At 49.0% G+C, this 55,717-nt stretch carries 56 protein-coding genes, 2 tRNA genes, 5 pseudogenes and 2 CRISPR repeat arrays (1 of these 65 cut by a window edge); of the genes and pseudogenes, 25 read left to right on the top strand and 38 right to left on the bottom strand.

The annotated features are described in order from the left end of the window. Positions 1-1,705 carry the 5' portion of a sensor histidine kinase gene (locus tag BLO51_RS03045; protein ID WP_090666723.1) on the bottom strand. It extends 137 nt beyond the left edge of the window, so 1,705 of the gene's 1,842 nt are visible here — the first part of the coding sequence; its start codon is at positions 1,703-1,705; its stop codon lies off the left edge, out of view. Positions 1,706-1,900: 195 nt separating this feature from the next. Between BLO51_RS03045 and BLO51_RS03040 the strand changes: the two genes are divergently transcribed. Beyond that, positions 1,901-2,821: a bifunctional helix-turn-helix transcriptional regulator/GNAT family N-acetyltransferase gene (locus tag BLO51_RS03040; RefSeq protein ID WP_090666721.1), complete on the top strand. Its 921-nt coding sequence runs from the start codon at positions 1,901-1,903 to the stop codon at positions 2,819-2,821. Positions 2,822-2,918: 97 nt separating this feature from the next. On the opposite strand, the gene BLO51_RS03035 is transcribed toward BLO51_RS03040, so the two are convergent. Continuing rightward, positions 2,919-3,812: a LysR family transcriptional regulator gene (locus tag BLO51_RS03035; protein WP_090666719.1), complete on the bottom strand. Its 894-nt coding sequence runs from the start codon at positions 3,810-3,812 to the stop codon at positions 2,919-2,921. Between the two features lie 134 nt (positions 3,813-3,946). Here BLO51_RS03035 and BLO51_RS03030 point away from each other — a divergent pair, with 134 nt between their 5' ends. The 4 genes from BLO51_RS03030 (at position 3,947) to pdxR (ending at position 8,765) form a co-directional block, all read left to right on the top strand. Continuing rightward, on the top strand, positions 3,947-4,966 hold the full coding sequence (locus BLO51_RS03030; RefSeq protein WP_090666717.1) for an alpha/beta fold hydrolase: 1,020 nt from the start codon (positions 3,947-3,949) through the stop codon (positions 4,964-4,966). 96 nt (positions 4,967-5,062) lie between these two features. Continuing rightward, entirely contained in the window at positions 5,063-5,890 is an 828-nt protein-coding gene (locus BLO51_RS03025; protein WP_090666715.1) for a MerR family transcriptional regulator, read from the top strand. Further along, positions 5,887-7,053 carry an MFS transporter gene (locus BLO51_RS03020; RefSeq protein WP_090666713.1) on the top strand — a complete coding sequence of 389 codons (1,167 nt, stop codon included), beginning with the start codon at positions 5,887-5,889 and terminating at the stop codon, positions 7,051-7,053. Before BLO51_RS03025 ends, BLO51_RS03020 begins: the two co-directional genes overlap by 4 nt. Positions 7,054-7,334: 281 nt before the next feature. Next, positions 7,335-8,765 (top strand): MocR-like pyridoxine biosynthesis transcription factor PdxR, encoded by a 1,431-nt coding sequence (gene pdxR / locus BLO51_RS03015; protein ID WP_090666711.1) that lies wholly within the window; start codon positions 7,335-7,337, stop codon positions 8,763-8,765. A 33-nt stretch (positions 8,766-8,798) separates the two neighbouring features. On the opposite strand, the gene BLO51_RS03010 is transcribed toward pdxR, so the two are convergent. From BLO51_RS03010 to BLO51_RS02995, 4 genes and pseudogenes are all read right to left on the bottom strand, one after another. Further along, positions 8,799-9,533, bottom strand: coding sequence for a YggS family pyridoxal phosphate-dependent enzyme (locus tag BLO51_RS03010; RefSeq protein WP_090666709.1), 735 nt, complete (start codon positions 9,531-9,533; stop codon positions 8,799-8,801). Positions 9,534-9,593: 60 nt separating this feature from the next. Then, a pseudogene (locus tag BLO51_RS03005) lies at positions 9,594-10,538 on the bottom strand (hydroxyacid dehydrogenase); the annotation flags it as partial. A 98-nt stretch (positions 10,539-10,636) separates the two neighbouring features. Next, positions 10,637-11,173: a pyridoxamine 5'-phosphate oxidase family protein gene (locus BLO51_RS03000; protein WP_090666707.1), complete on the bottom strand. Its 537-nt coding sequence runs from the start codon at positions 11,171-11,173 to the stop codon at positions 10,637-10,639. Between the two features lie 396 nt (positions 11,174-11,569). Continuing rightward, entirely contained in the window at positions 11,570-12,766 is a 1,197-nt protein-coding gene (locus tag BLO51_RS02995) for an NADH-dependent flavin oxidoreductase (protein ID WP_090666706.1), read from the bottom strand. 111 nt (positions 12,767-12,877) lie between these two features. Between BLO51_RS02995 and BLO51_RS02990 the strand changes: the two genes are divergently transcribed. Continuing rightward, on the top strand, positions 12,878-13,240 hold the full coding sequence (locus tag BLO51_RS02990) for a winged helix-turn-helix transcriptional regulator (RefSeq protein ID WP_245719504.1): 363 nt from the start codon (positions 12,878-12,880) through the stop codon (positions 13,238-13,240). Positions 13,241-13,368: 128 nt separating this feature from the next. On the opposite strand, the gene BLO51_RS02985 is transcribed toward BLO51_RS02990, so the two are convergent. Together BLO51_RS02985 and BLO51_RS02980 are read right to left on the bottom strand one after the other, a co-directional pair. Beyond that, positions 13,369-14,547 carry an MFS transporter gene (locus BLO51_RS02985; RefSeq protein ID WP_090666704.1) on the bottom strand — a complete coding sequence of 393 codons (1,179 nt, stop codon included), beginning with the start codon at positions 14,545-14,547 and terminating at the stop codon, positions 13,369-13,371. Next, entirely contained in the window at positions 14,544-15,371 is an 828-nt protein-coding gene (locus BLO51_RS02980) for a MerR family transcriptional regulator (protein WP_090666703.1), read from the bottom strand. Before BLO51_RS02980 ends, BLO51_RS02985 begins: the two co-directional genes overlap by 4 nt. A 167-nt stretch (positions 15,372-15,538) precedes the next feature. Between BLO51_RS02980 and BLO51_RS30065 the strand changes: the two are divergent. Both BLO51_RS30065 and BLO51_RS02975 read left to right on the top strand, forming a co-directional pair. Beyond that, positions 15,539-15,674: pseudogene (locus BLO51_RS30065) on the top strand (TatD family hydrolase); the annotation flags it as partial. 330 nt (positions 15,675-16,004) lie between these two features. Next, a pseudogene (locus BLO51_RS02975) lies at positions 16,005-16,187 on the top strand (spermine/spermidine synthase domain-containing protein); the annotation flags it as partial. 133 nt (positions 16,188-16,320) lie between these two features. Here BLO51_RS02975 and BLO51_RS02970 read toward each other — a convergent pair. From BLO51_RS02970 to BLO51_RS02960, 3 genes are all read right to left on the bottom strand, one after another. After that, a tRNA-Leu gene (locus BLO51_RS02970) sits at positions 16,321-16,408 on the bottom strand. A gap of 109 nt (positions 16,409-16,517) precedes the next feature. Continuing rightward, the gene (locus BLO51_RS02965; RefSeq protein ID WP_090666701.1) at positions 16,518-17,402 is read right to left on the bottom strand and encodes a DMT family transporter; all 885 of its coding nucleotides are present in this window, start codon (positions 17,400-17,402) and stop codon (positions 16,518-16,520) included. 128 nt (positions 17,403-17,530) lie between these two features. After that, a complete protein-coding gene (locus tag BLO51_RS02960) occupies positions 17,531-17,878 on the bottom strand; it encodes a winged helix-turn-helix transcriptional regulator (RefSeq protein WP_090666699.1) in 348 nt (115 codons plus the stop codon). A gap of 160 nt (positions 17,879-18,038) precedes the next feature. Between BLO51_RS02960 and BLO51_RS02955 the strand changes: the two genes are divergently transcribed. Beyond that, on the top strand, positions 18,039-19,235 hold the full coding sequence (locus BLO51_RS02955) for an MFS transporter (RefSeq protein WP_245719503.1): 1,197 nt from the start codon (positions 18,039-18,041) through the stop codon (positions 19,233-19,235). Between the two features lie 221 nt (positions 19,236-19,456). Here BLO51_RS02955 and BLO51_RS02950 read toward each other — a convergent pair whose 3' ends face one another. From BLO51_RS02950 to BLO51_RS30060, 6 genes and pseudogenes are all read right to left on the bottom strand, one after another. Then, positions 19,457-20,125, bottom strand: a complete 669-nt coding sequence (locus tag BLO51_RS02950) for an ArsR/SmtB family transcription factor (protein WP_090666697.1) — start codon at positions 20,123-20,125, stop codon at positions 19,457-19,459. 171 nt (positions 20,126-20,296) lie between these two features. Next, positions 20,297-20,614, bottom strand: a complete 318-nt coding sequence (gene trxA / locus BLO51_RS02945) for a thioredoxin (protein ID WP_090666695.1) — start codon at positions 20,612-20,614, stop codon at positions 20,297-20,299. A 53-nt stretch (positions 20,615-20,667) separates the two neighbouring features. Further along, a complete protein-coding gene (trxA, locus tag BLO51_RS02940) occupies positions 20,668-20,985 on the bottom strand; it encodes a thioredoxin (RefSeq protein ID WP_090666693.1) in 318 nt (105 codons plus the stop codon). A 72-nt stretch (positions 20,986-21,057) separates the two neighbouring features. After that, positions 21,058-22,222: pseudogene (locus BLO51_RS02935) on the bottom strand (MFS transporter). A gap of 231 nt (positions 22,223-22,453) precedes the next feature. Beyond that, positions 22,454-23,842 carry an MFS transporter gene (locus BLO51_RS02930; RefSeq protein ID WP_090666691.1) on the bottom strand — a complete coding sequence of 463 codons (1,389 nt, stop codon included), beginning with the start codon at positions 23,840-23,842 and terminating at the stop codon, positions 22,454-22,456. Further along, positions 23,839-23,955: pseudogene (locus BLO51_RS30060) on the bottom strand (NAD(P)/FAD-dependent oxidoreductase); the annotation flags it as partial. The pseudogene BLO51_RS30060 and the gene BLO51_RS02930, both read right to left, overlap by 4 nt. 752 nt (positions 23,956-24,707) lie before the next feature. Between BLO51_RS30060 and BLO51_RS02925 the strand changes: the two are divergent. Then, a complete protein-coding gene (locus tag BLO51_RS02925) occupies positions 24,708-25,184 on the top strand; it encodes a hypothetical protein (RefSeq protein WP_090666688.1) in 477 nt (158 codons plus the stop codon). Between the two features lie 225 nt (positions 25,185-25,409). Here the strand turns inward: BLO51_RS02925 and BLO51_RS02920 are convergent. Then, positions 25,410-25,494: transfer RNA gene (locus tag BLO51_RS02920), tRNA-Leu, on the bottom strand. A gap of 198 nt (positions 25,495-25,692) precedes the next feature. On the opposite strand from BLO51_RS02920, the gene BLO51_RS02915 reads away from it, so the two are divergent. Both BLO51_RS02915 and BLO51_RS02910 read left to right on the top strand, forming a co-directional pair. Then, complete coding sequence (locus tag BLO51_RS02915) at positions 25,693-26,724, top strand: LCP family protein (RefSeq protein ID WP_090666686.1); 1,032 nt, start codon at positions 25,693-25,695, stop codon at positions 26,722-26,724. 268 nt (positions 26,725-26,992) lie between these two features. Continuing rightward, positions 26,993-27,214 (top strand): hypothetical protein, encoded by a 222-nt coding sequence (locus BLO51_RS02910; RefSeq protein ID WP_090666684.1) that lies wholly within the window; start codon positions 26,993-26,995, stop codon positions 27,212-27,214. 17 nt (positions 27,215-27,231) lie between these two features. Here the strand turns inward: BLO51_RS02910 and BLO51_RS02905 are convergent, their stop codons facing one another. Genes BLO51_RS02905 through BLO51_RS02895 form a run of 3 tightly spaced genes read right to left on the bottom strand, consistent with a single transcriptional unit; the run spans position 27,232 to position 28,480 of the window. Beyond that, the gene (locus tag BLO51_RS02905; RefSeq protein WP_090666682.1) at positions 27,232-27,456 is read right to left on the bottom strand and encodes a hypothetical protein; all 225 of its coding nucleotides are present in this window, start codon (positions 27,454-27,456) and stop codon (positions 27,232-27,234) included. A 53-nt stretch (positions 27,457-27,509) separates the two neighbouring features. Continuing rightward, positions 27,510-28,256 (bottom strand): adenosylcobinamide amidohydrolase, encoded by a 747-nt coding sequence (locus BLO51_RS02900; protein ID WP_090666679.1) that lies wholly within the window; start codon positions 28,254-28,256, stop codon positions 27,510-27,512. Beyond that, positions 28,253-28,480, bottom strand: a complete 228-nt coding sequence (locus BLO51_RS02895) for a hypothetical protein (protein ID WP_090666677.1) — start codon at positions 28,478-28,480, stop codon at positions 28,253-28,255. The genes BLO51_RS02900 and BLO51_RS02895 overlap by 4 nt, the downstream gene beginning before the upstream one ends. 136 nt (positions 28,481-28,616) lie before the next feature. On the opposite strand from BLO51_RS02895, the gene BLO51_RS02890 reads away from it, so the two are divergent. Next, the gene (locus BLO51_RS02890) at positions 28,617-28,943 is read left to right on the top strand and encodes an HAD family hydrolase (protein WP_090666675.1); all 327 of its coding nucleotides are present in this window, start codon (positions 28,617-28,619) and stop codon (positions 28,941-28,943) included. A gap of 62 nt (positions 28,944-29,005) precedes the next feature. Here the strand turns inward: BLO51_RS02890 and BLO51_RS02885 are convergent, their stop codons facing one another. Both BLO51_RS02885 and BLO51_RS02880 read right to left on the bottom strand, forming a co-directional pair. After that, positions 29,006-29,329 carry a hypothetical protein gene (locus BLO51_RS02885; RefSeq protein WP_090666673.1) on the bottom strand — a complete coding sequence of 108 codons (324 nt, stop codon included), beginning with the start codon at positions 29,327-29,329 and terminating at the stop codon, positions 29,006-29,008. A gap of 137 nt (positions 29,330-29,466) precedes the next feature. Continuing rightward, a complete protein-coding gene (locus tag BLO51_RS02880) occupies positions 29,467-30,036 on the bottom strand; it encodes a xanthine phosphoribosyltransferase (RefSeq protein WP_090666669.1) in 570 nt (189 codons plus the stop codon). Positions 30,037-30,346: 310 nt separating this feature from the next. Between BLO51_RS02880 and BLO51_RS02875 the strand changes: the two genes are divergently transcribed. Further along, positions 30,347-31,066: a DUF4309 domain-containing protein gene (locus tag BLO51_RS02875; RefSeq protein WP_090666666.1), complete on the top strand. Its 720-nt coding sequence runs from the start codon at positions 30,347-30,349 to the stop codon at positions 31,064-31,066. 47 nt (positions 31,067-31,113) lie between these two features. On the opposite strand, the gene BLO51_RS02870 is transcribed toward BLO51_RS02875, so the two are convergent. Then, positions 31,114-31,725, bottom strand: a complete 612-nt coding sequence (locus BLO51_RS02870; RefSeq protein WP_090666664.1) for a DedA family protein — start codon at positions 31,723-31,725, stop codon at positions 31,114-31,116. A 210-nt stretch (positions 31,726-31,935) separates the two neighbouring features. Here BLO51_RS02870 and BLO51_RS02865 point away from each other — a divergent pair, with 210 nt between their 5' ends. Beyond that, positions 31,936-32,982: a YkvI family membrane protein gene (locus BLO51_RS02865; RefSeq protein ID WP_090666662.1), complete on the top strand. Its 1,047-nt coding sequence runs from the start codon at positions 31,936-31,938 to the stop codon at positions 32,980-32,982. On the opposite strand, the gene BLO51_RS02860 is transcribed toward BLO51_RS02865, so the two are convergent. From BLO51_RS02860 to BLO51_RS02840, 5 genes are all read right to left on the bottom strand, one after another. After that, a complete protein-coding gene (locus BLO51_RS02860; protein ID WP_090666655.1) occupies positions 32,908-33,432 on the bottom strand; it encodes a hypothetical protein in 525 nt (174 codons plus the stop codon). The genes BLO51_RS02865 and BLO51_RS02860 overlap by 75 nt on opposite strands. Positions 33,433-33,457: 25 nt before the next feature. Further along, the gene (locus BLO51_RS02855; protein WP_090666653.1) at positions 33,458-33,745 is read right to left on the bottom strand and encodes a hypothetical protein; all 288 of its coding nucleotides are present in this window, start codon (positions 33,743-33,745) and stop codon (positions 33,458-33,460) included. Between the two features lie 184 nt (positions 33,746-33,929). After that, the gene (locus BLO51_RS02850; protein WP_090666651.1) at positions 33,930-37,331 is read right to left on the bottom strand and encodes an AAA family ATPase; all 3,402 of its coding nucleotides are present in this window, start codon (positions 37,329-37,331) and stop codon (positions 33,930-33,932) included. Continuing rightward, a complete protein-coding gene (locus tag BLO51_RS02845; RefSeq protein ID WP_090666649.1) occupies positions 37,244-38,539 on the bottom strand; it encodes a metallophosphoesterase family protein in 1,296 nt (431 codons plus the stop codon). The genes BLO51_RS02850 and BLO51_RS02845 overlap by 88 nt, the downstream gene beginning before the upstream one ends. A gap of 39 nt (positions 38,540-38,578) precedes the next feature. Continuing rightward, the gene (locus BLO51_RS02840; protein ID WP_090666648.1) at positions 38,579-39,718 is read right to left on the bottom strand and encodes a glycosyltransferase family 4 protein; all 1,140 of its coding nucleotides are present in this window, start codon (positions 39,716-39,718) and stop codon (positions 38,579-38,581) included. A 164-nt stretch (positions 39,719-39,882) separates the two neighbouring features. On the opposite strand from BLO51_RS02840, the gene BLO51_RS02835 reads away from it, so the two are divergent. Continuing rightward, on the top strand, positions 39,883-41,025 hold the full coding sequence (locus tag BLO51_RS02835; RefSeq protein WP_090666646.1) for a GGDEF domain-containing protein: 1,143 nt from the start codon (positions 39,883-39,885) through the stop codon (positions 41,023-41,025). 66 nt (positions 41,026-41,091) lie between these two features. Here BLO51_RS02835 and BLO51_RS02830 read toward each other — a convergent pair whose 3' ends face one another. The 4 genes from BLO51_RS02830 to BLO51_RS02815 form a co-directional block, all read right to left on the bottom strand. Next, positions 41,092-41,298: a helix-turn-helix domain-containing protein gene (locus tag BLO51_RS02830; RefSeq protein WP_010498610.1), complete on the bottom strand. Its 207-nt coding sequence runs from the start codon at positions 41,296-41,298 to the stop codon at positions 41,092-41,094. Between the two features lie 225 nt (positions 41,299-41,523). Then, positions 41,524-42,000 carry a regulator gene (locus BLO51_RS02825; protein WP_090666644.1) on the bottom strand — a complete coding sequence of 159 codons (477 nt, stop codon included), beginning with the start codon at positions 41,998-42,000 and terminating at the stop codon, positions 41,524-41,526. Between the two features lie 27 nt (positions 42,001-42,027). Next, on the bottom strand, positions 42,028-42,147 hold the full coding sequence (locus BLO51_RS30050) for a Spo0E family sporulation regulatory protein-aspartic acid phosphatase (RefSeq protein WP_245719514.1): 120 nt from the start codon (positions 42,145-42,147) through the stop codon (positions 42,028-42,030). 400 nt (positions 42,148-42,547) lie between these two features. Next, the gene (locus BLO51_RS02815) at positions 42,548-43,840 is read right to left on the bottom strand and encodes a helix-turn-helix domain-containing protein (protein ID WP_090666640.1); all 1,293 of its coding nucleotides are present in this window, start codon (positions 43,838-43,840) and stop codon (positions 42,548-42,550) included. 676 nt (positions 43,841-44,516) lie between these two features. Here BLO51_RS02815 and BLO51_RS02810 point away from each other — a divergent pair. The 4 genes from BLO51_RS02810 (at position 44,517) to BLO51_RS02795 (ending at position 47,351) form a co-directional block, all read left to right on the top strand. After that, complete coding sequence (locus BLO51_RS02810; RefSeq protein ID WP_090666638.1) at positions 44,517-45,083, top strand: SdpA family antimicrobial peptide system protein; 567 nt, start codon at positions 44,517-44,519, stop codon at positions 45,081-45,083. After that, entirely contained in the window at positions 45,068-46,042 is a 975-nt protein-coding gene (locus BLO51_RS02805; protein WP_090666636.1) for a sporulation-delaying protein SdpB family protein, read from the top strand. The genes BLO51_RS02810 and BLO51_RS02805 overlap by 16 nt, the downstream gene beginning before the upstream one ends. Positions 46,043-46,170: 128 nt before the next feature. Further along, positions 46,171-46,791: a sporulation delaying protein family toxin gene (locus BLO51_RS02800; RefSeq protein WP_090666633.1), complete on the top strand. Its 621-nt coding sequence runs from the start codon at positions 46,171-46,173 to the stop codon at positions 46,789-46,791. 128 nt (positions 46,792-46,919) lie between these two features. Next, positions 46,920-47,351 (top strand): PH domain-containing protein, encoded by a 432-nt coding sequence (locus tag BLO51_RS02795; RefSeq protein ID WP_090666631.1) that lies wholly within the window; start codon positions 46,920-46,922, stop codon positions 47,349-47,351. Here BLO51_RS02795 and BLO51_RS02790 read toward each other — a convergent pair. Beyond that, entirely contained in the window at positions 47,348-47,755 is a 408-nt protein-coding gene (locus BLO51_RS02790) for a hypothetical protein (protein ID WP_143006808.1), read from the bottom strand. The genes BLO51_RS02795 and BLO51_RS02790 overlap by 4 nt on opposite strands. Before the next feature lie 25 nt (positions 47,756-47,780). Here BLO51_RS02790 and BLO51_RS29655 point away from each other — a divergent pair, with 25 nt between their 5' ends. Next, positions 47,781-48,101 (top strand): S1 family peptidase, encoded by a 321-nt coding sequence (locus BLO51_RS29655; protein ID WP_217266676.1) that lies wholly within the window; start codon positions 47,781-47,783, stop codon positions 48,099-48,101. Positions 48,102-48,260: 159 nt separating this feature from the next. Beyond that, entirely contained in the window at positions 48,261-48,713 is a 453-nt protein-coding gene (locus BLO51_RS02785; protein WP_090666627.1) for a DUF3221 domain-containing protein, read from the top strand. 283 nt (positions 48,714-48,996) lie between these two features. After that, a CRISPR array of direct repeats spans positions 48,997-49,771; the repeat unit is 30 nt; unit sequence GTTTCAATTCCTCATAGGTACATTCGAAAC. Positions 49,772-50,046: 275 nt separating this feature from the next. Here the strand turns inward: BLO51_RS02785 and BLO51_RS31355 are convergent. From BLO51_RS31355 to BLO51_RS30045, 4 genes are all read right to left on the bottom strand, one after another. Further along, complete coding sequence (locus BLO51_RS31355) at positions 50,047-50,145, bottom strand: hypothetical protein (RefSeq protein WP_483825082.1); 99 nt, start codon at positions 50,143-50,145, stop codon at positions 50,047-50,049. Positions 50,146-50,366: 221 nt separating this feature from the next. Continuing rightward, positions 50,367-50,927 carry a DUF6985 domain-containing protein gene (locus tag BLO51_RS02775; RefSeq protein WP_090666625.1) on the bottom strand — a complete coding sequence of 187 codons (561 nt, stop codon included), beginning with the start codon at positions 50,925-50,927 and terminating at the stop codon, positions 50,367-50,369. A 175-nt stretch (positions 50,928-51,102) separates the two neighbouring features. Then, positions 51,103-52,008 (bottom strand): phosphotransferase, encoded by a 906-nt coding sequence (locus BLO51_RS02770; protein WP_090666623.1) that lies wholly within the window; start codon positions 52,006-52,008, stop codon positions 51,103-51,105. Positions 52,009-52,166: 158 nt separating this feature from the next. Beyond that, complete coding sequence (locus tag BLO51_RS30045; protein WP_245719502.1) at positions 52,167-52,334, bottom strand: hypothetical protein; 168 nt, start codon at positions 52,332-52,334, stop codon at positions 52,167-52,169. A gap of 485 nt (positions 52,335-52,819) precedes the next feature. Here BLO51_RS30045 and BLO51_RS02760 point away from each other — a divergent pair, with 485 nt between their 5' ends. The 3 genes from BLO51_RS02760 to BLO51_RS02750 are packed head-to-tail and all read left to right on the top strand — an operon-like array spanning position 52,820 to position 54,835. Next, on the top strand, positions 52,820-53,431 hold the full coding sequence (locus BLO51_RS02760) for a DUF2239 family protein (protein ID WP_090666621.1): 612 nt from the start codon (positions 52,820-52,822) through the stop codon (positions 53,429-53,431). A 54-nt stretch (positions 53,432-53,485) separates the two neighbouring features. Then, positions 53,486-53,926, top strand: a complete 441-nt coding sequence (locus BLO51_RS02755; RefSeq protein ID WP_174551185.1) for a DUF1330 domain-containing protein — start codon at positions 53,486-53,488, stop codon at positions 53,924-53,926. An 18-nt stretch (positions 53,927-53,944) separates the two neighbouring features. Continuing rightward, positions 53,945-54,835, top strand: coding sequence for an alpha/beta fold hydrolase (locus tag BLO51_RS02750; RefSeq protein ID WP_090666617.1), 891 nt, complete (start codon positions 53,945-53,947; stop codon positions 54,833-54,835). Between the two features lie 317 nt (positions 54,836-55,152). Next, a CRISPR array of direct repeats spans positions 55,153-55,584; the repeat unit is 30 nt; unit sequence GTTTCAATTCCTCATAGGTACGTTCAAAGC. Between the last annotated feature and the right edge of the window lie 133 nt (positions 55,585-55,717).

Raw genomic sequence — 55,717 nt, 5'->3', positions numbered from 1 at the left:
AGCCCCTAGGAGTGTCTGCTTGATTGCTCTTATGGATCGTCTCCCTCAATAGATTCAACTCATCCTCATCCATCCCGGCTCCATTATCCGTTATCTTAATAACAAGCTTTCCATCGGCGATACGGGCGCGTACCGTTACAGTCCCCCCAGCCGCCTTTCTTTCTATTCCATGGTAGATCGCATTTTCGACCAGCGGCTGCAAAATCAGCTTCGGAATATATACGTTCAGCACATCGGAAGGCACATCTTTCTCGTAGTTGATCCTGTCGCCATAACGGTATTTTTGGATCAGGAAAAAAGATTCGACAAACCGCAATTCGTCCGAAAGCTTGTAAATATCGTTATGGTTGCTTAGCGCCAGCCTGAATGTTTCGCCAAACATTCCGATGATATCTGAAGACTCCCTGTCGCCCTTCGTGAGCAATTTCATACGAATGGATTCAAGGGTATTGAATAAATAATGCGGATTGATCTGGCTCTGCAGAGTATGGATTTCCGCCTCCCTTGCCCTTGTTTCAATAATGCTGTTTTTGAGCTTTTCCTTCGTTACCCGGATTTCGGCTTCATAGACCTCATGAATTAATGTGTCTATTCTTTCGATCATTTCATTAAAGCTGTTATCCAGGATGCTAATTTCATCCGTGCCCTCTGCTTCATCCGAAATCGTAAAATTTCCTCTTTTGACATTGCTGATTTTTCGTAGAAGCTTGCTTATTCTTCCCGTGATATTTCTGGATAGGAGCATCGTCAATAGGAAAGAAAACACGATGCAGAGCACCGAAAGAACAACGCTTGTCATTCTGATTTGTTGAATGCTTGAATGTACGGCTCCTGCTGGAATCATATATACAATGCTCCAATGGTTTATGTTGATCGACGGATGATCGATCTGTTTTCTGAGCATAATGTAATCGCTTCCATCATAGCGTGCAAAAGAATATTCTTTGCTGTCCTTCCTGTATTCTTCTTCGAAGGGGACTTCATTCAAGTTTACATATTTTTTTTCGTGTTCGGTAGAAAGAACAAGGTTACCTGCGGCATCGCTAATAAATATTTTTTTCCCCCCTTCAACCTCCTTTGAAATAATCGAGTATAATTCATCTTTCCTGAAAAAGACTGCAAGCACGGAATTCGGTTTATATTCGCTTGTATCGCTAAACAGAAACCTGTAATTTCCTAAATACTCCTTATTGGATAGGTTGATTGAGTTTCCGGCTCCGGCCCACTTGATCGTCCCCCCTCCCGGGTTTGAAAGATCCGCCCATCCTTCCTTTGCAAGATCATCCATAGAATGATTCGTAATCCCGGAAAACCCGATGGTAGAGTTTTTAGTATAGACGCGAATAAGCGCTTCGGAATTTTTATAGTTTAACATGGACATTAGCGGCTTGACGAACAGGTTGAAATCATTCAGCGCCTCATAAGGCGATGTATATTCGGTATTCAAGTATTTCGTAAACTGAAGGTCGTTCGACAGCCCGTCGGCCATATCGTAGTAGACTTTCAGCTTATTCGTTAAATTCTCATCAAGTTGTTCGACTGAAACCTTGGACAGCTCCAGAGAGCTTTTGAAAGCGATAGATTTAATACTGTCCGAGAGGAAATATTCCAGAACAATGATTGGAATAATAGTTACGATCACGTAAATCAAAATAAACTTTTTCCAGAGTCGTATGTTGTTCGAGATCAACCGATTTGGAACCATTCCCAACCCCCTATTCCAATGCCTGATTCATAGACGAATCGTGCCGGTTACTTTCTATTATAGCTTTTTATGCGTTATGAATATAGAGTGTAATCATTAACAGAAGAAATCGCGCGAAGAAAATTAGTTGACTAAGTCAATTATAAACATTATTCTAGTATTAATTTTAGCTTAGGAAGATCAGGGGGATAACCTATGGAATCGATTCAATATGTTGAAAAAATTCGTAAATTTAATCGGTCTTATGCAAATGTGCTAGGTAAAATCGATCAACAAATTTATAATCAAGCTTTTTCATTGACAGAGGCAAGAGTGATAACAGAAATCCATCATGGAAATGGCTGTACGGCAACGGAGGTTAGAGAAAAATTAGGGATCGACCGAGGCTATATGAGCCGAATGCTCCAACGATTTGAGGATGAAAATATCATCCTCAAAAAACAGTCAAGTGAGGATAAACGACAGTATGCCCTCTTTTTAACCAAAGATGGCGAGAATATTTACGAAGACTTGGTTGAGCATGCGCGTCGCGGAGTAGATAACATGATTAAACCCTTATCAAAAAATGATTTGTCCAGACTGGTCGCAGCCATGGAAACCATCGAATCCGTTTACTCGAAAGAATGTTCTTCCGCTTCAGAAGTCCTCATTCGGCCATTTCAATCGGGAGATGCCGGATATGTCGCACATCTTCATGGAAGGATCTATGATAAGACCTATAAGTTTGGCCAAATTTTTGAATATTATGTTATGAAAGGTTTAGCAGACTTTATGATAGATCCCGAGGGAGGAGAGCTATGGGTTGCCGAAGTGAACGGTGGAATCGTCGGTTCGATTGCAATTACAAAGTCCAGCGATACCGTCGCCCAACTCAGATGGTTTATACTGGATGAATCTTTTCAAGGGAGAGGCATAGGAAAAAAACTCATTGAGACCGCCCTCAGCTTCTGTAGAGAAAAAAACTATGCACATGTGTTCTTATGGACCGTAAGTACGTTAGAATCGGCCCGCTATATTTACCGGAAATATAACTTTAAATTAACTGAAGAAAAACCAAACGACGAATGGTCCGCAACGAAATTAATTGAAGAACGATGGGATCTTGATCTTCATTGAGAACCAAAGAAGATAAAATGAAATGCAGGCCAATCGGCGGCCCTGGCAATACGCCACCCGCTTGGCCTGACCTGGCATTCCATCGCTTTTACCGCGCTTATGAGCTTCGTTTTAATACATTTCCAGCCAATTCCATAAAGGCCCTGATCGATGGTGAAATCCATTTCTCTTGATGCCATAGCATTTGAGTAGCAAATCGTATTTCAGATAAATCCCAAGGCAAAGCGATCAGTTCTCCTCGCTCCACCTCTCCCTTTATCGCCATTTCAGGCAGCAAGGCAATGCCTAGCCCCATCATTGCGCATTGTTTAATGGTCTCTGCGCTGTTAAACTCCAGTTCGGTCAGGCTGTCGGCCCCTTTTCTCAACAACGTGCGATAGAAGTACGTCCGATAAGAGCAGCCCTTTTCGCTTAATAACATATGCTCCCGGTGAAAATCTTCTATGCTTAAGGTTGACCGCGAAGCTAATGGATGGTCGGGGGAAACGACCATAAGAAAGGGCTCGTCCAGCAAAAGCTCCGTATGAAGGTCCGCAGATACGGCGGGTTCATCGAGTATAAAGACCACATCCGCGTTTCCTTCTCTCAGGCTCTGTTTCAAATTGTGACTGGACAAGGGCCGGAACAAAAGACGAACGTGCGGATAACGCTCGCGAAAAAGCCGCAGCAATGCGGGCAGCCGGTACGTACAGAGCGTTTCGTCCGCACCGATGACGACGGTACCGGTCAACTCCCCGCTTTGACTTGCGGCATGCCGGGCCTCTTCTACATCATTTAAAATTTTGTTGGCATAGGGCAAAAACCGACGGCCTGCGTCTGTTAGCACAACACTCTTGCCCAAGCGATCCAGCAGCTTGATCCCCAATTCTTCCTCTAAAGCTTTGATTTGCATCGTGACAGTAGACGGAACATAGTTCAATGATTCGGCCGTTCGGCTAAAATTGCGGGTGGAAGCAAGTGTCCAAAATGTTTTTAGCTGGCGGATATCCACGAGAACAGCACCTCTCTATTCAAATAAAATGAACATTATAATCAAAAACGTTTCGTTGATTTGATGGTAACCGTATCGTAGAGTAAAAATCAAGCTTCACCATAAAATCTTGTACAGCAGAGGAGAGTCGAATCATGAAAGATTACGAAATTTATTCACTTGGGGATGTCGTGCTGCAATCGGGACAAACGCTGCCTCAAGCCTTTCTTGCCTATAAAACCTACGGAACCTTAAATGCCGCCAAGAGCAATGCTGTTGTTTATCCTACCTGGTTCGCTGGTCTGCATACCGATAATGAGTGGTTGATTGGGCCAGGCAAAGCTCTCGATCCCGACAACTATTTTATTATTGTGCCTAATATGTTGGGCAATGGTCTGTCTTCCTCCCCAAGCAATACTCCGGCCCCTTTGGACAGAGCGAATTTCCCGCTCATCACGATTTATGATAATGTCCGGCTCCAACATCGGCTCGTCACCGAGAAATTTGGCATTACAAAGATTGCTTTAGTCATTGGCTGGTCGCTCGGAGCGCTACAAACCTTTCAATGGGGGGCAAGTTATCCTGAGATGGTCGAGCGGATTGTACCGTTTGGCGGAACAGCAAAGACCAGGCCGCATGCTCAGGTTGTTTTTGAGTCGCTTATTGCGGCGTTGCAAGCGGATTCCAATTGGAAGGAAGGCTTCTATACCCGTCAACCAGTAGCAGGACTCGCCGCAATGGGACGCTCCTACGCCCCTTGGGGGTTTTCTCAGGCCTATTATTTGGAGCAGCTCTATCAGCCGGAGGGATATTCGACGTTGAAGTCTTATCTGGAAGACTATTGGGATCAGGTGTTTCTTTCCTTTGATGCCAACGACTTGATCGCCATGCTCCGTACGGGTATACACGGGGATATTAGCGCCAATCTTGAAGACAACGGAAATTTTGAGCAGGCATTAAACCGGATCACGGCTCATGCCCTTGTCATGCCGGGATCGACCGATCTGTTTTTTCCTTCTGAGGATAATGCGTATGAAGTGAAGCATATGCCGAATGCGATTTTCCGGCCTATCGAATCCAAATGGGGACACTGCTTCGGGATCGGACAAAACGAACAGGATTCTCTCGTGATAGACAACCATCTGAAACAATTTTTGCAGCTGGGACAAAATTAGACAGAACGTCTCTCGGAAGTCTGACTCAGCTCTTGACTTTATACCCGACTAGAGGGTGTATACTCATACCGAAATAAAAGAAAGGAAGGTGAAGCATTGTTTAAAATCAGCGAATTTTCCAGGCTAAGCCGAATTCCGCTGCAAACCCTGCGCTATTACGATCAGCTCGGAATCTTAAAGCCGGCCAAAACGGACGAATCGACCGGGTATCGGTACTACTCCGCGGAACAGCTGCTGGAGATGAATCGGATCGTCATTTTTAAAGAATTGGGGTTTACACTGCAGCAAATCGCGCATCTTCTTCAAGAAGATATATCGGCTGAACAGATTCGCGGCATGCTTAGACTCAAAGAAAGCGAAATCGAGCGGCAGCTTGATATCGAACGGTCCAAGCTTGCCCGGGTTAAAGAACGAATGCAGCTTGTGGAGCGCGAAGGAAGGATGGATAAAGAACAGGAGGTTGTCATGAAGCGCGTTGAAGACATACACCTGATCACTTATGCTTCCGCAGGCACAACTGACGTGATCCCAAACCTCTTCGAAATTTTCGATGGACTTCTCGATAGCCGCTCCAGAGCTTCCTTATCCGGTCCGCAGACGGTGTTATGGGACGCACCCGGCAGCACGGTGGATGCCTTTGAGCTCGAGGTCGGCTATGCCGTGAAATCGGACGTTCCTAAGCTGCCCGAGCATCTCCATCTCCGTTTCCTGCCCTCGGAGACCGTAGCCACGCTGCTGTTCCGTTCGGATTCGTCGTTTTCGGAGACGGCATGCTTGGACCTAGCTTCGTGGATCGACCGTAACGGCTACCGCATTCGAAGCGACCGGCCCGGAAGAGAAATTTATGTACCCCTTTCGGGGGAGCCCGGTACTTGCCTTATCGAAATTCAAATTCCGATTGAAGTTGGAGAGGATCGTCAATGAGAAATAAATGGGTCGTCTATTTACTTGCACTGGCCGTGTTTCTAATCGGCACAATTGAGTACATTATAAGCGGAATCCTCCAAATGGTAGCAGCAGATCTTGGAATTACGACATCTTCTGCGGGAATGCTCGTCACGGCGTTCGCCCTTTCCGCAGCGCTTGGAGCCCCCGTCGTGATTGCGGCAACCATCCAGGTGGACCGTAAAAAAATGCTGCTGCTCATGCTCGGTATTTTTATTCTGAGCAGCTTTCTGGCCTATTTCAGCCCCTCGTTCGAGATGATGCTGGTGACGCGAGTGATCCAAGGCCTCAGTGGAGGCACTGCTACTGTAATTGCAATGGCCGTAGCTACGCGTCTGGTCGAAGTACAACATCGAGGACGAGCCATCGGCACGATTTTGATGGGATTAAGCAGTTCTCTTGTTCTCGGCGTACCTGCCGGCACATTTTTAAGCGAAGTCGTTGGTTGGAGAATGTTATTTATCCTCATAGGGCTGCTATCGTTGATTCCGCTGCTGGCGGTTTTCGCCAGAGTCCCGTCCATTACCGAGCAAAAAGTCATAACGCTCGGAATGCAGCTGTCGATTTTGAAAAACAAAAAAATTGTTACTGCGCTTGCCATTACACTGTTTTATATAGGGGGATACTCTACGCTGTTTACTTATATAGCCCCCTTCTTGCAGGCGAATGCCAAGCTGTCGGCGGCTGCGCTTTCCGGCATTCTGCTGCTCTTTGGCCTTTGCAGTTTTGTCGGCTCCAAATTTGGAGGAATGATTGCGGATACGAAAGGGCCGAAGTTCATGATCTATACCGGTCTTTCCGTCCAAGCCGGAATGCTGCTGCTGCTGGCTTGGGCAGGCGGCTTGATCTATGCGATCATCCCGTTGATCATGATATGGATGATGGGTACATGGGCGACCTCCCCGGCACAGCAGTTGTATATGGTTTCCTTGGCACCCCACTCGCCGGATATCGCTCTAAGCGTCAATACTTCGTTTATCCAATTCGGTTTCGCTTTCGGCTCGGCCATCGGGGGAATGGTGATCAGCGGTTTCTCCATAGGCCATCTCGGCTGGTCCGGGTTCTTCATGGTCTTGCTGGCGCTCCTGCTAGCTGTCCGATTGTTCGCTTACAATAATAAACCGGATCATGTAACGGTGTAGACGAAAACCACAAAAGACGAAACGTCTGTACCGATTGAGTTTGTTATCCGAATTGAGACATATGTATCCCTCCGATTCTTGAGACCGGCTTGCTCTGGCCTCCAGGACTTCGGCGGGATTTTTTTTTGGACAATTTTAGCAAAATAAAGGAAAAGTTATCACGTGTTGCAAAAGCAACTTTTGTCATGTTAGTATATCAATCAATGGAGTGTTACTGAATATCCATAAATCAGAGTTTAGAGCAATCCATAATCCCAGTAGAAAACACTGGAGGTGAATGAATGCTAAAAGTAAACCGAGATGACGAACGTCCCATCTGGCAGCAACTTCTGGATCAAGCGATTCATAATATTACAACCGGAAAATGGCCGCCAGGCGAATTGCTGCTCCCATCCCGCGAACTCGCTCCGTTGATTGGCGTTTCCCGTTCAACCATACAGATTGTTTACGAGGAGTTATTCAGCCGCGGGTACACCGTAACCTCTCGTCGCGGCGGGACAAGAGTTAGCCAATGGACCTACGCGACTCGTCCTTCGGAGGATGCTGCGACACAAGGACCCGTCCCTCCCGAATTGCCTTTATTAAACGCTGCAATCGGTCATTTGCACAGTTGGTTCGGAGACAAAGAACATCGAAAAGTAGAGATCGATTTCAGTCCCCATGAGCCTTATTTGGACGAACATTTTCAAAGAAATTGGAGACAATCATTTTTACAGGCCTCCACAGAAACAGACCTGGGCAGCTGGGCTTACGGCGACGCCTATGGATTCCTGCCGCTGCGGGAACAGATTCAACGTTATTTGTCACTTGAACGGGGCGTTCATGTGAGTATCGATCAAATCATATTAACTTCAGGCGCACAACATAGCATTGATTTGATTGCCCAAGCCCTTTTACATGAAGGAGACACGGCTTCGGTTGAAGATCCCGGCTTCCCTGCCGCCTGGATGGCGATGAAGTATCGGCGTATGCAAGTTGTCCCCGTTCCGGTCGACGAGTACGGGCTATGCGTAGACCGCGTTCACCCTGGGTCCAAACTTGTGTTTGTTACGCCATCGCACCAGTGTGCGGTTGGAGTTATTATGTCGGAACCTCGCAGGCAACAATTGTTACACATGGCTGCCGGGCAGCGGCTTTGGATTGTTGAGGACGATTACGACAGCGAATTTCGATATCGCGGTGACCCACTTCCAACCTTGTTCAGTCAGCGACCTCAGAATACGTTGTATATGATGAGTTTTTCCAAAATGGTCGCTCCCGGTATTCGGATATCGGCAATCATTGGTCCCAAAGAGGCCATTCGTCGGCTTGCCCAAGTCCATGAATTAACCTATCGTCATCTTCCGATTATGGAGCAATTAACGCTTACTCATTTTATCGAACATGGTCATTTCATGCGCCATATGAGACGAGTTCGAAACGTATATCGGCGCAGACACGAAGCCATGACGAAGGCCATCATCACGACAGGTCTGAGCGAACACTTCAAACTAAGCGGCGTAGAAACGGGGTTGCATATGCTTCTTGAGGCTGACCCATCGTTTGACGAAGAAGCCGTGACGAACTTAGCGCTTGAAGAAGGAATCCGCGTTTATCCGCTTAGCAAGTATTGTTTGGAAAGCGATCGAAAAGGATGGGTACTGGGTTTTGCTAAAGTAGATGAAGCAGCCATTGAAGCAGGCATTCATCGTCTGGCAGGGATGCTTTTATAATACAAGCGTTCCCCTGCCTCTCTCCTAATCGTCCTAGCGCGCGTTTTCGTTCCAGTAGTGGCTGTCCGGCAAGTAACGTTGGCCAAATACGCTTGTCCCTACGCGGATGATAGTAGCTCCTTCTTCGATGGCCACCTTGAAATCACCGGACATGCCCATCGAGAGGATGTCCATTTCTACACACGGAAACTTTTTCTCCCTAATTTGTGTTTGAATACATTTTAATAATCGGAAGCAGTGCCGGGTCTCGTCATTTGTAGCATTCAGTTTTCCAATTGTCATTAAGCCTTTCACGTTTAACGTTTCGAACTGGGACAACTGTTCCACTAACTCCAGCGCCGTTTCCGGAGAAGCACCAAATTTACTTTCTTCATAGGACGTGTTGATTTGTACCAGAATATCCATGGTCTTGTTCTCTTTGATGAGCTGATGGTGCAGGGCCTGCCCCAATTTCAAACGGTCCACAGAATGAATAAGTGTAACATATTTGACAACGTCCTTCACTTTATTCGTTTGCAAATGTCCGATAAAATGCCATTCCACCTGATGATATTGCTGCATAAGCGGAAATTTGTCCCGAAGTTCTTGCGCTTTGTTTTCCCCAAATAGAGTCTCACCCGCCTGTATAGCCATTTGCAACTTTTCAAGCGGTACGGTTTTGGTCGCCAACAACAATTTCACGTCCCCGATCTTGCGCCCCGAGGCTTGGCAAGCCAATTCCATCTGCTGCCTTACGGTTTTGAGATTCTCTTCAACTAGATGGCCCATGTTTCCTACCCTCTTTCTACTCACGAATGGCATTTACGACATTGACTTATTCCGAACCGAGATGGTGACTGCATTTTTAAACGGTTCATTTCGCAGGATACGAATAACTTGTTCGGAAACATCAAGGGCTACATTCTCTTGGGCTTCCAAAGTGGACGCGCCCAAATGCGGGGTAACAATCATTTTGGGATGCCTTAAGAATGGGTGATCTGGCGCCGGAGGCTCACATTCAAATACATCGAAAGCTGCGCCTGCCACAATTCCTTCGTCGAGCGCCTCAATAAGAGACGCCTCGTCAATAATTCCCCCGCGGGCGCAGTTGATAATTCGCATTCCCCGTTTCATGACATCGAATTGCGGCCCTGCGATCATATGATGCGTTTCATTCGTTAGCGGCGTATGAACCGTCATAAAATCAGCAGTCTGTATGATTTCATCTACTGTCGCCAGCTTGATACCCAGTTTGTTGGCCCTTTCTTCCGATAAAAAGGGATCGCAGCCGATAACGGTCATCCCAAATGCTGCTGCGCGTTTGGCCACTTCGATCCCGATACGGCCAAGTCCCAGCACACCGAGTATCTTATTTCGCAATTCAACACCAAGGAATGATTTACGGTCCCACAGCCCGGCAACGGTTTTGGCATGCGCTTGCGGAATATGCCGGGCTAATGCCATCATCATCGCAAAGGTATGCTCGCACGTCGTGACCGTATTGCCGTCGGGTGCATTGACCACGATAATCCCCCGGCTCGTTGCGGCATCCAAATCAATGTTGTCCACACCGACTCCTGCCCGGCCGATGACTTTCAAATGAACACCGGCCTTCATGATACGCCGAGTGACTTTCGTTTGAGAACGGACAAGCAACGCATCATAGGGACGGATGATTGAAATGAGCTCCTCTTCGCTCAACCCCGTTATTTTGGCGACCTCCACATCTTCAGCACGCGTCAGTTGCTGCAATCCAAAATCACTTATGGGATCTGATACCAGAACTTTAAACATTGACCTGCCTCCTTCTCTATAAGCTAACGGGAAACCATAGTTAATAATGCAAATGCTGCCGCATAAGTAACGGCAGCATTCATATAAATAAAAACATCTTACACGGTTTTTCCAGGTTTGAACATTTTTTCTTCTTCAATCGGATTTTCTTTCGCGGTAATATGATGTGGATCAATTCGGTACACCTGTACCGGACCACCGAATACTGCTGACCGGTATTTGTCTACGTGCTGTTGGGGTAACGGCCGATTATAGTAACCAGGCACATACTTATAAATCATTTCTTGCAACATGTGTGTAGCTTCATCCAGATCGACGATGGGCTGTGCCTTGCCAAAAATCATTACGCTCATATACGCTGTGTCCGTCTTGGCTGGCACCGGATCAGTAATCGTTCCATATTCCTCACAAACCGTAAAACAGACCTCCGGGTTAGCACTCATAACCTGATTTCGTCTCCCACCGGTGGCTCCATGGAAATAAAGCTTCCCATTTGTCCAAACAAAATTGAGCGGAACAACATACGGCAGATGACCATCAACCATTCCAAGATGTCCAATTCGAGCTTGCTGCAGAAATGTCTCAATCCTGCTCTTGTCCAACACTTCTCTTATCTTATAACGCACTCCATCCATTGTTATCACTCCTATTATATTGAAGTATTCCTACGTAAGTTTATCAGCCATTGGAATGAATATAAACGTCCAAAATTATAGAGATATAGCAATCCATATTTGACACTAAGCAGTGCTCCCCTAAGTCCGGTATGGTGGAATGGCTAGAAATGATGAAATTTCAGGTTGAGATTACGACTCATGCTGCCTACACGAGGACTGTCCCATATTTTCGGGAAAAGGGTATCTCCTTTAAACAAAAAAACAGCCAGAATAAATCTGGCTGATTCAATCTCTTTATGGGATTACCCGAGAGAGGCCTCATTATTTAATATAGTAAGAGGTGTGCTTGAAGAGCTTGCGAAACAGGAACCCGAACTGTAGTCACAAATAGCTAGCCACGATCTGAAATCCTTCTTACATTTTCTTCTCAAAACCTTCCATTGGTGCAAGTGAACGCTGATAGTTGTCTTCCTCCGGCTCATCAGTGGTAAAGCGCATGAGCTTTCTGAAAGACCCTTCGAGATAGGCTTGCATAGCTGGAGGGATACGCAGTTCATCCAGTTCGGAAGGCGAGAGGCGGTAGCGGATACTGCTCAAATCGCCTGTTTCCACCTTTTGCACCCACTTCGGCTCACGGATCAATTCCCGACCGATGGCAACCAAAGCCGCGCCGGATCGAATAACCGTTTCCGCATCCTCCGGGCGCTCCACCGACCCTATGCCGATAAGTGGTTTTTTATCCTCAAGCGCCTTAATAAACTTGTCAAGCACCGGTTCCTGATCGGAAGTGTCATGAAGGGAGGTACGTTTATAACTAGCCAATGACAGGTGCAGATAATCAATCGGAGCATCGCTTAGTCTCCGGGCAAAGTCCAGAGAATCCGCAAGACGAATACCCGGTGTTTCGATTTCTTCCGGGGAGAGACGGTAGCCCAGCAAAAACGGTTTATGCGCATGGGTGGCGATAATGGAAGCAACCTCATCAATAACCGCTAGTGGAAATCGCATCCGTTGTTCAAATCCGCCCCCCCATTTATCTGACCGTCGATTAGAGTGCGGAGAAAAAAACTGCTGTAGGAGATAAGTGTTCACTCCGTGCAGCTCCACCCCGTCGAATCCTGCACGGATTGCCCGTAAAGTGGCCTTGCCAAAGTCCTGAATCATATCTTCGATTTCCTCAGGCGTTAATTCGCGTGGTGTTTCTGAATCTGCCGGGTGTGTAGCAGCGATGGGGCCGGAACTTACTGGCTGAACACCTCTTAAAATTCTGCTATTTGTCTTGCGACCTGCATGAAAGATTTGGACAACAGCTTTCGTGCCGCCTTGATGAATAGCTTCGGCGATTCTGGAAAGTCCTCGGATATCGGCATCCTTCGCAATCGACAATTCGCCTTCAAAACCCTTTCCGTTCTCGGCAACATATGCAACGCCCGTAATGATCATTCCGGGGCCGCCTGCTCTTTCTGCATAATAATTTACCTCATCGCTAGTAATCGAACCGTCGAAGAAGCTTGACATGGTCGTCATGGGGGCCATGACGACTCGATTCTTTAATGTGACTCCTTTTGTGAACGTATAAGGCTGGAGGAAGTTCCAATGACCATGATTCATGATGATCACTCCTTTTCAATTTTGGGGGTCGCTATTTATTGTAGAAAAAAGTAAACTATTCGTATAGTATGCACTTTAAAGTTAGATACTATTAAAAAGGAGAGTATAAAATTGAACAAGCAGAAACATGTTCCGGAAGAAGTCAATGTATCGCCATTTTCATATGCAATCTCTTTAATAGATGGCAAGTGGAAAATGCATATTTTATTCTGGCTGTGGAAGAAAGAAGTTCTTCGATATAGCGAACTGAAACGAGCGCTGGGTAACGTGACACATAAAATGCTAAGTTCTCAATTAAGAGAGTTAGAGACGGATGATATGCTAATCCGCACGGAATATCCGCAAGTTCCACCGAAGGTTGAGTACCGCTTGTCGCCTAAAGCTTTGACGCTGATGCCTGTACTCGAAATGTTGTGTGCGTGGGGACAGGAACACTATACGGAAACAGTTGAAAGTGAAACGCCTCCTTCGTAATTCTCAAACACAGCGCATATCTTCGTAGTATATGTCTGAGGCCACTCTAAAAATAAGAGTGGCCCAAATAAAAAAGCTGAGTATAATAACTCTCTACACTCAGCACGTTGGTGAGGGGGCAAAGATGTTCAATTTCCCCCGTTTTCGTATGTCGCGGCCTGTCCTGGAGTACGCCGCACAGCGAACAACCGAACAGCAAGCAGGAGCGCCAGCAAGACCATGGCAAAGCCAGCCAAACTGAGGTTGCCAATGGAGAAGCGGTTGATGACAAGCCCTCCTATCGCTGAGCCGGCAGCGAAACCGAATTGGACAAAAGACGTGTTCAAGCTTAGCGCAAGATCAGGAGCGTGGCGAACGGTGGAAACCATGTTTAATTGTTGAGCCGGGGAAGTCATCCATGTGCCCACCATCCATATCATCATCAACGGGACGACCGCATAGATCCATCCGCCGGTCCAAGGAAGCAGCAACAACATGACGGCTTGAAGCGAAAGGCCGACAAAGATCGTAAACGGCGGCCCCTTCGTATCCGCCAGCCAGCCCCCGAATTTCGAGCCGACAAAGCTGCACAAGCCCGCAAGCAGTAAAATGCCCGACAGCGCAGCGGCGGTTAGTTCAGCATTGGTTTGTAAAAAGGGGGCGATGTAAGTAAACAGCGTGGAGTATCCGCCGATATAAAACAATGTAATCGCAAGCGCAATTTTTTTCTCTTTCAAAATCGCCAGTTGCATGCCGATCGTTACTGCTTTTTGCTCCATTATGGACGGTACTTTGGCAAACACGGTCAGCAGCGGAATGAAGATGAGCAGTCCAATTAAAATAAATAACGCTCTCCAGCCCATCGCTTCGCTTAAAAACGTGCCTGCAGGTACGCCAAGGACGAGCGCGCCGCTCAGCCCCATCAAAATCGTGCCAATCGCTCGCCCGCGCTGCTCAGCTTCAACCAAGCGCGTAGCCACGGCCATCGAAATGACTGTAGCAACGCCGCCGCTGAGGCCCTGGATGACGCGCGTCGCCAGCATGATCTCGAAAGAGGGGCTGAAATAGACCGCGAAGCTGCTTGCAGTGAAAATAGCGAGCATCGTCAGCAGCATTTTTTTACGATCTATGCGGATCGTCACCGCGATGACGAAAGGGGCGCCAAGCGCGGCAGACAGGGCGAATGCCGTCACGAGCATGCCCGCCGCAGCGGTCGTAATTCCGAAATCGGCCGCGATAAGATGAAGAATGCCGCTAATCATATATTCCACCGTTCCAATGAGAAATACGGCTAACGCAAGTATAGATACGATCCATTTCGGTTTCATAGCTGTTCTGCTCCTTCTTCAATCGGGATTTGGATTTCGATAAGGCGAGTGCCTGGCTCACCTGCAAGCGGCACGTAAATTTCCCTTCCCGGCTGGTCGCTCCGAATACGATAGTGGTTGCGCTCAATCCAGGCAGCAAGGTCTACGCATGCGGTCTCGGAAAACGATGAATCGGAACGGAACAACAGTGTGGCCATCGTTGCCGCAGGCAGAATACGGAGATTGAGATGCTCGGGCAGCCGCTGATCGTTCGTTTTTATAGCATAACCAGCCTCCAGCTCAAAGGCATGCTCCGCACTGCCAGCAGCGTTCCATAGCAGGGTTTGCGGGCCGGACAAAGAAGCGCGGGCGCGACTATCAAGCTGTTGTTCGAAGATGTGGAAGAGTTGTGGAATATCTTCAACCACCCCGGTAGAAGCATGCGTCATCAGGCGCATGGCATCCACGTGCTTGATCACAATCTCCTGTTCTTTATCCATCTTGCCCTCACGCTCCACGATCTTCATGCGTTCTTGCACGCGGGCTAATTTGATTCGTTCGCGATCAAGCTGTTGCTCGATCTCGCTTTCTTTCAGTCGAAGCATGCCGCGAATTTGTTCCGCCGATATCTCTTCTTTCAGCAGATGCGCGATTTGTTGCAACGTAAACCCTAACTCTTTAAAAATGATGATCCGATTTATCTCCAACAATTGTTCTGCGGAGTAGTACCGATATCCGGTCGCCGTATCGGTCTTGGCCGGTTTTAAAATTCCAATCTGATCATAGTAGCGCAACGTTTGCAGTGGAATTCGGCTTAACCGCGAAAACTCGCTAATTTTAAACATATTATTTTTCCCTCCTCTTGCTCTTCGGTACGATTATACACTTTCTAGTGGACTGTAAAGTCAAGTACTCTGTCGCGATTCCGTTAGTGGCGGGATAGTTCAGGCGTACTTGGTCGCTGGAGAAATGAAGTTACGGTATACTTGGACAAACAGAGAGGATCATGGACACCTATTTGGATATGAGATTCTACATCGGGATTATGGGTTGGATGTGCGATGAGCGCAGAGGCAAGCATATGCGGGAAGCTTGTCCGAAGAATTCCATTGGATCTGCTCATGATTAAGACGGACGCTCCCTTTGTTGTTCAACCGACTTGTTCAGTGTTGTGTTTTATCCGCAACCATCACCTATCCTGAGTTAGTTGGATAATCAAATAGTATAATTGTCGAAATGCTGTTTGGAGGAAAAGAACGCTGTCAAAAAAGATTGCAAGCCTCCTGGTTTTTTTATTGGCGAGGTGTTCAAGCGTAGGTTAAGGGAGACTGGCGATGAGCAAAGGCGTGGATTTATATTTATGTCGTAATTGGTGCTGTATTCGAAGTTTGCTGGGTCATGGGTTTGAAACATTCGCATGATTTTCTGTCGGACTGGAGAAGAATTTTGTATATGGCAATGGTTTTAAGCGCCGCGATCAGCTCGATATGATAGAAACTGAGCAATTCGGAAACATGCTGCTGTTGGACAATATGGTTATGACGACGGAGCGGGATGAATTTGTCTATCACGAAATGATTGTTCATGTTCCTTTGTTTACACATCCGAATCCGCAAAAGGTTCTGGTCGTCGGCGGAACTATTCGCGATGTTAGCGAACATTTATGCTCATCTGGACTTTAGCTCGAAAATTTCTTCAGCCCAGGTAATGAGTACCACTTTGCATATCCCAAGTATGCAAAAAGCTCCTGAATCTCCACGGGAGGAAATTCAAGAGCTCATTCATTCTTAGGGATGGTGCGGTCGAGAGGACTCGAACCTCCACGGGGGGTTAGCCCACACGGACCTGAACCGTGCGCGTCTGCCAATTCCGCCACGACCGCATATTTCGCCACGATTCGATCGATTTCGAACCGGCAAATAGAATTATATAACGGGCACTTGGCCATGTCAAGCGTTAAATCTGCTATTCCTCGTTATGGCATCCCTCTATCATTTGTCCTCGGAGAAAACGGCGTGGCGTGACTTAAAGTCCAAATTTACAAGAAAAATCCCTGTTCCGATGCACAGACCGCCTGCTATGATCAAAGGATGCAGCGGCTCCCCCAATACGTTCCAGCCCGTTAACACCCCGAAAAAAGGAGCCAAAAATAAAAACGCGCTTGTTTTTCCCGGATCACTTCTCTGCAGCACGTAATACCAGACAGCAAACTGTACAATGGAGGATAGTACGCTTAACCATAGCAAAATCGCCAAGGAATGCCCGTTGACAATAAAGAACGGCCGTTCAAGAGCCAAGCTGGCCAATAAGAGCAGCAAGCCCCCGAAGAGCATTTGATAAGCGGATAAAACCCACGAGTCGATACTCCCTCCCCACCGTTTGACCAGTAAAGTCGACACCGCCCAGCATACCGAGGAGAGCAAGCCGAAGAGCAGGCCGATTTTGACTTCCAGCTGCGTTCCCAATGTTATAGCTACACCCGTCAGCCCCAGCAGAACCCCTATCCATTGATAAGGCTTATACCGTGCCTTAAGAAGAACCGTCCCCAGGATGACCACAAGCAGCGGATTCGTAAACGTCAGGATGGACGACTGGCTGGCCGAAATGGTTCGCAGACTCAAAAAAATGCATCCCATAACCCCTGCCGTTTGAAACGCACCGATAACCAGCATTCTGATCCAGACGCGCTTGGAATCGGGATGCGGCCTTCGGAGCCCGATAACAAAGACTGCCATGAGGATTCCAGCCAGAATGAAGCGATATCCGGCCAATAACAAAGGAGAAGCATAAGCCAGTCCCAATTTCCCTACAGTGAAAGATGATCCCATGAAAAAGGTTGTTAAAACGATCAACGGCACAAATTTGATTGTATGCATACAGCGATATCCCCCTTCGTTTACTTTGATTCGCGGAAGCGTCATCATGTGTCATTGTAAACGAAGAATATTTCGTTCTTCATCGAAGTATGGAATGCATTTTCTCGAATTTGGGACACGAGCAGATATTAATATTTATTCAAAATTTCGTATTCGCCTTGGTCGAAGGTTTCCTCCAGGTAGCTCTCTCCCCATTCGCACATCGCAGTCAAGATCGGGGCCATCGACATTCCGAGCTCCGTAACCGAATACTCAACTTTCGGCGGGACTTGGTTGTATATTTTTCGAATAACGATTCCATCTTCTTCAAGCTCCCTTAGTTGCTGGATCAGCATTTTCTGTGTTATCCCCTGAATCATCCGCTTTAACTCGCTTGTTCGCCTAGCCTTTTTTGTTAAATGATAAACAATGAGCGGTTTCCATTTTCCTCCAATGATACTCATCGCAACTTCAAGCGTGCAGTAGTATGTTCTCATTTCCTCAACTCCCCTTTGTTTGTGCAATTATTACTTTTTGGTGACTATATCACTAAAAAGTCTGTACTTCTATTTTTGAAATTTTTAATTCATAATAGCAACCACAAGGCAATGAAAGCAACAGGCTGCGGTATGAATTTCAAATGGGGGGAATCGAGTTATGGGGATGGCACATTCAATCGGAGTTTCTTGGAGTACTCAGCAGAAGCTTCTGATTTTTGCTTTAGTTTTACTGACATTCGTCACAGGTACAAGCGAATTTGTTATTGTCGGATTGCTATCCGAGGTTGCATCTGATTTGGAAATAACGATCTCGGCGGCGGGGGCGCTGGTATCCGGGTTTGCCTTTGCGGTTGCCATCGGCACCCCTATCGTGACCGTTCTTGTCAGCCGTTATCCTGCTTATTCGCTAATGCTGACGTTCATGGTGATTTTTATAGCGGGCAATATAACCAGTGCGCTTTCCTCTACATATCCTCTGCTCATGGGGGCAAGGGTGATTACAGCTGTTGCGTGCGGGCTGATGCAGACGATAGCCATGACGGTTGCCAGTGAGACAATGCCTGCCGAGAAAAAAGGCACTGTCGTTTCACTCGTATTTGCCGGTTTTACGATTGCAAGCGTGCTGGGTGTTCCGCTGGGAACTTGGATCGGGCAAGCTGGCGGTTGGAACATGGCTTTCTGGTTCACCGCTTGTCTAGGTATCGTTTCCTTCGTAATGTTGGCAATTACACTTCCGAGAAACTTGAAGGGGACCCAAAGCTCATTAAAAAATCAAATAGGTTTATTTACACATTCCCCGATGATCCTGGCATTTTTCGTCCCGGCGCTAAGCATTGCCGCCACTTATGTCGTGTATACTTATATCACGCCTATTTTGGAAAATGTGCTGCTTATCCCAGCCAAGTATACAAGCCTTATTTTGCTGCTATATGGGACCTTCTCTATCATCAGTACTTTGTTGGCCGGTAAAATTGCCGCTCGCAACGGACTGAGGAATTTAAGGTTTGTGTTTGTCATTCAAGCCGTAATTCTTGCCTCTCTTTATTTCACTTTGCATTCTGCCGTTCCCGGATTCATAAATATCTTATTCGTCGGTCTTGCCGTTTACTTATTTAACGTAACATTTCAACTGTATTTGATCGATTTGGCCGGGGAGTATTCTCCTTCAGCCAAGGTGTTCGCCGCTTCTTTATTTCCTGTGTCCGTTAATTTGGGCATTGCTGCAGGAGCTGGGATTGGAGGACTGATTTCGACCCATATCGGGCTGCTCCACACTGGATGGGCAGGCGGCGTGCTGGCATTAGCTGCATCGTTGCTTACCTTTACTAGCTATCGGTTATACCAGACCAAATGACATGAACGTCGACCATCAACATCACCATGATGAGCTTCATAACGGTTGAAACAGCGCCAGATACGGGCCGGTTTCGTCACTGCCATCATAATTGATCTCAAAAAAACATCTCCCTTGATATGAAATGCCGGCGAATCGGCTATTTCACGATAAAGGCGAGATGTTTTTCGTTCCCTGTTTTCAAGTATATCCCATACATAGATGGTTTATTAATGTCCAGTCTATAGGGGGCATTTTAAGCTCCACATGCCATTCCAGTACCCCTCTTCAAGTCGATAGACTGTAAAGCCCTCATTCTGCAATTTTTTAACAACCTCTGTTGAATAGATGCAAAAAGGTCCTCTGCAATAAGCAGCTACATCGATATCCCGAGGCAGACTTTGTATATATTCGTCTATTTCGTCGATTGGGATAGAGATCGCTCCCGGCATATGCCCTGCCACAAAATCCCCGGTAGGACGGACATCCAGCAAAATAATCGTTCCAGCTTCCAACTTGTCCATCACTTCATCGAGTGACAGTGTCTGCACATCATCAAAATGCTGTAAAAAGTCTTCTTTCATTCGTGATATATCCGCTAATTGGCTTTCACAAAGACGCCATAGGGAAAGCAAAAAATTGGATACCTCTGGATCACCAAGTGTATAGATGACGTAAGTTCCCTGTTTATTAAACTTGACTAACCGCGCATCCAGCAATATTTGAAGATGGCGAGACACATTGGCCACACTCATCTCCGACTGCTGTGCCAGATTCTCCACAGATTTAGGCCCTTGAGAAAGCAAACTTAATATTTCAAGCCGCTTATCGCTGGATAAACATTTACCAATCCGCGCATATTGCTGATATAATTCATCCTTAAATTTTCTTGCCGACGGTAAACTTTCCACGTTCCTCCGCCCTTTCAAATTCAATTCATACAAATTATACAGGGAAGTCGCAGCAAAATACAATTATTCTATTCATTAATTGAATAGGCTATCCGAAGTGAAATTAAGAAAAAAGAAACCAGTAAGCAGCTCCTTACTTGAGCTACATTTCTGGTCCTTGGAAACTTGAAACTATTTATGCTTGGCAATAAATTGCTTTAGATCCTCTTTGGGCATGACACCCGTTTTTTTGTCCACGAGTTTGCCGTCTTTAAATAGAAACGTCGCCGGGATACCCATAATTTGAAAAAGGGATGCGGTCTCCACATTTTCATCCACGTTCACCTTGAGAATCTTGACATCATTATTTCCATCCGCATCGTATGCTTCAATAATGGGCGCAAACATCCGGCACGGTCCGCACCATGGCGCCCAAAAATTGACGAGGGTTAGACCTTCGCTTTGCATTTCGTTTTTAAATGTAGCATCGGTTACGTTGTAAATTGCCATTTCGCACCTTCTCCTTCTTTTCACAAATTGGCCTGTTGACCCTTAAACAAGTATTATTGATTTCTGGCGATGAATTGCTTCAGTTGCTCAACAGACATGTAGCCGACTTCTTTATCGACCGCTTCGCCATCTTTAAAAATAATCGTAGCCGGAATGCCCATGATGCCGAAGATAGCAGCGGTCTCGGCCTGTTCGTCCACATTGACTTTGAGAATCTTGACTCCGTTGTTTCCTTCGGCGTCATAGGCTTCAAGAATAGGCGCAAACATCCGGCATGGACCGCACCACGGTGCCCAGAAATTGACGACGGTTAATCCTTCGCTTTGTAATTCGTTTTTAAATGTGGCATCTGTAACATTGTAAATTGTCATTGTATTTTCCTCTTCTCTTCGATTTTTCGTGTTTTAACCATCGCCTGTTTCAGACGGTAACCCAGACGAGGTTCAACGTGACAGGTTTTCCTTTTGTTGTCCCTCACTGGGACGACGGCGAGACCAGATCACCACCGGGATAAGCAGCAAGGACAAAATCCCTCCGGCTAAGGAAAGGGTGGCGTAGCTGGAGTTCGCCACGACCATACCGGACAGCGCGCCACCGGAAGCACCGGCCAAAGCAACCAACACGTCAATGGTTCCTTGGGTTTTGGCGCGGATAGCTGCAGGTGTCGCATCCACAATGATCGCGGTCCCGCTGATCAAGCCAAAGTTCCAACCCAGCCCCAGTAGCGCAAGTGCGAGAATGAGAAGCGCCATGGAATTGACCGGTGCCCAGGCAGCCAAAAGCCCAGCCGCAAGCAAAGTGACGCCCGAGGCGTAAGCCATTACCGTCCTTCCCCACTTATCAACTAAAATTCCCGTGATCAGGGAAGGCAGATACATAGCCGCAATATGAATGCCGATAACCAGTCCGACTTCCCCCAGACCATGCCCATGATGACTCATATGGACCGGCGTCATGGTCATAATGGCTACCATTACGACATGGGATAAAATCATGACCGTCGCTCCCACCGCCACTTTCCGGTTGTTCGTTACCTGAGGCTGATTCTCTTCGGAACCAACCTGCTGATTCGCAAGCTTTGCCTGCGCCACAGCTTTGGTCACAAGGAAAGGATCAGGCCGAAGAAAAGCCAGGAGCACCAAACCGGCAAGAATAAAAGCGGCGGCTGCAAGCAGGAACGGCCCTACCAGCGGGGGAATACCGATAGACACCGCAAAGCGTCCCATTACGTTGACCAGATTCGGACCGGCAACCGCCCCAAATGTGGTAGATGTTAAAATAATACTGATCGCCTTTGCCCACTGCGCCAATCCCGCCAGCCAGAAAGCCTCCCGCCAGTCCTATGCGACGGCCGAAACGTTGTGAAAATCTTCCGATTAAAAGCGCCGCGGCCGCCGAGCCAAGTGTAAAGAGAGCAGAGGGAACGCCAGCAAGGCTATCCGTTCCGAGCATGTCTTGTGCCAGCAACGCCCCAATGGTGACGCCCGCCGCAAGCCCCGCACCGGCAAAAATTTGCGCAACAACGACGATGAACAACGTACGCCGCTGCAGTTGCTGCAGTTTTTCCGGCGAATTGCCGTAGGTTTGTAAAATATTATTTTCCGACATAACCCTATACGCATCCCCCTCTCTAATTGATGCTTCAAAACTATAAATGGAACAGATATCCTTCTTGGTGAACTTTACTTCATTTTGCAATATTCAATTGAATAATTGAATTATAAATTATCACCTTATATTTTTCAAGTTATTTTTTTCTACATCGAATTAGCCCCACGATGGCTAAGGATTAAATTTATTTTTTCAATGAGCAAGAATTATTCATTTCGAAAGAGAACTTCAATGGTTTGTCGGCTCGCCAGCTCCCGAGGGGACGCGTCGGATTAGCATGATTGCGGCAACTGCGGCGAACAAATAGACCACGCCAGCCGTCCCGAAAGCCCATGCATAGCCTTGTACGACATCCGCCTGTAGCGACGCCACGGACATCAAGATCGCTAGCCCCACTGTCGGACCGAGTTCCATGGATGTGTTCATCACACCGCCGGCGAGACCCGCTTGGTGCTTCGGGACGTTGGCTGTCGAAAGCACGGCGGCTCCGGAGAAGATCAGCGATACACTGGCCGCCAGAAGAATCTGACCGGGCAAGAGGCCTGAAGCATAGGCCGTGTCACGGTCGATTCCGGCGAGCAGCCCCAACCCGACTGCCCCAAGGATGAATCCCGCAACGGTGACCAACCGTGCGCCGAATCGCCCCACAAGAGCAGGAACAGCCAGATTCGCAGCGATCAGGGTCACGGCGAAGGGCAGGAATCCGACTGCTGTGGTGAAGGACGACCAGTTTCGGAGCTGCTGTAAATAGAGTGAGAGGATGAACTGGATCAGGGCCGAACTTGCGGCGGCCAGCAGCATTCCAAGCATCCCTGTGAAACGGGTGCGATCCAGAATGAAGCCGGGCGGAAGAAGCGGGTCACGCACCCTGCGCTCGACAAACAGGAAGGCGGCCAGCAGCACGAGACCGACAGTCAAGGGCCCCCATACGACGGATGAAGCCCAAGATTGATCCTGGGCAGCAACCAAGCCGTAGCTGGCGAACACAATGCCCAAGGTAGCAAGGATGGCTCCAAGCGGATCGAGACCAGGTCGGCGGGCGGTATTCTCAAGGTTACCCGCCGGGAGCAAACCACGTGTCGCGGCAAGACCCATGATAGCTACCAAGATCGGAACGACGAACATCCAACGCCACGACATCCATGTTGTCAGAATGCCTGAGGCGACGAAACCCACGAGTGAGCCCAATACGGAAACCCCGCCCCAGATGGCCATGGCCCGTCCGAATGCCACAGAATCAGGGAACAGAGCGCGCAAGACGGCCATGGCGGCCGGGGCTGTCAGTGCCCCACCGATGCCTTGCGCAAAACGCATGCTAACCAGTACCTCGAAGCTGGGGGAAAAAGCGGCGACGAGAGATGAAGCTCCGAAGACGATCAGTCCGATCACGAGCATCCGGCGCCCGCGATAGCGATCCGTCAGCCTCCCGCCAAACAACAGCAGGCCGCTGAAAGGCAGTCCGTAGGCTACCTGAAGCAACAGCAGCTGCGATGAACCCAAGGTGAACTCACTGGCAATCTTCGGCAGTGGAATCATGATCAGCGAAATCGTGAAGATCAGCGTTGCTTGGATAATCGCCAAGATCGTGAATGCGAGTCGATTTTTGCGGTTTGTCATTTGAAATCCTCCTTCGTTAAATCCATATTGACGTCCATAGCGGCTCGACCGCCGCTGGCCGCGGCAAAAATCAATTGGGAAAGCATAAAGTACGAAGTATCCCCGGCAGCATATCGATACACCTCAAACCCAGGCTCAATCTTGCGAGCTTAGACCACCTCGGTTTGCAGATAATCGACAGACGGATAACGCAACACCTCCTTATCAACAATGTTGGGGGGCCTCCACCAATAACAGCGCAATCGTAGATCATAAATGCTCAACCTCTTAATCAAGATATTAAGGACTCGTTATATCTACAATAAAAGCAAAAAAAACTCTTTTTATACATAACGATCCGTAACGAATTGAACACCTACAGGCTTGACCGGAGAAGCAACAACGAGTTGATACCACCTCATTAATAGACTTGCCGTATCTATAATATCCGCGAAATTATCAATGTGTCAATAACAAATTCAATTGGTCAATTGAATTTTAAAAGCAACGAGAATTTGCCAAAAACATTAAAACGATTCAGTATACTTGATTATCAGATGCACGACCCGGCTTTGATCAACTGATCAAGCAAATCATAAATTAAGGGGTGTCAGTAAATTGAAACAAACTATAGCATCCCGTTTCTTCGCGGGTGTGTCTGGCGGTGTTGTATGGGGGATAACCGCAAGCTATGCACGTCGCATGGTTCACGAATCTTTGAAAGGGCGGCTGTGGCGGTGGCGATGCTCGGTTCTCCACTCGGCCTTGTGCTTGGTGTCTTTTCCTTCGCGATTCAAGATCACCAAAGCGTATAGAATGTGACATTGACCCTTGAACGAAAAACCGGGATAATCAAAACTAAAAAAGCAGGAAGGAAGAGGCAGTAATGAACCCTCTGGATTACATTGAATATTTGGGACACAGCAGCGTTTACCCTCCTTTGGTCGATCAGTTTTCGAGGGACAAGATAACTTGGCGGCCGACTGTGCGGAGGAATCTTGATACGACCTATTTTGTGACTGGAGAGGGTGTCGTTCTCCATTTCGATATTGGCGCTGAAAACAACGGTATCACCAAGAAAAGCGAGGGTGATTATATATTTGACGAATTAACAATGACGATCATGGAAGAAGATAAGAAACATGGAAAATATATCGGTCCGCTTCCCTATGGATTGTTACAAAGTGATTCAAGAGCCCAGATCGAAGCCAAGCTGGGAACACCCACGAGGAGAGCCGAGGAGTTGGACAACTACTATTTGGATGGCCTCGTGTGGACGGCAGCCTTTGAAGGCGAAAGGTTTCAATTCCTGAAGTTGGCTGTTCCAACAAACGGCAAGCGAAAATATGGCCTCTGCCCATGATGCATTGCCGCAACCCGATCAAAAGGTTGAACGTTCTTTCCAAGCTGATTTGCGATTAATGGATACTAGCATGAAGGAGATTCAAGAATGGCTCGGTCATACTCATTTCTCCACTACAGCTATCTTCTGCCAAGGTAATGAGCAGCAGCCTAAATATATAAAATAATAAAAAGGTTCCTTCTCTGCCAGAAAAAGCAGATCAGAAACCTGTTATTGATGAAGTGATGCGGTCGAGAGGACTCGAACCTCCACGGGGGGTTAGCCCACACGGACCTGAACCGTGCGCGTCTGCCAATTCCGCCACGACCGCATATTTTTGTCCCTCGAACGAATTGTCTGAAAGCTGCTCTTTCAAGGAGACAAGGAGTATCGTACCATCGTTCAAGTCTTAAGTCAAACATTTTAGGAATAGTATTTTTTTATGAATCATATTATGATACAATTTGTATTAAATACCCATATTTAGTTACAAATTGTATCATATTCATATGAAATCAGGTGATTACACTTGAAACGATGGAAGATCTACGGCCTTACCGTTGTCGTCTTCGCAGGAGCCGGTCTCGGACTGCTGTATCGTTACTTGGAGCCTGTCCGCCATTTTGAAATGAAAGCCCTTCCGGTTGTCGCCGCACCCTCCGTCGCCGTCTCCACAGAACTTCCGAGCCATTCCAAGCTTCCGCCGAGCGATCCGACAGTTGTCGAGGATTCAACCGCTTCAACGGCTCTCCCTGCCGCCAATCCGCTTCAAGCCGCCAGCCCAAACAAATCGACCGCATTTAACGCACTCGTGCTCGGATTGGACTCGACGAGCGGCCAAACCGCCCGTTCGGACGTCATTCTGCTCGCTCACGTCGTGCCAGCCGAGAAAAAAGTAAATCTTGTGTCCGTTCCGCGGGATACCCGCGTCCCACTGCCGGGGATCGGCTTAACCAAAATAAACCATGCGCATTTCGTGGCCGAAATGGATGGCGGTAAGGAAGCGGGAACCAAGGCGGCGATTCAAGCCGTCAGCGACCTGCTGCAGATTCCGGTTCATTATTACGTGAAAACGAATTTCTCCGGATTCGTCACCTTTATCGATACGATCGGAGGCATCGATGTAGACATTCCCGAAGACATGTGGCTGTCCATGACCCGCAAGCCGCTGGAAGCGGGAAGCCGGCATTTGGATGGTTTAACTGCACTCGCTTTCGTCCGGGAACGGTATTCGTTGGAAGACGGTGATTTCGGTAGACAGGCGGATCATATGAAGGTGATGCGGGCCGTCGTCCAGAAGCTGCTGGCGCCGGAGAAATTAACCGAGCTTCCGGGGCTGCTGAAGCAGGCCAAAAAAGATCTGGTCGACACCAACTTGACCGACAGCGATCTCATCAGCCTCGCCTGGCTGTTCAAGGGCATGAAGGGCCAGGACATCCAATATATGCAAATTCCCGGCAAATCCGTCGTCGCAGCCGACCCGCTTGTCCGCTCTCCCCTTTGGTACTGGGAGCCCGATAAGGAACGGCTGAAGGAGCTGGTCCGTGAAAATCTGCAATAATGCAGCCGAGCCGAGTAGCGGGCAAACGCTCCCCTAATCAGCTAGCCATTTGCGCACCAGCCATAGGATAACCACCCAGATCGGAAGCGTCAGGACGACGCCAATTACGGTTCCTTTCAACGCCGAGCCCTGCTTCAAACGGCAACGCCTCCCACGAGTGATGGTAAAACCCATTGTATGCCGCATAAAGGCAGATCATGACTTGTCCGGCTGCATGACATGTTTTTTCCGTTGCACCATATACTTTCCTACAGGAGGGATCGATATTATGGTGCTGCTGCAGATCATGGGAGGCATACTGCTCGCTTTGGCGCTCTGGGGCTTGCTGAAACTGACGCTCAAGGCGCTGCTGTGGGTCCTTGGCGGAGCGTTTCTTCTGGGAATCGTATTTCCCGGCTTGCTGCTTTTGCTGGGCGGCCTTATTTTCGTTATGATCAGTCTCCTTGCGACGCTTGGGGTGCTGCTGCTGTTGTCCGCCTTCCGGTCATGATGCAGCGGTCGGATTCATCAGCCTTCCTCATAGGCCCGGAGCGCCCGCTCGGCCCAGCGTTTAAGCTCCTCCGCGCTTTCCTGTCTCGGAACGTTGAACAAATGCGTGCCTGCGCCTCCATGTCCCGCGTTATTGCGCAGCCATACCTCGCCTGACGTCCCGTCGCTGTCCGAGCGTATCCGCAGCAAATAATAAGGCTGCAAAAACAGCTCGGCTTCCTTCGAATGCTGATCCTGGTCCATCTTCTCCCCCCTTTTCTGCCATAATATTTTACCTTAACCCAATCCGGACGGGCTCATACCAGACCTCCCATTCGCTTCAGGCAATGCGCTGCGGATCGTTTCGTTGCCTCATAGACCGTTCGGCCAACCGCATAGCCTAGCCTGGTTGCTGTCCCCGCATACCTGTACGATTCGCCTTGCTGCGTCGCTGCAATAAGGATGGCATCGGTCGTCGTACCTGTAGCGGTCTGTCCCCCTTCTTCCATGAGGATATTTAAATCCTGTAGGGCAGCCGTTTTCGCTTCCGTCGCGGTAATGACGGCATTGACGAACGCGGCGTCCGTCAAACAGCCCTCGATCACCAGCACCGTATTGATCGTGCCCGGGAACAAAGACGAGACGTCGCATGCCTTGCCCGCTCTCGCCTTGTTGCTTAACCCTGCTGTCACCCATGCGCTTACATCCGTCCCCCCGGGAAGACGAAAATGCTCGTATCCGAAGTCCGCCAAGCTTGCCGCGGTCAGGAGCGCGGCCGTATTTTGAGGGTCCAGCCCTTTTTCCGTCATAAAAGCGTTCATCTCGGCCAACGGATCGTCCGAGGCATACTGCTTGGGCACCTGCCGGTTCATTAAGCGGCGGAACTCCCCGAACCCTTCCCCCCACATCGAGGAATTCAGTGTCCGCAGCGGCCGCTCGCTCTCGATCAGGAAGTAGCTCTCATAGCCGCAGTTCGCGAAACCGAACCGGAAACCGGCCAACGGAACGTCGGAATAGACCAGCTCGTCCGCGTAACGGCGGGAAGCAGGCCGCTCCGGAGTCATGACAGCTCCCCCTCAAACAGCTCGATGCGCGGCTCTTGGAACGGCTGAAAATGATAGCTGCGATCCAGCTTTACGATGCGGCGGTTCTGCTTGCGGATCATGACCGTATTGTCATCCCACGCAACGACGATACCCTTAACGTCGTTCGACTTGTCCGCATCGCGCACAACGCGCAGCAGCGTCCCCTCCACCCGGTATTTGTCCAACTGTTCGTCTGAAATCATGGTATTGGTATTCCCCCTAATTTTCGTTGGAAAATCATACTTGCACTTTATGTTGGCTATGGAATAAGAATACATCATTTGGGGGATACAATAAACAACGTTAGCGGGGTGCCCGGATTGGAGGAGCGGATACGAGATGGAAAAGAAAACGTACTATATCGCCGTCGGAAGCGGCGAAATGCAGGAGCCGGAAGAGGCGACCGGCAACTTCGAGTTCGAAATACAGGCAACGGAAGAAGAAGTCGATAAGCTGCAGGATATGTTCGAGGAGCTTGCCATGAACGAAGAGGATACGGCGGTGCGGGCAACGATTCAATACCGGGAATACCGTTCGGATAAAGAAAACGACGCACACGACGGGAACTTGACGGAGATTTACCGGATGCTTCACGAGCTCGGCACGCCGGATACAAGAAAGCATATTGAAGCGATGAATGTGCTGCCCCGGCATGAACGGCTATAACAAAAGAACCTGTACTGCGGACGCGAGCCCGGTACAGGTTCGATTTATGATCAGGAACAACGTTATCCTACATGCTCCTTGGTGTCGTTTGTTTCGAACCAATAATCGAGCACTTTGCTGGACATGACCCGTTTGTTCATGTACTCCACTTGCTGCTGCGAGAATTGCTGTTCCCACTCGACGTCCAGCTCTTTGCAAAGCTTGACGACGGTCAGCAGCTCGGACCAAGCCACATAGCGTTTGTACCAAAAAAATTGAGGATGCTCAATCATATAGGGATACAGATCGTCAAAATCCGTATGTTTACAATCAAGGGCACGTTCGAAGTGTACTTTTGCCTCATTCAATTTGGTCAAGAAAAAATCTGCCGGAATTTCTTTCCCCATGCAAGTAGCACCTCCCCATCTTTGTCTTTCACCAATTGGCCGAAGATCGAACTTCAGATTTTCAGCCTATGATCCATTATAAAGGAAAAAGCGAACGGATGGAAGGCTTAGCATGCAGAAAGCCGAGACAAATGTTGCTACTCGAACCGGATTTCCCCGCCTGCAAGCGATACGATCTTCACAAGCGACTCCACCCGTACGCCGGACTCGCGGATCGTTCGTCCACCGGCTTGAAACGATTTTTCCACGGCGATTCCAAGACCGAGCAGCGTTGCACCCGAACGTTGAATGATCCGGATCAACCCCCGTGCCGCATCGCCGTTGGCGATAAAATCGTCAATCAGCACGACGCGGTCTTTTTCGTGCAGAAACTCCTTCGAGACCATAATGTCGGTGACAATGCCTTTCGTAAACGATGGCACGCGCTCGCAGTACGTTTCCGTCTCGGTATTGAGCGACTTTTTGCGCCGGGCGAAGACGAGCGGCACGTTCAATTCCTGTGCGGCAGCGAATGCGATCGGTATGCCGGACGATTCGATCGTTAAAATTTTCGTAACGTTCTCGTCACGATACAAACGCGCGAATTCCCGTCCCATGGTTGTCGTCAGTACCGGATCGACCACATGGTTCAGAATCGCGTCCAGTTTGACCACCTCATCCGACAGGACCACACCCACTTCCCTGATCTTTTGTTTCAATAATTCCATTCTCCACGCCTCCGCTCTTTCATTTCCCTGTTCCCGTAAAACTTAACATAACGGCAAACTAGGTTTCAAGTACCATCTTTTACGGAATTGGAAACAAAGATGCAACTTTTTGCTTCCAAACATCGTCTAATGATATAGCACAAGAAAAAATGTATGTCCGGACGATAATGAAGCTTTGAAAATGAAATTCCCGCATTTTCGTAGCAATTGGCGGGGATTTGGGCATTTTCACTCTTTGTGAAATAAGCCGGGTACACGGTATGATTGAAAGAGGGTACAGCCAAATTGTAACACGGAAAGGAAGCTCATGATGAACAGAAAGAAAGCCTTCATCGGAATCTTGTCCGTTATAATGATCATGATGATGGTAGCAACGGGGTGCAAACCGAAACAGGCGGCGGAGCCGACGCCCGTCCAGCCGAAGGAAACGACGGTCGTTACGCCGACGGAGACGTCCTTGCCTCAGAACGAGACGATCACGAATCCGTCTGTCCCTTCTCCCGCTACGTCGGCGGAAAATCAGGCGGATAAAGTATCGCTCGCAAGCGCCGACAAGAGCGACAAGGACAAAGGAGAGGGCGAGCAGACTCCTCCGGCAGCGAAGCCCAATGCGCAAACGAAGCCGAAGATCGAAATCAAGTCGCCGTATACGCAGGCCAAGCCGACCTTGCTGGGCTTGACGCTCAAAACGAGCACCGCGGAAATTACAGAGAAATTCGGCAAGCCGAAAGAGCAATTCGTCATGGAGGATGACACCGATCCGATTACGGTGTACGATTACACCGATTTCCTCGTCGGCTTCGACAAGCAGAAGCAGCTGCATTTTGTCGATGTTCGAAGCGCTGACGTCAATCCGGGCCTGAACGGCCTCAAGCTCGGCGATCCGGTTGGAGAGGTTACTAAAGCGCTCGGCAAGCCAGATTCGAACACCAGCTTCGTTCTCACGTATAAAGCGACCGGAGCTGTGCTGAAGCTGGATATCGACCCGAAATCGCAGAAGGTCAATTCCATCAAATTGTTCGCGGAATAGCATCGCAAGCCACAAAACCTTGACAGGAGCTTCCTGTCAAGGTTTTGTTATGTCCGGTTTAAGGCCCGCTTGCGGTGCCGCCAATATAAATAACCGATAATGATGACCAGGACGACCAGTATCGCGACCGTGATCCCCATGTATCGTTGAGCGACCTCAATAATATGCGGAGCATTGATCCCGATGAAGTGCCCCAGGGTAAGAAACGACAAGCACCAGACTAAGCCCCCCACTCCCGCGTAAAGGAGATACCGCCAAATTCCGACATTGCTAACGCCGGACAAATAGCACGTAAAATGCCGCACTCCCGGTACATAGTAGCCGAAAGTAACCGCCCACATGCCATATTTGTGAAACCAGCCCTCCGCCACGTTAAGCCTTTCGGGCGTCAGCTTGATCCATTTACCATACTTGTAAAGAAACGGCTTGCCCACGGTCCGGCCTAAAAAATAACTGATCAGCATGCCTGTCATAGACCCGCTGAAGCAGACAACAAGTGAAGTGCCGAAATCAAGCAGCGGATTTTCTCCTACCGTAAGCGAGCCCACGGTCGTCATTAATATTTCATCCGGCACGGGTATGCCGACAATGCCGAGCGCAAGCAAACCGTAAAGAGCTATATACCCGTATTGATCAATCATCTGCAAAAGATGCTCCACCTTCACACGCTCCAGCCAAGTAATTTCAGATCATGTCGAACGTCGCTCAAATCCTTTATCATTGTATCAGAATTCGTCCGTTAACCCAAGAACAAGCTTCCCTCCAGACAGGTTGGCCTGTCCTGCACAAACAAAAAGTCATGAGGCTTGGCCCCTTCTCATACGCTGTATCATAAAGGAAGCCGTCAGGAAGGGGGACTTGCGAGCGAAATGAGAAAATGGGGGAGCATTTTGCAGGTCAGCTTCACCTATGTAGGCACCGTAGTAGGCGCCGGGTTCGCGACCGGGCAGGAAATTATCCAGTTCTTCACCCGCTATGGCTGGATGGCGACTTTTGGCATCGGCGTCGCCAGCGCCTTGTTTATATGGTTGGGCATCAAGCTGATGCTGCTGGCCCACGATACCCGCGCCAAGTCTTACGAAGATCTCAACAGGCTGTTATTCGGAAAAACCGTCGGAAACGCCGTCAGCTTGTTTACCCTGGTGGCTCTGTTCGGCGTATCGACGGTCATGCTGGCCGGAGCGGGATCGGTTTTCGCCGAGCATTTGAATCTGCCTCTTCAGTCCGGGCTGTTTGTTACCCTGCTGCTGGCGTATGTCCTTCTTATCCGGGGGATGAAGGCGATCATGGCCGTAAATTCCGTCATCGTCCCGCTCATGATCGGCTTCAGCTGCATTGCCGTATGGAATACGTGGGATTCGCCCGGGGCCGGCAACTGGCTTCACATGGAATCGGATTATTCCGCCCAGCGCATATGGTTCTCCCCGCTCCTCTACGCGGCGTTCAACCTGACTATGGCTCAAGCGGTGCTCGTACCGCTTGGGGCTCAGATCAAGGACCGGTCGGTGCTGTATTGGGGCGGCGTGTGGGGAGGAATCGGCATCGGAGCCATGCTGCTGGCCGGTCATTATGCGCTGTCCGCCCAAATGCCGGGGATCGCGCAGTTCGACATCCCGATGGGACACCTGATTCACGGACTCGGCCCGCTGCTGCAGCTTCCGTTCATTCTGGTGATCTATGGGGAAATTTTCACAACCTTGCTGGCCGACGTTTACGGCTTGGCGCTGCAGATCGAGCAGCGAAGCTCCTTGTCTTATCAGATCATCGTGCCGCTCCTTCTTGCGCTCTGCTATGTGGTGAGTCACATCGGCTTCAAAACGCTGCTCTCGTCGCTCTATCCGTTACTGGGCCTGCTCAGCATCGCCTGGATGGTCCTGATGATCTGGCGCAGGCAGCGGCCGTTCGGAACGAACTAACGCAATCGTCAGCGCGAGCCGGACGAGCATCATGAGCATGCCGGCCAGCGTAAAGACAAAGCCGCACAGCAAATATGGGAAATGATAAGGCGGATATTGCTCCGCATCCCGCAGGACGGCAAGCAGATCCGTAAACAGAAACAAACTGCCGATCAGAAACAATGCAAGCAGCGCATAATCGAAAAACGTCCAACGGGCCAAATGCGGGCCGGCCTGCCGGACCAAGACAGCGGATAAGGACGGCTGGTCTTCCGGCCTTTCTTTTGTCCGGACCGCAGCGTTCCCGCTGTCCTCTGGGTTAGCCGTATCTTGGGCAGCCGCCTCCTCCGGAACGGCGGAAGGCGCAGCTTCGGCTTGGGCCCGCGAATAGACGGTCCAGGCCAGCAAAACGGCCGATCCCGTCACGATAAGCCCAATAGCCCCGCCGAACCAAGCAAGCGTCATCATCATGAGTCAACACCTCGTATACTTCATCTTATCGGGCATGCCGGGCAAGCTCGTATACCATCCACAGAAATAGCGCAAAGAGCAGAACCGGCATCGCAAATACGGCGACTTGCAGCGGCCGATGGCCCGGTGAAGGCGCCCTGCGCCATAGATAGCTGAGGTTCCACCGCTGCATGCGGGATTCCCGGATGATGGACATGTCCGGGGAATGTCCGGATGCCGCAGCCGGAGGGCCCTGCCCGCTCGGAACGATGGTGCCGCGCTTCCAGCCGATCCGGTATGTAATTTCGCGCGGTGCGCGATCTTCAGGCTTCACCCCACGTACCTCCGTTTCAAATGGCTTTACTTTATACTTGCTTATTATATAGCTTCCTGGGAACGCAGGCTATGGCATTTTGTACTCCTATGTGGAATGATGGGCTTTCGCGGTCGGCTTGAAAGAAAAATTCAGCCGCCTCGAAGCAGGCGGCCTTTTGCTTGCCTTGATCGGCATTATCGTATTACGTCTTGCGGCTTAAATACTGGACGGATGCTGCGGAAAAACGGGAAACGTACGCATCCAGCACGTGCTTGTGGCACGTAAACAGCAGCAACTGGCGGCCCTCGGCCACCATGTGCAGCAGCTCCATGCCGTATCCGAGCCGCTCGTCATCGAAATTCACGAACAAATCGTCAATCACGAGCGGCAGCCGGACCCCGGACGCCGCGTATTCGTCCGCGAGCGCGAAGCGGATGCACAGATACATCTGCTCGGCCGTACCCCGGCTGAGCGCGGACGCATCCAACAGCTCGCCGTTCGCCCTCTCCGCCAATACGCGCTGCTCGCCGAGCGGCGCAATCATCCGCATGAACCGGCCGGATGTCATCTTTTCGAAGTACCGGGAAGCCCTCTGCATGACGGAGGGCTGTTTTTCGTGCTCGTACAATCGTTTCGTCTGTGCGAACAGCGTTCCGCACATGGAAACCACCGCCCAGCGCTTCATCAAACGCCTTAGCTCGGTACGGCGTTCCTCCGCCTGCTGCAGCTTGTCCGCATGATCTCCGCCTTCGGTCAGCCGTTCGATTTCGAAGCGTTTGCGGCTTTTTGCCTCCCGGCACGCTTCCAGCCGCTCCCGGAGCGCATCCCGCTGTTCCGACAAACGCGCCCGCTCTTCCTCCAGCTCTCCTCCGGTGACGCTCGCAAGCCTTTCGTCGAGCGGCTTCATCCCCGCTTCACCTACCAGCGTCCGAATGGCAAGCTCGTCCTGTCTCAGCTCTCCCAGCAGCTCCTGACGGCGAAAGTATTGGCGATGGAGACGCCGCAGCGCCTCTTCCCCGTCTGCCCCCGCGGTATCGAGCAGTTCCTGCCGCTTCGCGGCCGTGCGTTCGAACTGCTGCGACAGCAGCGCGGACTGACGGCTCAGCTCGGCGTGCTGCCGGCCGTCCCGCGCAAGCTGCTCCTGCCGCGCAAGCTGCCGGTCGCGGGCGGCCTGCCACGCTTTCAGCGCTGGGCCGGGCTCCCGGCCGGCAGCTTCGCCGAGCAGCGCGGCCGCCTCCGCGGCAAAGCCCGCGGCGGTGCCCCGCAGCGCCTCGCAGCGCGCCGCCTGGCGGCGCAGCCGCTGGAGCTGCTGCTGCGCCGCTTCCGCGAGCTGCAGCAGCTCCAGCGCCGCCTCGGCGCTCGCGTCCGCGGGCAGCGCCTGCGCCTGCAGCCACGCGCGCCAGCGGCGGCGCAGCGGCTCGCCCGCCTGCGCGTGGCGCTCGCGCCGGGCGCGCAGCGCCGCCAACCGCTCGGCGGCGGCAAGGCGCCCGGCGTGCCGCGCCTGCCGCGCGCGGAGCTGCCGCTCGAGGGCATCGAGCCACGGCTCGATGTCCTCCGCCGGCAGCGGCAGCGCGCGGCCCGCGGGCGCGGCAGGCTCGGCCGCGGCGGCGGCAAGGCCCGCCGCAGGCGGCTGCGCCGCGTAGCGCGCCAGGCGGCGCAGCTCCGCCGCCAGCGCGGCCTCGCGCGCAGCGGCTTGCTCGCGCAGCGCCACAAGCGCAGGCGCTGCCGCAGCGGGCCCAGCCCCGCCCGCGTAAGGGCGGAGGCCGCGGTCGCTGCGGCTCTGCGCGGCGCGGCGGCGCGCAAGCGTCCAAGCGGCGCTGGCGGCAAGCAGCACGGCGAGCGCTGCGATAGCCGCAGCAGTCTGCTGCAGCGCCGCCAGTGCAGCGGGAAGTAGCAGCGTTGCGCCGTAGAGAACATACAGCGGGACACCGGAAGAGCCGGAGCGGGCTTTCTCCGGCCCGGCCTGCGCTTCCAGACGGCTCAGCTTCTCACGGTCCTGCTCACGCTCCGCTTCGAACCGGACCTCGCGCAGCGCTTCCCTCCATTCATGGAACAAACGCCTTGCCGTCCGAATCCGGTCCAGTCCTTCTTCGACTGAGGCGTGATCGTCTTCCAGCGTCAACCTCTCCTTAGCCTGGGCTCCATCGATGCTCCGGCTGCGGCCAGGGCCATCCTCCAGCATCGAGCCGCGCCCGTCGCCTTCTCCGTCCCAAACCTCGGCCCCGCTCCCGCCACCCGTCGGCTCAAGCTCCTCCGCCCCGGATTCGTTTCGCAGTCGTTCGGCTTCCGCCTCCAGCAGCGATTCATTCTGCCGCCAGACGCGCCATTCCTCGCGGAAAGCGGACGCCTCCTCCCGGAGCATGACCGTCGAAGGGAGACGGTCCAGATGGTCCGGCGTCCATGCCCGATGAATGCGGCGAAGCATCCGCTCCAGCTCCAGCCCAAGCTGCTCTTCTTCCGCTTCCGACTCCGCCTGCGTCCGCTTCGCTTCTTCGTAAGCCGGAAGCCGGTCCAGCAAAGCTTCAAGCGCCGCCCGGCGCGCCAGCACCGCGCCCTCTGCCTCCGCTTCCGCCTCGGCCGTCCGCAAGCTTTCCTTCAAATCGGACAGCGCGAGGGCGACCCGGTCAAGCTCGATCGTGAGCCGATCCCGCTCGGCAAGCGCTGCTTCCATCCGCGGCAGCGCATCGGCCGGGAACGCATCCAGCGTCTCGGGCAGCTCCGCCAGCTCGCGGCGCAGCTCCTCCCTCCGCAGCCAGTGCGGCTGGGCGCGGATGCACCGTGCAAGCCAGTCGGCTTCGCGCTGGAGCTTGTCGAGTTCGAGCTCCAGCGTCTCCTGCTCCGCAGCCAGGCGGTTCACCTCCGCCTCCAGCGCATTGTAGCGCTCCGCTCGGCCGCGGCTTTGCGCGAGCTCCGCTTCCGCAGCCGCCAACTCCTGCAGCGCCCGGTTCATCAGCGGCGTGCGTCCGCGCGGGCGGTACAGCTGCTCCAGCTCCTGCGCGAGCTTCTTATCCGCTCCGCGAATCACGCTGCCGCTCGCGCCGAGTCCCGCGCTGTACAAGAAGCTGCCGACCTCGCCCGATTGCAGCGTCCCAAGCTCCTGCAGCTCGGTCAGCCCGAAGGCGAACAGGCTGCGGAACAATTCGGGCGTAATCCCGCCTAACAACGCAGCCAGCTCCCGCTCGCCCCCGGTCGTTCCGTCCGGAAACGTCACGCGAACGCTGCCGGCCGCAGGCCCACGCCCCCGTCCTCCGCTTGGGCGCTCCCACCGTTCGACCCGGTAACGACGGCCTTGTTCGTCAACGAGCGTAATCGCCCCGCCTTGTCCGCCCTCCCCCGGCGCAGTCATCCGCTCCGCCGAGCCGCCACGTGGAAAGCCGAACAGCACATCCCGGATAAAGCCCAGAACCGTGCTTTTCCCCGCTTCGTTCGGGCCATAGAAGAGAGTAACCGGGGCATCCGTCAGAAGCTCCACATCGTTTAGCACACCGTAGCGGCGAATGTCGAGCCGTTCGATTCTCATTCGCTCCACCCCGTCTCCGCGCCGCTGCCGTCCGCCAGCAGATCGATCGCCAGCTCTTCGGCTTCCTGCAGCCATGCGGCCCATTCCTCGGGCCCCCACTCGCTTAGCAGAGCGGCAAGCTGCAATTGTCCCATGAGCGGAACCAGCGCTTCCTCTGCGAAGGCCGACAGCCGCTCCGGGGATTCGCCGGCCTCCGACGCGAGACGCAGCAGATCGCCCAGAAACCCCGGTTTTGCGGCCAAGTCTTCGCGCGAAACGGCAGCTCCGGTCCGATCCTCGATGCTCTCGATCCAGACGGCTTCCGCGCCCGAAGCCACGCTCTCTCTCAGCGCGGACGCCAGCCCCGTGAGCCATCCGCTGCGGCGAAGCGCCGTATGAAGCGGCCCGCGTCCGATCAGCAACAGACGCGCCAGAACCGCGCGTCCTTCCGCTGCCGCGCAGGCCGCCTCCAGTTCCTCCTCCAGCGCGTCCTTCAGTTGCTGCTCCGTCTCCAGCCCGGCAATGGATAGCTCCCGGACCTCCCAGCGCACATCGTCCAGCGGCTGAAACCGCAACTGCGATGCGCCGCCTTCCGCCACGTCGACCACGTAGCAGCCGCGAGGACCAGTTTCGCGGACGTGGCGGCCTTGCAGATTACCGGGATACACCACCCAGGGCCGCTCATGCAGCACCCGGCGCGAGTGAATATGGCCCAGTGCCCAGTAGTCCACCTGCCCGCCCGTCAAATCCCGCAGGCTGCAAGGCGCATAATTGTCGTGTCCCGCATCACCGTCCACATTCGTATGCAGTATTCCGATGTGGTACAAGCCGTCGTTATGCCGGACAAAGCCCGGCGTTAAATTATCCGTCACCGCGGAACGGCCGAACGAGATGCCCGATACCCGCGCAACAGGCTCGCCGTCCTGTGCCCGGACGATGACACTTTCCACCGCATCGCTTCCGAATACTTTTACCGTCTCCGGCAAGCGCAGCTTCGCGCTGTACCCGTCGTGCAGCGGATCGTGATTTCCATGAACGACAAAGGCGGGCACCCCGTGTCCCGCCAACGTCTCCAAAGCTTGTTGAAACCGCAGCTGAGCGCGCAGCGAGCGGTCTTTTGCATCGTAGATGTCGCCGCTGACGACGACAAAATCCGCCTGCTCGCGAACCGCCAGGTCGACGAGCCGTTCAAGCGCCGTGAACGTCGACGCCTTCACCCGTTCCCTCAGCCCGTCCGGCAAACCGGACAATCCCCGAAACGGACTGTCCAGGTGCAGGTCCGCCGCATGAATAAACCGAAACCCCCGCGTCATTTCCAATCCTCCGTCCTTGTCTCTCTCCGGCCTAAGCCCTTACTCCGCAGGAGGCGCCTTGCGGTACGTCCGATACACATTTCGGAGTTGCTGAACGACGTGCGTCATCGAGTACGTCTTGAGCGCCTTCTCCAGCGCCACACGCGACAGCTGATACCGGTACATCGGATCGCCGATCACCTTCTCCAGCGCCGTGGCCAGCGCCTGGACGTCATCAACCGGAACCAGCAGGCCGTTGGTGCCATGCTCGATCTGCTCGGCAATGCCGCCGACGTTCGTGCCGACAACGGCCAGACCGCAAAGCGCCGCTTCCGCAAACACCGAACCAAACGCTTCCGCCCGCGAAGGCAGGACAAACACGTCAAAGAACGGTATAAAGTCCTCCGGGTGAAGCATATAGCCGTAAAAAATCGTTTCCTCATAAATCCCGAGCTGCTGCGCAAGCTCCTCCAGCTCCGTACGGATCGGTCCGTCTCCGATCAGATGCAGCACGAACGGCTGCCCCCGACGTTTCAGCTCCGCGCAGGCATGCAGCAGCGTATCAAGCCCTTTGGCGGGCACAAGCCGGCAGACCGTGATCAGCTGTGGCACTTGATTCTCGTGATGGACCGGACGGAACCGCTTCTCATCAAAGCCGTTCGGAATTACCCCGATCCGCTCCGGCTCCTGCACGTACTCGGACAAATACTGCTTGAACGAGTTGGACACCGTAATCAACTGGTCCGCCTTTTCCTCCAGCTCGCGGTAAATCGAGGTCAGGAAGGCATGCTCCGGGCCGTCTGCCGGAATTTTGCCGTTCAGCACAAGCTCTCGCTCATAGCTGGAGTGAACCGTCATGATCAGCGGGGTGTCCGGAAACAGCTGCTTCATGACCAGCCCGGCGATCGGATGGTGGGCGTGAATCAAATCGTACGTCGACTTGATCCGCATCTTCGTCCACCAAATATAATCCTTCATTGTTTGTATGTATTTATCGACCACCGGATGGCCGGCATACGGCTCCCAGTCGAACGTAGAGAACCGAATTTCCCCGGTGCCTTTGCCGCGCACCCGTTTGGGCAGCGAAAAGAGCTCCATCTCCCAGCCCCGCTTGTTGAAGCGGTCCAGCATGAAAGGAACCATGGAAGAAACCCCGCCAGGCTGTTCCGGCGGAAAAAATAACGCTTGAAGAATACGCATCCTACCCACCTCGGCCTCTCCCGTTGTTCGCGAAGCGCAAGGGCGCTTCGTCACTATCATCCTAACAGTTCCGGAATGCGACGACAAGACTTCCCAAAACGAATATATGTTTGGTATAATCAGTACCATGCACCCGTTTACAAAGTGAGGCTTCCGCGCGTTTCATGAACAATCAGACGATTTGGGATTTGATCTTCGGACCGACCGGTTCGATCTTTATGCATTCGATGCTGATCGTCATCATTGCGATGACGTTTATCGTCTCATTCCGACTGTTGCTGTCCCGCCGCAAAATCGGATATTTCTCCATAATCATTGCGCTGTGTATCCTGTTCGTCCAACACGCCCAGCTCATCGAAAAGACCTTGGCTCACGACATAACCCCCGTGCAAGAGTTCATCGCGCTGCTGCTCAAGGTGCTTGCCTTTGTCACGCTCAATATCGGTATTTATCAGCTGTATAACGCAACCCGCAAGCGGGACTTCGTTGTCTTCGTCCTCTTTATCCTATTAACCGCCGTCGTCTCGGTTTCGTACTGGTTCGCTCCGGACTGGCTGCAGGGCAGCGAGGATCATTCCGGATTGCTTCGTCCGCTTGGTATGGAGCTGTACTTGTTTTTGCTGCTGTTCATGAGCTTCTTGCTCGTGAACTCCCGCATCGGCCAGAACGGGAAGTATCAGTTAATGCTGACCGTTTATTTTACGACCCATACGATTCATATGGCCAACGTCTATTTATTTGATAGCAAGCAGATCGCCCTGAAATTTCTGGAGCAAACGATTCCGTTCGTCTTTTATATTGTTCTCTTCCTGTTCATTTTCGAACGGGTCATCGAGATCATGCAGGCCATTTACAACTCCTCCATTACGGACGGGCTTACGAAGCTGTACAACCGGAAATATTTTTACAACCGCGTCACCCAATACGTGCAGCAACGAGCGCCGGTATCGGTCATCTTCAGCGACATCGACAACTTCAAGAAGCTCAACGATACGAAAGGTCACCATATGGGAGACCAAGTGCTTAAGCAGGTGGCGCAGATCGTGAAGGAAGAAACGGAAGACTCCGGTATTTGCGGACGGTACGGCGGGGAAGAAATGGTCGTGCTGGTTACGAACCCGGAAATCGATGCCGCAGGCTTGTCGGAGCGTATCCGAAGCCGTGTGGAGACAGAAACCATGGTAACGTTAAGTATGGGATACAGTATGTTCAAAAAAGGGGTAAACGCGGAGGAATTGATCAAGCAGGCGGATGAAGCGATGTACCGGGCCAAGACGTCCGGCAAAAACAAAGTCGTCGGCTTCTAGGCCGATACCGGTCCGTACGCGCTTGGAAGAAAGGCGGGAAGCCGGCTTCCCGCATCTGTCGCAGGTCTATTCTATGGTGAACAATTCCTCCAGAGGCTGCTCCAAAAGATCGCTGAGCTTCTTCGCCGTGCCCGGGCCAACGGCCTTGACCGATCGCTCCAGCAAGCTGATATAAGCATAGCTCAAGCCCGAAAGCTGGGCCAGGTCCCGCTGAGTCATTCCTTTGACGATCCGGGCTCGTACGATCGCGTTCGTTTTGGCTTTAATTTTCATTTTTGCGGTCCTCCCCCTTGCTGAACAACAACACACTACCATTATAATCAATTTAATTTACTTTTGCAACCATATATGTTTACTTTTGTTAAACTAACTTTATATGTAGTTTCTGTTTTTTACTGTTGATATATTAATATTCATTATCCTGTACCTGTACAAATGCAAAATGGAGGACAGAAATCTATTCCCCCATAATTATAGCTAGCATATAGAATAACGAATTTACGAATCTCCATGATGCCTAAGCAACTGACTAACCCATGATTGCGAAACTCCTAACTTTTGGGCTAATTTTTTTTGCGAAGCTTTAGGGTTTTCCTTTATTGCTTGCTGCAAACGCTCCAATGCTTCTTTCCTTTTTGGAGTCAATTTTTTCCTTTTTGAAAGGTTTTTATTTGCCACACCTAACCGTTCGCGTTCCACCCGTTCAAGGAAAACTTGAAGCGCTGGAAGACTTTGAATACATGACATACAAATATAAAATTTTTTGAAGTAAAAGGTTTGTTCCTTACCTGAGCAAAACAAACACTCTTTTGCTTGATATCTATAAACCATAATCGCCTTTCTCTCGTCATCACAGAAATACTCTGTCATGACATTGGGATGTAAATTCAATACATGCCTAACCTCTGTTGGGATTACTATTCTCCCAAAATTGTCTACCACCCTGACAATTCCCGTTCTTCTGCCATCTTGCATCAACCACACCTCGAACAATAACGATTTCTAGTTTACACATCGCATTTTCCGAATTTGAGCAATTAAAACATATGCGTCTAATTGTTGGCTCAATTGGACCACATATTCACTCGTTAAACTCTCGCCTTGCTGTACGGCCTCTTCCATTTGGTTCAGGATGTTTTTCATTACGTTCTGCAATGTTTCGTCGCTGAAATGGCTACTATCGTATCGGGCATAACCCTCCTTTCTGAATACCGATTCGCACATGGAAATATTCCCCTTTACAACATTAATTTAGGTAACTGGAGTTAGTGTATTATTTATTTCTTTAAAAGGATTAAATAAATTTCAAAGAAATAAAACAAAAAAAACAGGCATATACTCGCCTGTTTTGTGCAGTTACTTTTCAATTATTTATATCAATAGCCGGGATCGTCAACATAAGATCTCGCTACTGGTTTGTTACTTTCGGGATGAGCCAAAATAAAATCATGATTTGCGATGGTCAATGAGCATGTCATTATTATTGAAAACGTTGCAATGCACATGATAAGCCTTCTCATAGTTAAGCCTCCCCTTTGTTTATGATTCCATTATATACCTTTTTTGTCTCTTCTAGAAGCCCTAAGTCCAGTATATTTTTATTAGAACTCAAAGAGGAAAAAATGTCATAAGAAAGTTCGACGATATCTTGATAAGAGCCAATTTTGCCATAATAATTTACGCTTTTTAAGTAGGTCTCTATCGCTTGATTAGTCAGACCCTTTTTAGTAAAAAATGTACCTTTAAACTTGTAATACTTTCCCATTTCAGAATATTGATAAGGTGTTGCATTCTCGAAAGGAAAGAATTGTTCTTCATCCGAGTTAATCAGTTTTTCTATTGAGTCATCATCATTCATCTGTAACAATACTTCTAATAGTAAATTCAATCTAGGTAGACGTTTATCCCCCTGCGCTTCATCTAGACATTCCCACAATAACGGAAGAGATTCCACATATCTATCGGTTCGTGCTAGAATCATGGCACGAAAGATTTTCAAACGATCAATGATAATTTGATAATTCAACTTATCATAGAGTTGGATATGTTCCTCCAAAGCATTATAGTTTCTTTGGTACCAAAATGAATTACAAATTGCTAAAGCAACCTGCTCTTTGAGTCCATTATGTGTAGTATCTACGGCATGGCCCGATTTCCCTAATTCAATGCACTTATCATATTTTTTAAGAGCATAGGCATGAAGTGCCATGCGGTAATAATATATACACTTCTCTTCTTTTGCTAAAAAATCAGTGTAATGAATAACTTCTTCGCCTTCTCTAAAAGTCTCGTCTAGCAAAGATAAATTGCTTCGATTAATCAAATATTTTTTAAAAGTACCTTTGCCAACAAAACAAGGCAATCCACGTTCTCTGGAATATTTAATAATTACCGTATAAAGAAGCACTTTCAGCTTGTCTTCATTTAATGTTTCCGTAAAATCAAACAATCGCTGAAGTGATTCTTCCGTTTTCTTTTGAGATGATTGTAGTAGCCTCAATGCTGTCATGGAGATTAAAGAATCATTTTCCCCTGTGGCAACAGTATCTCGCAATATTTCAAATAAGGTTTCTGTTCCTTCTTCTTCTTCTATGTAAGCCTTTATGATCTGTTCGTAATGAACTGGCAAGGCTCGAACCAAGGCTTTCACCGTCTTATATTCTGGATGTTTTGTGGCCCCCGATTCAATTTTATGAAGCACTGCGCTGCGAACACCTGTTAGTTCCTCAAGATTCGCATATGTCAAATTTTTCTCTTTTCTAAGTTGGAAGATGAAATCTGCGATGGTGTTATTCCGATGCTTAATATCCACCATAATACATTACCTTCCTTTTATTCAATATTATACATTGGTCGATTATAGCAAAATGCGTTTTGTTTTACAATTAATTGATTTTTATGATATTCCCCTAATTTCGTCCGAGATACAACGGTTCGATAAATTTCTACATAGTATAAGTGATTATTTGGTAATAACTGAAATTACTCGGGTAATTTCAAGTAATCGCTGTAATAAAAATAGATATTAATTCCTATAGCATATTTTATGAGATTATGATAAATTATGTTTGAATGATGAGGTCGCGACGAATTGTTCGCAGATTAATAATCTAAGGAAGTTGCTTGAATTGAAGCCAGTTAAATTTCTTTTGTTTTTACTTTGTTTGTTTTTAGTATCTGCGAGTGCGGCTTCTGTTCATTTCTCTTATTCTCCTCAGCGACACATCACAAGTACTCATTCTTCCGATGTCAATGAGTATTTTTGTGTTGATGCAACGGATTCAAATGTCCCAATCTCAACTGTGGATGCATACAAGGCAGTTAAAGAAGTGTTGTATTCATAAAATTATGATGGCCTGGCAAATAAAAAGATTTACTTCTTACAAGGAGGGGCAGGAGAAACAGCTTGCAAGAATATGACAAGTGAACAACTGTCTGCCCGATTTAGTCCCACTGCTCAAATAACTGGAAGGAAAGGAGCTGGTACTGGAATGAACTCCCCTGCTGATGCGCGGAAACTGCACTATCGTTTGGGGGCCTTTGCGGTTTTGGTCAGCTTGCTGTGGCTATTCGTCTTTCTGCTCTCTATTACGTCATCCATGCCTGTGAATCCTGTGTCCCAACTGATCCCCGACTTGAATGCGTTTAAGTCCGTGTTCCCGCAAGGGTGGGGATTTTACAGTAAAAATCCGAGAGACGACCAGTTGCTCGTGTACGATCTATCGACTCAACGCCCAACAGTGAACTGGCCTAACAACCGGACGGAAAATTGGTTCGGCATCAAACGGTCGGGAAGGGCGCAAGGATTGGAAGTGGGGCTAATCCAAGCCTCCATTAAAAGCGATGCGTGGACCAAATGCTCAAAGGAACCGTCAATATGTTTAACGGAATCACAAGCTAAAATAAGCGTTATCAATACCTCTCCGAAGCCCACGCTATGCAACGAACTCGGTCTTGTGCTGCAACAACCGGTTCCGTGGGCATGGAGCAAACAAAAAAATAATATCGTGATGCCATCAAAAATTGTAAGGGTGTCGGTCCAATGCTCGAAAAAATAGGAAAATACACTTTACACACGTTGTCGTCGGTATATCCATGGACAAACGTTTACGGTTTGGCAAGAACTTTGTTGGCGGTATCTACCTTGCTGACGCTGTTGCTGAATGATGCGACCATATTTTTTCGGCCTGCCGCCGGCATTGCCGAATATCCCAATTGTTCTTATAACCTTAGCATTTTTTGTACGGTACCGAACGAATATTCTTATTTAAATCTGATTCGATGGCTTTGTATCGGGATTCTTCTGTTGGTTGCCATCGGCTGGAGGCCAAGAATCACGGGAGTATTCCACTGGTGGATTGCACACAGCATGCAGACCTCGGCGTTGACGTTGGATGGCGGGGAGCAAGTCAGTGCGGTGCTTACGTTGCTTTTATTGCCCCTTACGTTAACAGACTCCAGAAAATGGCACTGGGAAAATATCGATGCTCAAACGCAAGCCGACCAAGTCCGAAGCGGCGCTGTGCTTCCGCATATTGTCGCGCTATTGACCATTGTTGCCATCCGTTTTCAGGCCTCCATCCTTTATTTGAACGCAGCTGTCGCAAAGTTAAAACAAGAAGAATGGATTGACGGCACCGCCACTTATTATTTTCTGAACGATTCCCTGCTTGGCATGCCGCCCTTGCTGATTAAAGCGACCGAATTTGTTCTGAATACAAGCTTGGTAGTCATACCTACTTGGGGAACGTTTGTCGCGGAAATTCTCTTATTCGCAGCTTTGTTTGTGCCAAAGCGTTATTGGAGCTATTTTTTGTTCCTGGGCTTTGCTCTTCATGGAGTGATTGCAATCATGATCGGTCTGTACAGCTTTTCGTTGATTATGTTCGGCCTGCTTATCTTGTATCTGAGGCCGGTTGAACAAGAATACCGCTTCCGTAGCTCTCTCAAAAGATTAAGAACATGGAGTCTTACCCGTCGTCGGCGGGCGGCCCCTTCGTTTGACGAAGCTCACTAAAGCCTCACACGATAAAAGGCAGGCCACGGATCTGCATCAAGGGCTTACATACGCATAAAATGTGAGGAATGCGGTGGGAAAATATTCTTTTTAGGGAGGTATGATCCTTGATCCTTATCAGGTCAAAAATGCAGGCGATCATCGCAGCTATGCTGGTTTTCGTATTGGCAATCGGCACGTACACATCCGTGTGGGCGAAGTCGGGCGAACGTAGAGCGTTTACGGGAGAAGAAATGTTTGTCGGCATTGTTTTCGGGCAAGGACCGGTAAGCAATCTTTTTCCGGAAATATGGCCAACAAACACTCTGAAGGATACGAACAGTGAAGAAGCGAAGAAATGGGTCGCCTTAACCGTCGCGGACATGAAACAGAGCTCGCCCGCCTTTTTTGACGAGTTTGAAAAGGCCGTTTACAGCAAAGATTACGTGGCCATTGATCAAGCCTTCATCAAAGGCGGAACCTTGTTGAATGAAGCGATAAACAGACAAGGCCTCATGTACCAGAATGCCGATGATCCCACGGTAAACGCATTCGCGGCAGGGGTTGTTGTCATGATAGGCGCAGGCGTCTATAACTATGCGGCCGTAGTTCATACCGCGGCGGCGGGCGTTCAGGTGGTGGCCGGATTTGCTTATTGGGTTTATAACAAAGTGAAATTTTGGCCTAAAGCGGAAATGACCGCTTCTTCTCAGCTTGAAAAAGAATTATTTGTAAATAAAGTGATTGACAGACTTTCGAGTCAGCAGTAAGTTAAACGTAGCAACTCAATATCCGTGGTCTGCCGGGGATCGGGGGCATCTCAGTATGCTCCCCGATCCTGCTGTTTGTTTTTTCTGCGCATGGGAATGCTGGCGAAGTCATTAGGGAGGGGAACCAGGTGCGTTTTGAACCTCAAAGGGACGCAGCATTTGCGTTCTTGTTCGGCATCATTGTTTTACTTCTTCTGGCTGTTATCGTTGCCATTTGGTTTGCTCCAGCGACGCTTGGAGAAAAAATTCCGCTGATTTTGGTTATTATGGTGTTTGAAACGTTTTTCTTGCTGGTTTGGTATAATACCCATTATGTCATAACAGACACGCATGTCATTATTGTACTCGGTATTTTTAAAAGTAAAATTCCGCTGGATTCCATCACGTCCGTAACAAGCATAAAAACGCTGCTGGCGGGACCTGCCTTTTCCACGAATCGGCTTAATATCCAATATAACAACGGAATGAGCTTTGCGCACGTTGCGCCTAAGGACCGGGAAGCATTTGTGTCCGCGCTGCGGAAGCACTCTTCCGACCGCATTCCGATTAAGCTGGATTAGGACGGAGATGCAAGCCAATATAAGCTAAATCCAAGAATGGAGTCTTCAGCATTTGAACTGAAGACTTCTTTTTTTGAGATGAATGCATCAGATAAAACTTTTTCTTTGTTTACTTTGATGATAACTATATCAAAATGTTTTTGTGGTGTCTGTGGGCGATAGGGTAAAAGCTCGGCTTCAGAATCTAAAATTTCAGCAATTTCTTTCATGTTCTCAGTTTGTAAATAAATGTCCAAAAGTTCAATTACCAAATGTACTTTGTTTTCCTTACCAAGTTCCTTTATATAGTTTTGAAGCATAGGCACAGCTTTATCATATTCTTTCTTCCTTGCCTTTAATTCCGTATCCTTTTTCTCCAAAAGCACTCCAGTTTTACACAGTTGAATACATTCGTCAAACGCCACAGCTTACATCTATGCCTATAATCAATTGAATTTTTCAAAAGTATCATTTGTTGAACAAGTAGATCAAGAAACTGTAGGTCAAACCGTATGTATTTCAGCAGGTTTCTCAGACAATACAAGTTGTGGTACATTAGAATCAAGAAACTGGTCTGGTGAATTCAAGGACACAGGTTATCATACTAATTTAAGAAAAGCTAGTTATTCTTCGATGAAGGGAGATAGCGGCTCAACGATCTGGGCTGGATTTACACTTATGGGGGTTCACACAGGTTCTGGTGGAATTTATACGCATGTCCAAAATGCAATAAATGCTATGGGGATATATCCGATTACAACTAGTCCATAGTATTGCTTTTTATCAGGTAGCTACTTTTTTAGTAGCTACCTGAAATTGTCCTACTTACCTTGATAACATGGGGATGATAAATTGAGATATAGTTTTCTTTTTTTCTCATTTTTATTATTCGTCATTGTAACAGGTTGTGCAGAAAAAGAAAGGAATGTTATGACGGGGATCATTGCTAAACTGGAAGAAAACTCCGTTTTAGTTATTGAAGAGAAAGCAAAAGAACCGAGAGCAATATCTGTATCCATTTCTAAAGCAAAAATCATTGATGAAAAAAAAGGATATCTTGAAAAGAATCAATTAAAACTAGGTATGGAAGTTGAAGTATGGGTTACGGGTGCAATCGCAGAATCCTATCCTGAACAGGCAATAGGTTCTAAATTGATCATTAAATCACAAACAAACAACACTGATAGTTCAATAAGCCGTGCAACAGCAGTAGAAAAAGCTTTAAGATTTTCAGAAACCATAGTAGATGTGCCTTATATAAGGAAGGTTCAATTTAATGCTGATTTAAAGCAATGGACTATTGAGATTGGTAGCTTATTAGAAAAGGAAAGGGTAATCCCAGTAAAAATTAACTCCGACTCTGGCGAGGTTATTACAAAATAAAGTAGGGAGTGTTAATCACTCCCTCATGCTATCTTCATCCAGAAAAACAATCCCCATCGATGTGACGCGTTTCTTAAAAAATCCACCAGTACTTTTATACCGAATATTCGGTATATCCATCCTCATTAATAGACAAACCTAGCAAATATCCTCCAAACACAGCTCCGCCATCTATCCCGATTAATGTTTTACATGGAGAAAACCAGGCTTCAGGTGATCTGTTTTGGTTCAAAATTTGAGTTCGTGTTTGGCTATGGTCTAAAATGCCGAAACTGGGAAAAGGGTTTCAATTCCTCATAGGTACGTTCAAAACGATTGAACATATACTAGAAGAAGAGAGCGCCAGCGAAGTTTCAATTCCTCACAGGTACGTTCAAAACGATGACCTCCCTTTCTGAACCCGGGCATTTCTATGCCCAGTTTCAATTCCTCATAGGTACGTTCAAAACCTTGAGAACACACGCTTTTCCTCATAGGTCCAATGCTGGTTTCAATTCCTCATAGGTACGTTCGAAACTAGGTACTACAACTTCTTGAAGCTGGATAACACTTTTATGTTTCAATTCCTCATAGGTACATTCGAAACCTGGACCGAGATGGATCTGAGCGAGTACACCAAGAAGCGTTTCAATTCCTCATAGGTACATTCGAAACCATATAACGTCCTCCTTGTCGCCCCCATTAAGCCATGGTTTCAATTCCTCATAGGTACATTCGAAACGCAGATGATCGGGAGACTGAATACAAGCTCCAAAACGAGTTTCAATTCCTCATAGGTACATTCGAAACGACATGATCGTGATCTGGCGTTTGGATCGCCTCACACGGTTTCAATTCCTCATAGGTACATTCGAAACTGGCGAAGAATGGTCCTGATGGTGTTGCTGATTTATGTTTCAATTCCTCATAGGTACATTCGAAACTCAATTTCGTGGTCACCAGATTGGTATTTGCTCCAATGTTTCAATTCCTCATAGGTACGTTCAAAACTCAATTCATCTTCGGCCGGACCAAATGGAGTGAAAGACGTTTCAATTCCTCATAGGTACGTTTAAAACCCATAAAAATCCCGCTACAACGCCATTTCCACATATTCCACACTCTCGTATCTCCAACAGCTAACGCTACAAACCCTTCTGCCGCGAAGCTTTCGTTGTCGTCGACCCCCGGGCTTTTTTGCAGCATTGGGGGTCGACGACAAAAAGCATAGTTAAATTATAAGGCTTTGTCCGTCTTTTTCCAAGCCCATGATCTCCCGACTTCGTCAACCCCGACAATCGTACGTGCGGTAGATTGGCTCAATTCGCCACGTTCCAGCATTCCAAGAAGTGGTTCAGGCCAAGGCTTGGGTAACGCCGAGCTTTTGGGCGATATCCCCTTGTTTCATCTGGAATTCCTTCATCATCCTGTCGATCTCACGAGCAACACCGATCGGCGGGAGAGGTGTGAATCCAGAAAGAGGAGCTTCGAAGCTCCTCTTTTCACTTTATTGCTTTAATTTTTGCGCATATTGCACGAGTTTGTTGAACTTTTTTAATTTTATCCGCACAAAATTTCTGCTCCCCAAAGAGCGGCCATATCAGACAAACAATTTTTACTCCGTGCTAGCACGACAGAACAAACTGGAACAGGATATAGCCTAAAAAGTCATGACTATTCCCAGTTTGGAACACCAAATACAAAATTTCCTTCATTATTCTTGTAGGCATCAAAATCTTCCCAAGCATTGAGTTGAAAATGAACCATTCCTACACCAACATAAAGAACTTCACTATTTCTAATTATCCAAGACATTCCGTGTTCGACGTCCCAATCACAATGCAATTCAACTGTATAAGCAGTATCACTGCTTTTAGGCTTATCGATGTCTATACAAAATGGTTCTATATAATATAAAAGCTCGTTAAGTTCTTTTATTTCGGGTAACTCTTCCCCATAATAATCACAATATTTAAGACAAAATTGCCATGAAGATTCCAACAACTTGCAGATAGTATCTGGACTTAAATTATTAAAGTGTTTGGCACATTGTTCTGCATAAGCTAAATCTACACCATCATTCATACGAACTGTTATTTGAGCAGATTTAAATGGTGGTTCTACTATAACATCACAACCATTTTTATCATATTTTATTTTTTTAAAATTAGTTGATACAAACTCACCCAATTGGATGTCTGCGTCTTTTTCGGTAATTTTTATCAATTGATCCAAATTAACACCTCATTTTTTAGATAATATAAATTTTGTTCCAAACACACTTCACGAAATGATTGAACTATCCTGCCCGTTGACGTAAAGAAACTGCCGATCATGTGCTGGCATCTTCGTCATGGTTGTTTAATTAGCCATAGTATCCCTTTAATTGAATAAAATGTGTTTACTTGTATTAACAGTTCTGGGTTAGCTCTTTGTACAACCGCCTGACGGATGGAATTAATCCAGGCCCATATTTTTGTTGTTGTAAATCTGCGACTTCTTGTTCTGTTACAAGTTCTGAAACTAGATAAGCTATTTGACTGCTTTTTATGTAATCCTTATCGAATTTTCTATTAAGTCCTTTGAAATACTCGTCCCAAATGATGTTTGATTGGCTTGATAAACCGTCATCAGATAAGATCATATTAACTATTGAGATGCCACCTACTCCCCATAATGCATCTCCCCAATCAATTATCATAACATTTTCATCTTTTACTGCTATATTTCCTGACCAAAAATCCTTATGAACGCACGTAGATGGAATACTATTCAGATTTTTCACATGATCATCATAATAGTCAGAGCTTATGGATAAAAGTCGTTGAATTATTTCGGATTCTTCAGCATTAGAAAACTTTAGGGCCCACCTGCCTACATTATCCACTGCTTCTTGTAAACGTTGGGCCTCACACTGTGGCAAAAATTTTGAAATGAAAGAACCTTCATTAAACGTCATTCTCTGCAGTTTTCCCAAATTGAACGCTGCCTTTAAAGCATACTTCACCTCAATTCCTTCATAGTAGCATGTTCCTGCGTTTGTAACTAGAAACCATCGCCATGTAGATTCCGGGATCAAATCATCGTTGATAACTTCAGGTACAATGTTAGGTGAAAGTATATGAAGATGTTTTGTTACCAACGCTTCTTTCCGTTGCCGAGGAGTGCCTTTAAGGAAATAAGTCGAGTTATTATTTAGCGATATTTTATAGCACTGTGACCATGCACTATGTTCCCAAGGTACATCGATGTTTTTTACTAAACCATGAAAAATTTCTTTCGATTTACTAAGAGCTTTTTGAGAATCGTTATCCATAATAACCCCCTAAGATCAACTACTGTTTATTTCTCAGCTGTTGCTGCATTATCCTGCCCAATAGCTTAACAAGGCTGCCCGCCTCGTGATGGTTAAAATGGCGTTATCGTACCCGTCGTAATGAAGCCCCCTCCAAACCTTCGTATATTGTCCTGAGGTTACGGAAAGTCCAGCTCGCCATCGATGACGCGGAACATCTCCCTATTCCGCGCCGGATACCGGGCATCCAGCTCCTCCCACTGCCGCTTCGGTAATATCAAAAATTCGTGGGTATCGGAAAGATACGAGGCTGCAAACAGACGAATTTCGTATTTGTCCCTGATCAATTCCTGGAACCCGCGAATCGTGATATAGCATGATTTTCAATAAATTGTTGAAGCTGTCGCTCGTCTCCTTCGAATAGAAACGTCAGCTCACTGTCGCTCGGCATTCTCATCCCATTATCCTCCCTGTGTTCACCCAATTGGTACTACTGCACCAACTAACACTAAAACTGAAAAAAGATATTTCATATGTCATTCCACACTCTTTTCCGTCTTGATTTACATACGCAATTCTCAGGTATAAGTTTCCAAGTTGCTGCATTAATCTGCCCGTTAGTTGAAAGCTGTAGCTCTTCTTTAATACCTTTCCACTCGACAGTAACATTGATTATTTCGTCGCTCCGCCCTCAACAGCGCGGTTCCTCTTAGGCCGTGTCTTTTGCATTTATTCCCTCCATAACGAACGAGAAAATACATTTTATCCGGGTAATATTGATTTTTATTTTTATCCGGGTATAATTGGTGAGGCAATCAGAGAGGAGGTCAGCATGAGTAATACCCTAACGCGCTTTTACTGCACGGCATTTTTGGGTGTGGGAGTCGTCGCCAGTGGTTCGTTACAGCACGTTGTTACTACAGTGAAGGATGCTCTGGATGACAGAGACCTCACACAGTTGCTTTTATTTGACGATTCCACGGGGAAGCCAGTAGATGTTGATTTTCGTGGGAAGACAGATGATGTGCTCAAACGATTAGAAGAACAGTTTGGTGACTTACCCGGTACGGAAGTGAATCACCAGCCTACACGGCGGGTCGGTCGACCCAAGCTGGGGGTTGTTTCCGGTGAGGTTACGTTATTGCCACGGCATTGGGAATGGCTCAAGAGTCAACCTGGAGGGGCGTCGGTAACATTACGAAAACTCATTGATGAGGCTCGCCGTGCTGGAGAAAAACAGAGCAATATCCGAGAGTCACAAGAAGCAACATATAACTTTATAACAGCTATGGCCGGGAACTTCCATCAATACGAAGAAGCTCTGCGGGCACTGTATGCTGGTGATTTGGATCGTTTTTACCACTTCATCGATGACTGGGCACCTGATATCAGAAACCATGTCAAAAGATTAGCCGCTAATGCGTTCCCTGAAGAGAACTTATGAATGAAGGCATTTGGAGGGTAAAGAATTAAAAAAGGAACTACGAAAGGAGCCGCTATGACAGAGTTTGAATCTATTCGTTACATCGAACCATCGCAACGCGCTAGCATGAGGTTCATGCAACGAGGCATTGAGGGCAGCATCGTCATGTTGAACCTGCTGCGTTTTCGTGATGTTGCCGATTACACAGCCAATCCTGAACTAACACCGGAGGACCCAATCAGCGGTGCCGAAGCTTTCAACCGCTATATTGAGCACACCCTCCCATTTCTCCGTGAAAGTGGAGGTGAAATCATGTTTCTTGGCGATGGCGGAGAGTTTCTTATCGGACACGAAGACGAAAGATGGGATCTTGTTATGCTGATCCGCAAGAGCAGCTCGCAGTCGTTTCTTGCTTTTTCAAGTCATCAAGACTACCTGGCCGGTATCGGGCATCGGACTGCAGCGATCGAAGATTCACGCCTTCTGCCTATGGCAGAACTTCCGATACCGAATTAATTGGAGGAGAACATGATCATGAATATTCTGAAAGTCAACGGCGTTGATTTGGCCTATGACAGTTTCGGTAACGAAAATGACGAGGCTATTATCCTAATCGCCGGGCTTGGAACCCAGATGATTCGATGGACGGTTCCGTTTTGTCGGATATTAGCAGCGCGGGGCTTTCGCGTAATCCGCTTTGACAATCGCGACGTAGGTTGCTCGACACACTTTAGCCATTATCGGGCGCTGGATTTTGACGCACTGGCGACTGCTCTCATGTCAGGACAGCGACCGGACATCCCTTACACTCTCGATGACATGTCCAACGACGCTATCGGACTGCTCGACGCCCTTTCAATTGACCGGGCACATTTCGTTGGCAGGTCGATGGGCGGAATGATCGCCCAGATTGTAGCCAGTGAGTACCCTGAACGGGTTTTATCACTCACCTCCATTATGTCTAGTTCCGGTAATCCCACCCTTCCGCAAGCTTCCCCGGATGTCATGGCGATGATGACTAAACCGGCGCCGAACCCCTTTGAGGATGAAGCAGGATTTTTGGCGCACAGCCTCTCTTTTGCCAAACGCATCGCTGGCACTGGCTATCCGTTTGAAGAAGACGCTTATCGGGCACTCATTCTGGAGGAAGTCCAGCGAGCCTACGATCCAGGCAGTGTCGGACGACAAATTGCTGCGATCGCTGTCTCCGGTGACCGTCGTCCGCGGCTGGCGACCATAAAAGTACCAGCACTTGTCATTCATGGGGTGGACGATCCCCTGTTCGTCCCGGCGTGTGGCGAGGACACGGCTTCTGCCATCCCGGGCGCCGAGCTAATGTTGGTTGACGGCATGGGACACGACCTGCCGCACCAACTGTACAAAGTAACCGCTGATGGCATAGATCGAACGGCTCGTCGCAATTGACACGCGCTTCCTGAATAGCAACCAGCCGGAGTCCCGCGGCGCCCAATGGGACGAGTAGGCCCAGGGGCGCAGCGCTGATCAATTTGCACCCTTGGCACATACGACCCGGGTGGAAGCGGCGGTGCTCTTGGAACGGTTGTTAAAGCAGCTCCATTTGAACGTATATGTGGAAACGATCGAATAAGCGCCGGTTTCATGATAACATCGTGAGCCGGCGCTTTTTTTGTGGGGATTTTTCCAAACACGATGGTCAGATTCAGAAACGAATTATTCAAGTAACGGGCACATGCAGAGTGAATAAATACGTGGTAAGCCCAGTTTCAATTCCTCATAGGTACGTTCAAAGCCTTAAATAGACTAAGAGGGTGCAATGATGGCGATTAAGTTTCAATTCCTCATAGGTACGTTCAAAGCGCTCAGACGGCAAATGGAGGCGGCTAAACGGGAACGGGTTTCAATTCCTCATAGGTACGTTCAAAGCTCAATTTCAAATTTCGCTCTTATTCTATGGTCCTGTTGGGTTTCAATTCCTCATAGGTACGTTCAAAGCTATGAATTTTGATATTCCTGCTGGATTCGGAATGGTGTTTCAATTCCTCATAGGTACGTTCAAAGCGCAAGGTCGAGGGGATTTTAAGCCTGCGCTCAGTTCGAGTTTCAATTCCTCATAGGTACGTTCAAAGCCATGCTAATCCGGTAATTTGTCGGTAAAAAAACGGGTTTCAATTCCTCATAGGTACGTTCAAAGCCCATAAAAACCCCGCTACAACGCCATTTCCACATATTCCCTAAATCCCCAGTCAAATTATAACGAGGCAGGCGCTGAGATTTCCAGCGCTTCATAAAGTTCAATCTGGCGTCTGGTGATCTCTCCGAATTTTA

The organism is Paenibacillus tianmuensis (assembly GCF_900100345.1).
Classification (GTDB): Bacteria; Bacillota; Bacilli; order Paenibacillales; family NBRC-103111; genus Paenibacillus_G; species Paenibacillus_G tianmuensis.
The sequence above is the reverse complement of the archived record's forward strand: the minus strand, read 5'-3'. Positions and strand labels throughout refer to the sequence as shown.

What these genes read in the sequence shown, in the direction of transcription:
- BLO51_RS03040 (WP_090666721.1), top strand. Translation starts at nt 1,901, where the DNA reads ATGGAATCGATTCAATATGTTGAAAAAATTCGTAAATTTAATCGGTCT.
- BLO51_RS03030 (WP_090666717.1), top strand. Translation starts at nt 3,947, where the DNA reads ATGAAAGATTACGAAATTTATTCACTTGGGGATGTCGTGCTGCAATCG.
- BLO51_RS03020 (WP_090666713.1), top strand. Translation starts at nt 5,887, where the DNA reads ATGAGAAATAAATGGGTCGTCTATTTACTTGCACTGGCCGTGTTTCTA.
- pdxR (WP_090666711.1), top strand. Translation starts at nt 7,335, where the DNA reads ATGCTAAAAGTAAACCGAGATGACGAACGTCCCATCTGGCAGCAACTT.
- BLO51_RS03010 (WP_090666709.1), bottom strand. Translation starts at nt 9,533, where the DNA reads ATGGGCCATCTAGTTGAAGAGAATCTCAAAACCGTAAGGCAGCAGATG.
- BLO51_RS03000 (WP_090666707.1), bottom strand. Translation starts at nt 11,173, where the DNA reads ATGGATGGAGTGCGTTATAAGATAAGAGAAGTGTTGGACAAGAGCAGG.
- BLO51_RS02995 (WP_090666706.1), bottom strand. Translation starts at nt 12,766, where the DNA reads ATGAATCATGGTCATTGGAACTTCCTCCAGCCTTATACGTTCACAAAA.
- BLO51_RS02985 (WP_090666704.1), bottom strand. Translation starts at nt 14,547, where the DNA reads ATGAAACCGAAATGGATCGTATCTATACTTGCGTTAGCCGTATTTCTC.
- BLO51_RS02980 (WP_090666703.1), bottom strand. Translation starts at nt 15,371, where the DNA reads ATGTTTAAAATTAGCGAGTTTTCGCGGTTAAGCCGAATTCCACTGCAA.
- BLO51_RS02965 (WP_090666701.1), bottom strand. Translation starts at nt 17,402, where the DNA reads ATGCATACAATCAAATTTGTGCCGTTGATCGTTTTAACAACCTTTTTC.
- BLO51_RS02960 (WP_090666699.1), bottom strand. Translation starts at nt 17,878, where the DNA reads ATGAGAACATACTACTGCACGCTTGAAGTTGCGATGAGTATCATTGGA.
- BLO51_RS02955 (WP_245719503.1), top strand. Translation starts at nt 18,039, where the DNA reads ATGGGGATGGCACATTCAATCGGAGTTTCTTGGAGTACTCAGCAGAAG.
- trxA (WP_090666695.1), bottom strand. Translation starts at nt 20,614, where the DNA reads ATGGCAATTTACAACGTAACCGATGCTACATTTAAAAACGAAATGCAA.
- trxA (WP_090666693.1), bottom strand. Translation starts at nt 20,985, where the DNA reads ATGACAATTTACAATGTTACAGATGCCACATTTAAAAACGAATTACAA.
- BLO51_RS02930 (WP_090666691.1), bottom strand. Translation starts at nt 23,842, where the DNA reads ATGACAAACCGCAAAAATCGACTCGCATTCACGATCTTGGCGATTATC.
- BLO51_RS02925 (WP_090666688.1), top strand. Translation starts at nt 24,708, where the DNA reads ATGAACCCTCTGGATTACATTGAATATTTGGGACACAGCAGCGTTTAC.
- BLO51_RS02910 (WP_090666684.1), top strand. Translation starts at nt 26,993, where the DNA reads ATGGTGCTGCTGCAGATCATGGGAGGCATACTGCTCGCTTTGGCGCTC.
- BLO51_RS02905 (WP_090666682.1), bottom strand. Translation starts at nt 27,456, where the DNA reads ATGGACCAGGATCAGCATTCGAAGGAAGCCGAGCTGTTTTTGCAGCCT.
- BLO51_RS02900 (WP_090666679.1), bottom strand. Translation starts at nt 28,256, where the DNA reads ATGACTCCGGAGCGGCCTGCTTCCCGCCGTTACGCGGACGAGCTGGTC.
- BLO51_RS02895 (WP_090666677.1), bottom strand. Translation starts at nt 28,480, where the DNA reads ATGATTTCAGACGAACAGTTGGACAAATACCGGGTGGAGGGGACGCTG.
- BLO51_RS02890 (WP_090666675.1), top strand. Translation starts at nt 28,617, where the DNA reads ATGGAAAAGAAAACGTACTATATCGCCGTCGGAAGCGGCGAAATGCAG.
- BLO51_RS02885 (WP_090666673.1), bottom strand. Translation starts at nt 29,329, where the DNA reads ATGGGGAAAGAAATTCCGGCAGATTTTTTCTTGACCAAATTGAATGAG.
- BLO51_RS02880 (WP_090666669.1), bottom strand. Translation starts at nt 30,036, where the DNA reads ATGGAATTATTGAAACAAAAGATCAGGGAAGTGGGTGTGGTCCTGTCG.
- BLO51_RS02875 (WP_090666666.1), top strand. Translation starts at nt 30,347, where the DNA reads ATGAACAGAAAGAAAGCCTTCATCGGAATCTTGTCCGTTATAATGATC.
- BLO51_RS02865 (WP_090666662.1), top strand. Translation starts at nt 31,936, where the DNA reads ATGAGAAAATGGGGGAGCATTTTGCAGGTCAGCTTCACCTATGTAGGC.
- BLO51_RS02860 (WP_090666655.1), bottom strand. Translation starts at nt 33,432, where the DNA reads ATGATGATGACGCTTGCTTGGTTCGGCGGGGCTATTGGGCTTATCGTG.
- BLO51_RS02850 (WP_090666651.1), bottom strand. Translation starts at nt 37,331, where the DNA reads ATGGGCCGCATGGCTGCAGGAAGCCGAAGAGCTGGCGATCGATCTGCT.
- BLO51_RS02845 (WP_090666649.1), bottom strand. Translation starts at nt 38,539, where the DNA reads ATGACGCGGGGGTTTCGGTTTATTCATGCGGCGGACCTGCACCTGGAC.
- BLO51_RS02840 (WP_090666648.1), bottom strand. Translation starts at nt 39,718, where the DNA reads ATGCGTATTCTTCAAGCGTTATTTTTTCCGCCGGAACAGCCTGGCGGG.
- BLO51_RS02835 (WP_090666646.1), top strand. Translation starts at nt 39,883, where the DNA reads ATGAACAATCAGACGATTTGGGATTTGATCTTCGGACCGACCGGTTCG.
- BLO51_RS02830 (WP_010498610.1), bottom strand. Translation starts at nt 41,298, where the DNA reads ATGAAAATTAAAGCCAAAACGAACGCGATCGTACGAGCCCGGATCGTC.
- BLO51_RS02825 (WP_090666644.1), bottom strand. Translation starts at nt 42,000, where the DNA reads ATGCAAGATGGCAGAAGAACGGGAATTGTCAGGGTGGTAGACAATTTT.
- BLO51_RS30050 (WP_245719514.1), bottom strand. Translation starts at nt 42,147, where the DNA reads ATGGAAGAGGCCGTACAGCAAGGCGAGAGTTTAACGAGTGAATATGTG.
- BLO51_RS02815 (WP_090666640.1), bottom strand. Translation starts at nt 43,840, where the DNA reads ATGGTGGATATTAAGCATCGGAATAACACCATCGCAGATTTCATCTTC.
- BLO51_RS02810 (WP_090666638.1), top strand. Translation starts at nt 44,517, where the DNA reads ATGAACTCCCCTGCTGATGCGCGGAAACTGCACTATCGTTTGGGGGCC.
- BLO51_RS02805 (WP_090666636.1), top strand. Translation starts at nt 45,068, where the DNA reads ATGCTCGAAAAAATAGGAAAATACACTTTACACACGTTGTCGTCGGTA.
- BLO51_RS02800 (WP_090666633.1), top strand. Translation starts at nt 46,171, where the DNA reads ATGCAGGCGATCATCGCAGCTATGCTGGTTTTCGTATTGGCAATCGGC.
- BLO51_RS02785 (WP_090666627.1), top strand. Translation starts at nt 48,261, where the DNA reads ATGACGGGGATCATTGCTAAACTGGAAGAAAACTCCGTTTTAGTTATT.
- BLO51_RS02770 (WP_090666623.1), bottom strand. Translation starts at nt 52,008, where the DNA reads ATGGATAACGATTCTCAAAAAGCTCTTAGTAAATCGAAAGAAATTTTT.
- BLO51_RS02760 (WP_090666621.1), top strand. Translation starts at nt 52,820, where the DNA reads ATGAGTAATACCCTAACGCGCTTTTACTGCACGGCATTTTTGGGTGTG.
- BLO51_RS02755 (WP_174551185.1), top strand. Translation starts at nt 53,486, where the DNA reads ATGACAGAGTTTGAATCTATTCGTTACATCGAACCATCGCAACGCGCT.
- BLO51_RS02750 (WP_090666617.1), top strand. Translation starts at nt 53,945, where the DNA reads ATGAATATTCTGAAAGTCAACGGCGTTGATTTGGCCTATGACAGTTTC.